The 56,660-nt window shown below is 65.4% G+C and carries 49 protein-coding genes (2 of these 49 running past the window's edge); 32 read left to right on the top strand and 17 right to left on the bottom strand.

Going from position 1 to position 56,660, the window contains the following annotated elements; genetic code table 11:
- Positions 1-1,816, top strand: partial view of a DNA polymerase I gene (gene polA, locus ABWY06_RS15740; protein WP_353926499.1) — the 3' portion only. Its footprint begins 1,004 nt before the window's first position; only the last 1,816 of its 2,820 coding nucleotides appear in the window; its start codon lies off the left edge, out of view; it ends in the stop codon at positions 1,814-1,816.
- Positions 1,817-2,224: 408 nt separating this feature from the next.
- Here polA and yihA read toward each other — a convergent pair whose 3' ends face one another.
- Positions 2,225-2,878 carry a ribosome biogenesis GTP-binding protein YihA/YsxC gene (yihA, locus tag ABWY06_RS15735; RefSeq protein WP_353926498.1) on the bottom strand — a complete coding sequence of 218 codons (654 nt, stop codon included), beginning with the start codon at positions 2,876-2,878 and terminating at the stop codon, positions 2,225-2,227.
- 194 nt (positions 2,879-3,072) lie between these two features.
- Between yihA and ABWY06_RS15730 the strand changes: the two genes are divergently transcribed.
- The 5 genes from ABWY06_RS15730 (at position 3,073) to ABWY06_RS15710 (ending at position 7,653) form a co-directional block, all read left to right on the top strand.
- The gene (locus tag ABWY06_RS15730; RefSeq protein ID WP_353926497.1) at positions 3,073-3,363 is read left to right on the top strand and encodes a c-type cytochrome; all 291 of its coding nucleotides are present in this window, start codon (positions 3,073-3,075) and stop codon (positions 3,361-3,363) included.
- Positions 3,364-3,408: 45 nt separating this feature from the next.
- Entirely contained in the window at positions 3,409-4,041 is a 633-nt protein-coding gene (locus tag ABWY06_RS15725; RefSeq protein WP_353926496.1) for a c-type cytochrome, read from the top strand.
- A 179-nt stretch (positions 4,042-4,220) separates the two neighbouring features.
- The gene (locus ABWY06_RS15720; protein WP_353926495.1) at positions 4,221-4,865 is read left to right on the top strand and encodes a thiol:disulfide interchange protein DsbA/DsbL; all 645 of its coding nucleotides are present in this window, start codon (positions 4,221-4,223) and stop codon (positions 4,863-4,865) included.
- 9 nt (positions 4,866-4,874) lie between these two features.
- The gene (locus ABWY06_RS15715; RefSeq protein WP_353926494.1) at positions 4,875-5,726 is read left to right on the top strand and encodes an endonuclease/exonuclease/phosphatase family protein; all 852 of its coding nucleotides are present in this window, start codon (positions 4,875-4,877) and stop codon (positions 5,724-5,726) included.
- Positions 5,727-5,754: 28 nt separating this feature from the next.
- Positions 5,755-7,653, top strand: coding sequence for a diguanylate cyclase (locus ABWY06_RS15710; protein ID WP_353926493.1), 1,899 nt, complete (start codon positions 5,755-5,757; stop codon positions 7,651-7,653).
- Positions 7,654-7,737: 84 nt separating this feature from the next.
- Here ABWY06_RS15710 and ABWY06_RS15705 read toward each other — a convergent pair whose 3' ends face one another.
- Positions 7,738-9,159, bottom strand: coding sequence for a DASH family cryptochrome (locus ABWY06_RS15705; protein ID WP_353926492.1), 1,422 nt, complete (start codon positions 9,157-9,159; stop codon positions 7,738-7,740).
- 224 nt (positions 9,160-9,383) lie between these two features.
- Between ABWY06_RS15705 and ABWY06_RS15700 the strand changes: the two genes are divergently transcribed.
- Both ABWY06_RS15700 and ABWY06_RS15695 read left to right on the top strand, forming a co-directional pair.
- A complete protein-coding gene (locus ABWY06_RS15700; RefSeq protein WP_353926491.1) occupies positions 9,384-9,977 on the top strand; it encodes a MarC family protein in 594 nt (197 codons plus the stop codon).
- Positions 9,974-10,774 carry an N-acetylmuramoyl-L-alanine amidase gene (locus tag ABWY06_RS15695; protein WP_353926490.1) on the top strand — a complete coding sequence of 267 codons (801 nt, stop codon included), beginning with the start codon at positions 9,974-9,976 and terminating at the stop codon, positions 10,772-10,774. The genes ABWY06_RS15700 and ABWY06_RS15695 overlap by 4 nt, the downstream gene beginning before the upstream one ends.
- Positions 10,775-10,808: 34 nt before the next feature.
- Here the strand turns inward: ABWY06_RS15695 and ABWY06_RS15690 are convergent, their stop codons facing one another.
- The gene (locus ABWY06_RS15690; protein ID WP_353926489.1) at positions 10,809-11,210 is read right to left on the bottom strand and encodes a response regulator; all 402 of its coding nucleotides are present in this window, start codon (positions 11,208-11,210) and stop codon (positions 10,809-10,811) included.
- A 391-nt stretch (positions 11,211-11,601) separates the two neighbouring features.
- Here ABWY06_RS15690 and ABWY06_RS15685 point away from each other — a divergent pair, with 391 nt between their 5' ends.
- From ABWY06_RS15685 to ABWY06_RS15655, 7 genes are all read left to right on the top strand, one after another.
- The gene (locus tag ABWY06_RS15685) at positions 11,602-15,099 is read left to right on the top strand and encodes a response regulator (protein ID WP_353926488.1); all 3,498 of its coding nucleotides are present in this window, start codon (positions 11,602-11,604) and stop codon (positions 15,097-15,099) included.
- Positions 15,099-15,920, top strand: a complete 822-nt coding sequence (locus ABWY06_RS15680) for a CheR family methyltransferase (RefSeq protein WP_353926487.1) — start codon at positions 15,099-15,101, stop codon at positions 15,918-15,920. Before ABWY06_RS15685 ends, ABWY06_RS15680 begins: the two co-directional genes overlap by 1 nt.
- A complete protein-coding gene (locus tag ABWY06_RS15675) occupies positions 15,917-16,531 on the top strand; it encodes a chemotaxis protein CheB (protein ID WP_353926486.1) in 615 nt (204 codons plus the stop codon). Before ABWY06_RS15680 ends, ABWY06_RS15675 begins: the two co-directional genes overlap by 4 nt.
- Positions 16,525-17,724, top strand: a complete 1,200-nt coding sequence (locus tag ABWY06_RS15670; RefSeq protein ID WP_353926485.1) for a hybrid sensor histidine kinase/response regulator — start codon at positions 16,525-16,527, stop codon at positions 17,722-17,724. The genes ABWY06_RS15675 and ABWY06_RS15670 overlap by 7 nt, the downstream gene beginning before the upstream one ends.
- A 125-nt stretch (positions 17,725-17,849) precedes the next feature.
- Entirely contained in the window at positions 17,850-18,227 is a 378-nt protein-coding gene (locus ABWY06_RS15665) for a response regulator (RefSeq protein ID WP_353926484.1), read from the top strand.
- A 201-nt stretch (positions 18,228-18,428) separates the two neighbouring features.
- Positions 18,429-18,671 carry a hypothetical protein gene (locus ABWY06_RS15660; RefSeq protein WP_353926483.1) on the top strand — a complete coding sequence of 81 codons (243 nt, stop codon included), beginning with the start codon at positions 18,429-18,431 and terminating at the stop codon, positions 18,669-18,671.
- Between the two features lie 92 nt (positions 18,672-18,763).
- Positions 18,764-18,949: a PA3371 family protein gene (locus tag ABWY06_RS15655; RefSeq protein WP_353926482.1), complete on the top strand. Its 186-nt coding sequence runs from the start codon at positions 18,764-18,766 to the stop codon at positions 18,947-18,949.
- Between the two features lie 37 nt (positions 18,950-18,986).
- Here the strand turns inward: ABWY06_RS15655 and ABWY06_RS15650 are convergent, their stop codons facing one another.
- The 5 genes from ABWY06_RS15650 to algB all read right to left on the bottom strand — a co-directional run bounded on the left by ABWY06_RS15650 (position 18,987) and on the right by algB (position 25,557).
- On the bottom strand, positions 18,987-19,838 hold the full coding sequence (locus ABWY06_RS15650) for an FHA domain-containing protein (RefSeq protein WP_353926481.1): 852 nt from the start codon (positions 19,836-19,838) through the stop codon (positions 18,987-18,989).
- A 105-nt stretch (positions 19,839-19,943) separates the two neighbouring features.
- Complete coding sequence (locus tag ABWY06_RS15645; RefSeq protein WP_353926480.1) at positions 19,944-21,434, bottom strand: serine/threonine-protein kinase; 1,491 nt, start codon at positions 21,432-21,434, stop codon at positions 19,944-19,946.
- A complete protein-coding gene (locus tag ABWY06_RS15640) occupies positions 21,427-22,242 on the bottom strand; it encodes a PP2C family protein-serine/threonine phosphatase (RefSeq protein WP_353926479.1) in 816 nt (271 codons plus the stop codon). Before ABWY06_RS15640 ends, ABWY06_RS15645 begins: the two co-directional genes overlap by 8 nt.
- 187 nt (positions 22,243-22,429) lie before the next feature.
- Complete coding sequence (locus ABWY06_RS15635; protein WP_353926478.1) at positions 22,430-24,214, bottom strand: KinB sensor domain-containing domain; 1,785 nt, start codon at positions 24,212-24,214, stop codon at positions 22,430-22,432.
- Positions 24,211-25,557, bottom strand: coding sequence for a sigma-54-dependent response regulator transcription factor AlgB (gene algB / locus ABWY06_RS15630; RefSeq protein ID WP_353926477.1), 1,347 nt, complete (start codon positions 25,555-25,557; stop codon positions 24,211-24,213). The genes ABWY06_RS15635 and algB overlap by 4 nt, the downstream gene beginning before the upstream one ends.
- Positions 25,558-25,794: 237 nt before the next feature.
- Between algB and ABWY06_RS15625 the strand changes: the two genes are divergently transcribed.
- The 5 genes from ABWY06_RS15625 (at position 25,795) to ABWY06_RS15605 (ending at position 29,341) form a co-directional block, all read left to right on the top strand.
- Positions 25,795-26,634, top strand: coding sequence for a BON domain-containing protein (locus ABWY06_RS15625; RefSeq protein WP_353926476.1), 840 nt, complete (start codon positions 25,795-25,797; stop codon positions 26,632-26,634).
- A 97-nt stretch (positions 26,635-26,731) separates the two neighbouring features.
- On the top strand, positions 26,732-27,166 hold the full coding sequence (locus ABWY06_RS15620) for a PA2169 family four-helix-bundle protein (protein ID WP_353926475.1): 435 nt from the start codon (positions 26,732-26,734) through the stop codon (positions 27,164-27,166).
- Between the two features lie 132 nt (positions 27,167-27,298).
- Positions 27,299-27,463: a DUF1328 domain-containing protein gene (locus tag ABWY06_RS15615; RefSeq protein WP_353926474.1), complete on the top strand. Its 165-nt coding sequence runs from the start codon at positions 27,299-27,301 to the stop codon at positions 27,461-27,463.
- An 8-nt stretch (positions 27,464-27,471) separates the two neighbouring features.
- Positions 27,472-27,939 (top strand): inhibitor of vertebrate lysozyme family protein, encoded by a 468-nt coding sequence (locus tag ABWY06_RS15610; RefSeq protein ID WP_353926473.1) that lies wholly within the window; start codon positions 27,472-27,474, stop codon positions 27,937-27,939.
- 172 nt (positions 27,940-28,111) lie between these two features.
- A complete protein-coding gene (locus ABWY06_RS15605) occupies positions 28,112-29,341 on the top strand; it encodes a spore maturation protein (RefSeq protein WP_353926472.1) in 1,230 nt (409 codons plus the stop codon).
- Here ABWY06_RS15605 and ABWY06_RS15600 read toward each other — a convergent pair.
- The 3 genes from ABWY06_RS15600 to ABWY06_RS15590 all read right to left on the bottom strand — a co-directional run bounded on the left by ABWY06_RS15600 (position 29,323) and on the right by ABWY06_RS15590 (position 31,840).
- Positions 29,323-29,751, bottom strand: coding sequence for a DUF1801 domain-containing protein (locus tag ABWY06_RS15600; RefSeq protein WP_353926471.1), 429 nt, complete (start codon positions 29,749-29,751; stop codon positions 29,323-29,325). The genes ABWY06_RS15605 and ABWY06_RS15600 overlap by 19 nt on opposite strands.
- A gap of 10 nt (positions 29,752-29,761) precedes the next feature.
- Positions 29,762-30,109 (bottom strand): VOC family protein, encoded by a 348-nt coding sequence (locus tag ABWY06_RS15595; RefSeq protein ID WP_353926470.1) that lies wholly within the window; start codon positions 30,107-30,109, stop codon positions 29,762-29,764.
- 84 nt (positions 30,110-30,193) lie between these two features.
- Positions 30,194-31,840, bottom strand: a complete 1,647-nt coding sequence (locus ABWY06_RS15590) for a Na/Pi cotransporter family protein (protein ID WP_353926469.1) — start codon at positions 31,838-31,840, stop codon at positions 30,194-30,196.
- Between the two features lie 276 nt (positions 31,841-32,116).
- Between ABWY06_RS15590 and recC the strand changes: the two genes are divergently transcribed.
- The 5 genes from recC (at position 32,117) to prfH (ending at position 42,935) form a co-directional block, all read left to right on the top strand.
- The gene (gene recC / locus ABWY06_RS15585; protein WP_353926468.1) at positions 32,117-35,413 is read left to right on the top strand and encodes an exodeoxyribonuclease V subunit gamma; all 3,297 of its coding nucleotides are present in this window, start codon (positions 32,117-32,119) and stop codon (positions 35,411-35,413) included.
- Positions 35,410-38,961: an exodeoxyribonuclease V subunit beta gene (gene recB, locus ABWY06_RS15580; protein ID WP_353926467.1), complete on the top strand. Its 3,552-nt coding sequence runs from the start codon at positions 35,410-35,412 to the stop codon at positions 38,959-38,961. The genes recC and recB overlap by 4 nt, the downstream gene beginning before the upstream one ends.
- Positions 38,962-38,984: 23 nt before the next feature.
- Positions 38,985-40,859: an exodeoxyribonuclease V subunit alpha gene (gene recD / locus ABWY06_RS15575; RefSeq protein ID WP_353926611.1), complete on the top strand. Its 1,875-nt coding sequence runs from the start codon at positions 38,985-38,987 to the stop codon at positions 40,857-40,859.
- A gap of 307 nt (positions 40,860-41,166) precedes the next feature.
- Positions 41,167-42,303 carry an RNA ligase RtcB family protein gene (locus tag ABWY06_RS15570; protein WP_353926466.1) on the top strand — a complete coding sequence of 379 codons (1,137 nt, stop codon included), beginning with the start codon at positions 41,167-41,169 and terminating at the stop codon, positions 42,301-42,303.
- Positions 42,303-42,935: a peptide chain release factor H gene (gene prfH / locus ABWY06_RS15565; RefSeq protein ID WP_353926465.1), complete on the top strand. Its 633-nt coding sequence runs from the start codon at positions 42,303-42,305 to the stop codon at positions 42,933-42,935. Before ABWY06_RS15570 ends, prfH begins: the two co-directional genes overlap by 1 nt.
- A gap of 19 nt (positions 42,936-42,954) precedes the next feature.
- On the opposite strand, the gene ABWY06_RS15560 is transcribed toward prfH, so the two are convergent.
- Both ABWY06_RS15560 and ABWY06_RS15555 read right to left on the bottom strand, forming a co-directional pair.
- Complete coding sequence (locus ABWY06_RS15560; protein ID WP_353926464.1) at positions 42,955-43,962, bottom strand: phytanoyl-CoA dioxygenase family protein; 1,008 nt, start codon at positions 43,960-43,962, stop codon at positions 42,955-42,957.
- A 32-nt stretch (positions 43,963-43,994) separates the two neighbouring features.
- Positions 43,995-44,915 carry an AEC family transporter gene (locus tag ABWY06_RS15555; protein WP_353926463.1) on the bottom strand — a complete coding sequence of 307 codons (921 nt, stop codon included), beginning with the start codon at positions 44,913-44,915 and terminating at the stop codon, positions 43,995-43,997.
- A gap of 69 nt (positions 44,916-44,984) precedes the next feature.
- On the opposite strand from ABWY06_RS15555, the gene ABWY06_RS15550 reads away from it, so the two are divergent.
- Positions 44,985-45,419, top strand: coding sequence for a GFA family protein (locus ABWY06_RS15550; protein ID WP_353926462.1), 435 nt, complete (start codon positions 44,985-44,987; stop codon positions 45,417-45,419).
- A 117-nt stretch (positions 45,420-45,536) separates the two neighbouring features.
- Here ABWY06_RS15550 and ABWY06_RS15545 read toward each other — a convergent pair whose 3' ends face one another.
- The 3 genes from ABWY06_RS15545 to ABWY06_RS15535 form a co-directional block, all read right to left on the bottom strand.
- Positions 45,537-47,495 (bottom strand): DUF7844 domain-containing protein, encoded by a 1,959-nt coding sequence (locus tag ABWY06_RS15545; protein WP_502948209.1) that lies wholly within the window; start codon positions 47,493-47,495, stop codon positions 45,537-45,539.
- Entirely contained in the window at positions 47,492-47,812 is a 321-nt protein-coding gene (locus tag ABWY06_RS15540) for a DUF2388 domain-containing protein (protein WP_353926461.1), read from the bottom strand. The genes ABWY06_RS15545 and ABWY06_RS15540 overlap by 4 nt, the downstream gene beginning before the upstream one ends.
- A gap of 95 nt (positions 47,813-47,907) precedes the next feature.
- Positions 47,908-48,225 (bottom strand): DUF2388 domain-containing protein, encoded by a 318-nt coding sequence (locus ABWY06_RS15535; RefSeq protein WP_353926460.1) that lies wholly within the window; start codon positions 48,223-48,225, stop codon positions 47,908-47,910.
- A gap of 324 nt (positions 48,226-48,549) precedes the next feature.
- Here ABWY06_RS15535 and ABWY06_RS15530 point away from each other — a divergent pair, with 324 nt between their 5' ends.
- The 6 genes from ABWY06_RS15530 to ABWY06_RS15505 all read left to right on the top strand — a co-directional run bounded on the left by ABWY06_RS15530 (position 48,550) and on the right by ABWY06_RS15505 (position 56,130).
- Positions 48,550-50,145, top strand: a complete 1,596-nt coding sequence (locus tag ABWY06_RS15530; protein WP_353926459.1) for a glycosyltransferase family protein — start codon at positions 48,550-48,552, stop codon at positions 50,143-50,145.
- Positions 50,142-51,665 carry a glycosyltransferase gene (locus ABWY06_RS15525; RefSeq protein ID WP_353926458.1) on the top strand — a complete coding sequence of 508 codons (1,524 nt, stop codon included), beginning with the start codon at positions 50,142-50,144 and terminating at the stop codon, positions 51,663-51,665. Before ABWY06_RS15530 ends, ABWY06_RS15525 begins: the two co-directional genes overlap by 4 nt.
- Positions 51,662-52,546, top strand: coding sequence for a class I SAM-dependent methyltransferase (locus tag ABWY06_RS15520; RefSeq protein ID WP_353926457.1), 885 nt, complete (start codon positions 51,662-51,664; stop codon positions 52,544-52,546). Before ABWY06_RS15525 ends, ABWY06_RS15520 begins: the two co-directional genes overlap by 4 nt.
- Before the next feature lie 75 nt (positions 52,547-52,621).
- Positions 52,622-53,491 carry a class I SAM-dependent methyltransferase gene (locus ABWY06_RS15515; protein ID WP_353926456.1) on the top strand — a complete coding sequence of 290 codons (870 nt, stop codon included), beginning with the start codon at positions 52,622-52,624 and terminating at the stop codon, positions 53,489-53,491.
- A 3-nt stretch (positions 53,492-53,494) separates the two neighbouring features.
- Positions 53,495-54,964 (top strand): glycosyltransferase family protein, encoded by a 1,470-nt coding sequence (locus ABWY06_RS15510; protein WP_353926455.1) that lies wholly within the window; start codon positions 53,495-53,497, stop codon positions 54,962-54,964.
- A complete protein-coding gene (locus ABWY06_RS15505) occupies positions 54,961-56,130 on the top strand; it encodes an acyltransferase family protein (RefSeq protein ID WP_353926454.1) in 1,170 nt (389 codons plus the stop codon). The genes ABWY06_RS15510 and ABWY06_RS15505 overlap by 4 nt, the downstream gene beginning before the upstream one ends.
- Positions 56,131-56,168: 38 nt before the next feature.
- On the opposite strand, the gene ABWY06_RS15500 is transcribed toward ABWY06_RS15505, so the two are convergent.
- Positions 56,169-56,660, bottom strand: partial view of an acyltransferase family protein gene (locus tag ABWY06_RS15500; protein WP_353926453.1) — the 3' end only. 711 nt of this gene lie beyond the right edge of the window; 492 of the gene's 1,203 nt are visible here — the last part of the coding sequence; its start codon lies beyond the right edge, outside the window — the gene reads right to left on this strand; its stop codon occupies positions 56,169-56,171.

The raw sequence follows: 56,660 nt of genomic DNA, 5'->3' as shown, positions 1-56,660 counted from the left end.
TCTCGACCCGGCGCGCTTCGAGGTCTGGCTGGACAAGCTGCGTCAAGCCGACTTGTTCGCCTTCGACACCGAGACCACCGGGCTCGACGCCCAGCAGGCGCAGCTGGTCGGCCTGTCCTTTGCGGTCGAGGCCCACGAGGCCGCCTATATTCCCCTGACCCACGCCTATATGGGCGTGCCGACGCAGCTGGACCGCGACACCGTGCTGCGTGCGCTGCAGCCGCTGCTGGAAGACCCGCGCAAGGCCAAGGTCGGTCAGCACGCCAAGTACGACATCAATATCCTGGCCAATTGCGCCCTTGGCGGCGACCCTGCCCAGGGCATTCAGGTGCAGGGCGTGGCATTCGACAGCATGCTCGAATCCTATGTGCTGGACTCGGTCGCCACCCGTCACAACATGGACAGCCTGGCGCTCAAGTACCTGGACCACAGTACCATCGCCTTCGAGACCATCGCTGGCAAGGGCGCCAAGCAGCTGACCTTCGATCAGATTGCCCTGGAACAGGCCGGTCCCTATGCCGCCGAGGACGCCGACATCACCCTGCGCCTGCACCAGGCGCTGTGGCCACGGCTGCAAGCGGTGCCGGGGCTGGCGCGGGTGCTCAGCGAGATCGAGATGCCCCTGGTGCCGGTGCTGGCGCGTATCGAGCGCCAGGGCGCGCTGGTCGATGCCAAGCTGCTGGGCGAACACAGCCGTGAGTTGGGCGAGAAGCTGGTGCAGCTCGAGCGCGAGGCCTTTGCCATCGCCGGTGAGGAGTTCAACCTGGGCTCGCCCAAGCAACTGGGGGTGATCCTTTACGAGAAACTCGGCTTGCCGGTGCTCAGCAAGACCGCCAAGGGCCAGGCCAGTACCGCCGAGGCGGTGCTGGCCGAGCTGGCCGAGCAGGACTTCCCCTTGCCCAAGGTGCTGATGCAGTACCGCACCCTGAGCAAGCTCAAGAGTACCTACACTGATCGCCTGCCGGAGCAGATCAACCCGCGCACGGGGCGCATCCACACCTCCTATCACCAGGCGGTCACCGCCACTGGACGTTTGTCCTCCAGCGACCCCAACCTGCAGAACATCCCCATCCGCAGCGCCGAAGGCCGGCGTATCCGTCAGGCGTTCGTCGCGCCGCCGGGCTATCGCCTGCTGGCGGCGGACTACTCGCAGATCGAACTGCGGATCATGGCCCACCTGGCCCAGGATAGCGGCCTGCTGTACGCCTTCGGCCATGGCCTGGACGTGCACCGCGCTACCGCGGCGGAGGTGTTCGGGGTCGAACTCGAGGCTGTCAGCAGCGACCAGCGGCGCAGTGCCAAGGCGATCAACTTCGGCCTGATCTACGGCATGAGCGCCTTTGGCCTGGCCAAGCAGATCGGCGTCGACCGCAAGCAGTCCCAGGCCTATATCGACCGCTATTTCACCCGCTATCCGGGTGTGCTGGCTTATATGGAGCGCACCCGCGACCAGGCCAGCGACCAGGGTTACGTCGAGACGCTGTTCGGCCGCCGGCTCTACCTGCCCGAGATCCACTCGAAGAACCAGGCGCTGCGCAAGGGCGCCGAGCGCACCGCGATCAACGCGCCGATGCAGGGCACCGCGGCCGACATCATGAAACGCGCCATGGTCGCGGTGGACCGCTGGCTGACCGAGTCGGGGCTGGATGCCAGGGTGATCCTGCAGGTGCACGACGAATTGGTGCTGGAGGTGCGCGAGGACCTGGTCGATACCGTGCGCGATCACGTGCGGGTGCTGATGAGCGCGGCGGCGGAACTGGACGTGCCCTTGCTGGTGGAGGTTGGTGTGGGGTCCAACTGGGACGAGGCGCACTGATGGCGGAGCCTGGCAACACCCGGACAAGACGCGATTGAGCTCACCACCTGGTGAGCAACTGGATTCCCGCCGTCGCGGGAACGACGGCAGGAGGAAGTGAACAGGTCTGGGTGCGTCCCTTGAGCGACACCCAGGCCTCATGTGACGAGGAGCTACCCCCTGTGGCATAGGGTCGCACCCGGTCGCGAAGATATTAACGTTTGTCTGCTTATCGCGAACAGTTTCGTTTAACGCTGAACTTTTGCCGCCGCCGGCCACTCTGAGTTCCTGAATGGCTGATGAAGCCTTCGATGCTCCTTTGTTGTGTTAAGTGTTGGCATATATCTGAGCCCCGCCCTAGCGGTTCAGACCTTAAACCCCGAGCCTCCCCCTCCCCATACGATGCTCGGGGTTTTTTTTGCCCGCGATTCAGCCTTCGGCGTCTTCGCTCGGCGCCGTGGGGGCATCCAGCAGGTGCATCCAGCGTCCCAGCACGGCCTGCGCTTCCTCCACGCCCATACGTTTGGGCGCCGAAAACAGCTGCATGCTGATGCTGTCCCCCCATCCGCGGCGCAGGTCCTGCTGGACCTTGAGCAGGGTGGTCTTGGCGGCCCCGAACGCCAGCTTGTCGGCTTTGGTCAGCAGGATATGCATGGGCATCTGGGCGGCCACGGCCCAATCGAGCATCAGGTGGTCGAACTCGGTCAGCGGATGGCGGATATCCATCATCAGGATCAGGCCGACCAGGCTGCGACGGCTGCCCAGGTAGGCTTCCAAGTGGCGTTGCCAGTGCAGCTTGAGCGGGATTGGTACCTTGGCGTAGCCGTAGCCGGGCAAGTCGACCAGGCGGCGTTCGTCGTCCAGGCGGAAGAAATTCAGCAGTTGGGTGCGACCCGGCGTTTTCGAGGTGCGCGCCAGGCTGGCATGAGTCAGGGTGTTCAGGGCGCTGGACTTGCCGGCATTGGAACGGCCGGCGAAAGCCACTTCGTAGCCCTCGTCGTCCGGGCATTGCTCGACCTTGGCGGCGCTGAGCATAAAGTCGGCTTGTTGGCACAGGCCCATGATGGGATTCTTGACTAGCATCGGTAATTCCGGTTGTGGGCGGCGCCGACGTTTGGCGCGGCAAGCGGTGTCGTTTCCGTTTCAGCGACGCCAGTATATAATGCCGCAGATTTTGTGTGCGCTTTGTCCCACCGCTGGTGAAGTGTTCACGGGAACGATTACGACCTCTGCGCACCAGAACGCAGGACGTTCCCATCCCCGATGAGGAAGATTTCATGAAGAAATTGCTGCTGGCGGCGGGTGTCATCCTGCTGTCCTGCACCGTTCAAGCGGCCCAGGATGCCAATGCGGTCTATGCCAGGGCCTGTGCGGCCTGCCATAACGGCCAGTTGCCGATGGCCCCGAAGTCCGGCGACAAAGCCGCCTGGGCCCCGCGTCTGGCCAAAGGCATGGATACCCTTGTATCCAGTGTCACCACCGGCTTGAATGCCATGCCGCCGCGAGGTCTGTGCATGGACTGCAGCGCTGAGGATTACCGGGCCGTCATTCAATTGATGAGCGAGTGATCCGATGCCTAACTCTTTTACCCTTAGCCGTACTTGGATGAGCTGATGAACAAAGTAATCGTGAGTCTGCTGTTGACCCTGGGCATTTCCGGTCTGTCCCATGCTGCCGGCGACGCCGCGGCGGGCCAGGGCAAGGTGGCGGTATGTGGCGCCTGCCATGGCGCCGACGGCAACAGCCCGGCACCGAATTTCCCCAAGCTGGCCGGCCAGGGCGAGCGTTACCTGCTCAAGCAGCTGAAGGACATCAAGGCCGGGACCGCGGCCGATGCCAAGCCGGGCGTCGGGCGCAAGGTGATTGAAATGACCGGTTTGCTGGACTCGCTGAGCGAGCAGGACCTGGCGGATATCGCCGCCTATTTCGCCAGCCAGAAAATGGGCGTCGGCGCGGCCGATCCTAAACTGGTGACCCGTGGCGGCGAGTTGTTCCGCGGCGGCAAGCTGGAGCAGGGCATGCCTGCCTGTACCGGTTGTCACTCGCCGGACGGCTCCGGCAACAGCCTGGCAGGTTTCCCTCACCTGGGTGGGCAGCACGCCACCTACGTGGCCAAGCAGTTGACCGACTTCCGTGAAGGCAATCGCACCAACGACGGCGACACCATGGTCATGCGCAGCATCGCCGAGAAGCTCAGCAACAAGGACATCGAAGCCGTCTCCAGCTTTATCCAGGGGCTGCACTGATCCTCGCGGCACCTGACGAGGGCGGCGCAAGCCGCCCTTTTTGATCGCGGGTGCCGCTACACTGGTGACCTGTTTGACTGAGCGACCTCGCCCAACGGGCCATCAGGGGAACCCTTGCGCGTGCCGCCTGTCCAAGTTCGATCGCTTGCGAGCGAACCTTTTCTGCCTAGGAGTGAAGTATGCGTAACCTGATTTTCAGCGCCGCCCTTGCCGCCGCGAGCCTGTTTGGCATGACGGCGGCGGCCACTGCCGATGAAGCGATCGAAGCCGGCAAGCAGTATGTGGAGCTGAGCAGCGCCGTACCGGTCGCCGTTCCGGGCAAGATCGAAGTGGTGGAGTTGTTCTGGTACGGCTGTGGCCATTGCAATGCATTCGAGCCGACATTGAACGCCTGGGTCGAAAAACTGCCCGCCGACGTCAACTTCGTCCACGTGCCGGCGATGTTCGGCGGTCCCTGGGATGCCCATGGGCAGATGTTCATCACCCTCGAGTCGATGAAGGCCGAGCAGAAAGTCCGTAAAGCCATCTTCGACGCCATCCACAAGGAGCACAAGAAGCTCGCGACCCCTGAGGAAATGGCCGAATTCCTCGCCACCCAAGGTGTCGACAAGGAGGCGTTCCTCAAGGCGTACAGCTCCTTTGGCGTCAAGGGTCAGGTCGAGAAAGCCAAGAAGCTGGCCATGCAGTACCAGATCACGGGCGTCCCGGTGATGGTGGTCAATGGCAAATACCGCTTTGACCTTGGCTCCTCAGGTGGCCCGGATGGCGCACTCAAAGTAGCTGATTCGCTGATTGCGAAAGAACGCGCCAGCGCCGCCAAGTAACCTGCGGCCATGCTGCGGCGCTGGATGGTCGAACGGGGGGTTGGCCTGCACAGCCCGCAGGTCAATGACCATTGCCTGGCCGCCAGCGGGTTGCCGGAGGATGGCTTGCTGCGCCTGCTCAGCTTCAATATCCAGGTGGGCAACAGCACCGAAGGTTACCGCCACTACCTGACCCGCGGTTGGCAGCACCTGTTGCCCCACCGCGGGCGGGCCGGCAACCTGCAGCGCATCGGTGAGGTGCTGGCCGATTACGACCTGGTTGCCCTGCAGGAAGCCGATGGCGGCAGTCATCGCTCCGGCTATGTCAATCAGGTCGAACACCTCGCCCATCTCGGCGCCTTTCCCTACTGGTACCAACAGCTCAACCGTAACCTCGGGCGTCTGGCGCAGCACAGCAATGGCGTGCTGAGCCGGCTGTGCCCGACCCTGCTGGAAGATCACCCGCTGCCCGGGCCGCCGGGGCGAGGGGCGATTCTCCTGCGCTTTGGTGATGGGCCAGAGGCGCTGGCGGTGGTGATGATGCATCTCTCGCTTGGCGCCCGCACCCGCACCCGGCAACTGGCCTATATCCGTGAGCTGATCAGCGGCTATCGGCACAAGGTGTTGATGGGTGACATGAACACCCACGCCACCGACCTGCTGCAGCATTCACCGTTACGGGATCTGGGCTTGCTGGCCCCCCAGGTGGAGGCGACCTTTCCCAGCTGGCGCCCGCAGCGCTGCCTCGACCACATTTTGCTGAGTTCCGAGTTGCACCTGGAGCGGGTGCGAGTGCTGGCACTGCCGATCTCCGACCATTTGCCGGTGGCCGTGGAAATTCGCTTGCCTGCGCCCCATCAAGGCAATGCGCCGCTATGCTGAACAGGCCCGCCGCCATCCGGATTCAAGCATGAACGACGACGTTCAGCGCTGGAAAAACAAATACCTGGAAAACCTCGAAGAGCAGGAGAAGCTCGAGCGCCGTTGGGATACGCGCCTCGACCTGCTGCGCCGCGGCCTGGTGCGCAGCTCCCTGGCCGCCGAAGGCGTGGACAAGGCGGTAGACCAGTGCATGCTGGAAATGCGCGAAATCCTTCGTCGTGAGGACATGGACGCGGGCCTGTCCGCCTTGATTCCACGGCTGGAAAAGGCCGTGCTCGACTCTGAGCAGCGGCGCCAGACCCGTGTCACTCAGGTCACCAGCGGTTTATCCGCCCTGGCCACCCAGCTGCAAGCGCTGGACCTGCCGGGCGAAGTGCGCAAGCCGCTCAAGCGCTTCGCCAAACAATTGGAGGCCCGGGCCGGCCAGGCGCGTGAGATGCCGGCCTTATTGGCGGAGCTGGGTGAGTTGCAACGCCAGGCCCTGGCCCTGCAGCAGGGTCAGGAGGCCGCGCCGCGCCCCGGGCTGCTGCAGCGGTTGTTCGGTAGCCGCGAGGACGGCGGGCCGGCCCCTGAGACCGAGGCGGCCGAGCAGCCGCTACCATTACCGGCGAGCGAGTCCTTACTGGCGGCCGCTGAGCAGGACGAGGAGCCGTCATCGCCAGCGGTGGCGCCCGCCGCGGTGTCTGTCCCCCAGGCCCTGGCGCCGGTGTTGCCTGAGGCACCGCAGGCGCGCCCGCGCGAGATGTCCGAACAGCTGCAGGCGGCGCGATTGGACAGCTTGCCACTGCCGGCTGCGCTGTTGAATCCACCCGCTGCGCCCGAAACGCCCATGGCCGCTGCGCCAGATCCCGAGTATGCCCTGCCCGTTGCCCCCGAGCCGGGCTACAGCGCCATTGCCCAGCATGTCGAGGCGACCCTGGTCGGTCTGCTCGATGAGCTGAGCCTGCCCGAGCGCCACCAGCCCCAGGCCGAGCTGCTGCGCACGCGTATCCAGGCCGGGCTCAACCTCTATGAGCTGGTGCCGGTGCTGGAGGACTTCGCGGTATTGATGCTGGCGATCGCCGATGTCGGCCAGCGCGAGTTCGAAGGCTACCTGAAGCAGCTCAACGAACGCCTGGCGACCTTTCAGGGCAGCCTGCAGGATGCCCACGAAGGTTATGCCGACTCCATGTCGGCGGCCCGTGAGCTGGACAGCGAGCTGCGCGAGCAGGTCAGCGGATTGCACAGCAGCGTGCAGGAAGCCACCGACCTGACCAGCCTGAAACACGTGGTGGAGAACCGCCTGGAGGGGCTGCTCAGCACCATGGAGCAGTTCCAGCGTCAACGCGATGAGCGCGAGCAGGACGTGGTCGGGCGGCTGCAGACGCTGGTCGAACGGGTCGCCAGCATGGAGCAGGAAGCCAAGGGGTTCCGCGAGCACCTTGAGGAACAGCGGCAAAAGGCCTTGTCCGATCCGCTGACCGGGTTGCCCAACCGTGCCGCCTGGAGCGAACGGCTGGAGCTGGAAGTGGCGCGCTGGCAGCGTTATGGCGGTGATCTGCTGCTGGCGATCCTGGACATCGACCACTTCAAGCGGATCAACGACAACTATGGCCACCTGGCCGGCGACAAGGTCCTGAAGATCATCGCGGGCGAGCTGCTCAAGCGTCTGCGTAAAACCGATTTTATCGCGCGTTTTGGCGGCGAGGAATTTGTCCTGTTATTGCCGGCCACACCCTTGGAAGGTGCGCAGCAATTGCTGGAAAACCTGCGCGCGGGCATCGAGCAATGCCCGTTTCACTTCAAGGGCGAGCGCGTCACCATCACCTTGTCCGCCGGTATCAGTGGTTATGCCAGTGGTGAGCTGAGCGACCAGGTCTTTGAGCGGGCCGATCAGGCGCTGTACCGCGCCAAGCGCGGCGGGCGCAACCGGGTCGAAATGGGTTGAAGGCGCTGGACACGCCTTGGGAAACCCCGTGCGTTGCCCATCCGGCGTTTATCCAGGCCCACAAGGCGTATGCCCCGCTCGCGCTCAGGCCACCTGCGGCAGGTAGGGTTGCCAGTTCAACGGAATGGCCTCGAGTCGCGGGTAATGCAGGGCGTCCAGCTGCAACCGCGGCAACAGGAAGGGCGTGTGGCGCAGGTGTTGCGCCACGCTGCGCAGTTCCGGCAGCCAGAGGCTGACGTAGCTGGCATCGGGGTCGTACTGGCGCGCCTGGCGTAGCGCGTTGAACACCCGATTGCGCCGCGGATCGCTACCCACCCCGGCGAGGTAGGCCCAGTTGCCCCAATTGCTCGCCGGGTCATAGTCCAGCAAATGCTCCTCGAACCAGGCCGCGCCGTGGCGCCAATCCTGCTGCAGGTCGTTGACCAGGTAGCTGGCCACCACCTGCCGGCCGCGGTTGGACATAAAGCCCGTGGCGGCCAGCTCACGCATGTTGGCGTCCACCAGTGGAAGGCCGGTGCGCCCTTGGCACCATTGGGTAAAGCGCTGATCCAGCAACACCGGCGCCCGCGCCGTGGCCTTGAGCCCGCCGGCCTTGAACAAGGCGCTGCCATGGCGCACCAGAGTCCAGCGAAAGAACTCGCGCCACAGCAGTTCGACCCACAGGCACTGCGTCGAGGCGTTGGCGCCGTACTGCGCCTCGTGGCGGCGCAGCTCCGCCACGGCGCGCCGCGGCGACAGGCTGCCGTTGGCCAGCCAGGGAGAGAACTTGGACGAATATTCGCTGCCAATCAGGCCGTTGCGAGTGTCCTGGTACTGCCGCACGCCCTGGCTCTCCCACAGGTAGTCGCGCATCCGTCCCTGGGCGGCGGGCTCGCCACCGGCAAAGGGGAAGGCGCTCTCGGGGACGCTCAACGGCTCACCCAGGCCCAGTTGCGACAAGGTCGGCAGTGGTTCGAGCAGGGCCAGGGCACCGTTCGGCAGCGGCGGCAGCCGCTCGGGCGCCGGGCGTGGCTGAAACACCATCAGGCGTTGTTCGATCCGCTCGCGAAACTGGCTGAATACCTGGGGTAGCGCGTCGACCGGGTCCGGCAGCTCCTCTGCCCGCAACAGGCCGTTACCGGGCAGCACCCGCAGTTGCACAGGCCCCAGGGCCGTGCGCAGGCGCTGCAGTTGGCCACGCTCTTCCGGGGCGATTTCCTCGAGGGTCAACACCTGTTGCAGCTCGAGTTCGGCCACCAGGCGTGGGATGACCTGTTCGGCCTTGCCGGGCAGTACCAGCAGGTGCGAGCCGCGCTGGCGCAACGCGCCGTCCAGTGCCGCCAGGCTTTCCAACAAGAAGCGGGCGCGGTGCACGCCCAATCGCCGAACGCCAAAGGCGCCGATCTGGAACTGGGCGATATCCAGTACATACACCGGCAACAACTGCCCCGCCTGGAGCGCGGCCTGTACGGCCGGGTGATCATCCAGGCGCAAGTCCTGTTTGAACCAGAGCAGCTGCTTGTCCATCACGGGTCTCCTCGACGCGTCAGCGTCGGCCGATCCTGTCAGGATACGCCAACCGGCGCAAAGTAGAAGCCTTTGGCCATGCCGCTGGTCTTGAGCCTGTGGGGTGCCCCGGCAGGACGGAAGCTGCTGGCCGGCGAGCCGCGGCTGATTGATAATCACCGCTGTTCGACCCAGTGCTTCACTCGTCCTTCGGCGAGTCGGGGGCTTGGTTCCTGGAGTGCTGCATGGACATCTTCGGCATCGCCGTGCTGATCTTTCTGGTCACCGACCCCTTTGGTAATATCGCGATCTTTCTGGCCGCCTTGAAAAGCGTGGCCCCCGAGCGACGTTTGCGTGTGGCCCTGCGTGAATTGCTGTTCGCCCTGGCGTTGCTGATGGCGTTTCTGACCTTTGGTGACAAGGTGCTCAGTGGTTTGGGGCTGTCCCGGGAGGCGACGGCCATCGCCGGCGGCATCATCCTCTTCGTGATCGCCATGCGCCTGATCTTTCCCACGCCTCAGGGGGTGCTGGGCGACCTGCCCGATGGCGAACCGATGCTGGTACCCCTGGCCACCCCGGCGGTGGCGGGTCCCTCGGCCCTGGCGGTGCTGATGACCCTGCGCAATACCCACCAGGGGCCGCTGTGGGAGCTGTACCTGGCCGTTGCCCTGGCGTGGGCGGCGACCGCCTTTATCCTGTTGCAGGCGTCGTTTCTCCAGCGGTTTCTCGGCGCTCGTGGCTTGACCGCCGTCGAGCGGCTGACCGGTATGCTCTTGATCATGCTCAGTGTCGACATGCTGCTGGACAACCTGCAAAGCGTGCTGCATATCCGCCCATGAAATGTTTCCTGCCAAGCCTGTGCCTGTGCCTGTGCCTGGTCCTGCTGGCCGGGTGCGCCACGGGCCCGTCCGTGGAGACCCGTATTCGCTCGGTCAACCATGACAGTCGAGTGCAGTATGTGGTGTTGCATTACACCTCAGCCGACCTGCCCCGCTCCTTGGCCTTGCTGACCCATGGTGAAGTCAGCAGCCACTACCTGATCGGGGATTCTCCCGCGACCGTCTACCGCCTGGTGGATGAGGATCAGCGCGCCTGGCATGCCGGTGAAAGCGAATGGCAAGGACGGACCTGGTTGAATGCCAGCTCCCTGGGTATCGAACTGGTCAACCCCGGCTACCGCGACACCCCCAACGGACGCGAGTGGTATCCCTATGCGCCGGCGCAGATCGAGGCACTGATCCGGCTGCTCAAGGACCTGGTGCAACGCTATGACATCGCGCCGGAACGTATCGTCGGCCATAGCGACATCGCGCCGTTGCGCAAGCTTGATCCAGGCCCGCTGTTTCCCTGGCAACGCCTCGCCGAGGCCGGGCTCGGGCATTGGCCACCGGCACCGGCGGTGGGGCTGCAACAAGCGCAGTTCGAGCAGCAGCCGCCGACAGTGGTCTGGTATCAGCAACAGCTGTCGCGCCTGGGCTATGCCTGCCCGCAGACCGGCGAGCTGGATGTGGCGACCCGCCATGTGCTGGCCGCCTTCCAGATGCGCTATCGCCCTAGCCGCTTCGACGGTGAGCCGGACGCTCACACGGCGGCGTTGATCCAGGTGCTGCTGCAGATGCAGGCACAACCGGGCTGACGCCTGGCCCGCGATGCCTGCGCGGGTCGGGGCGTCAGGCCTGCCCGAGCATGCTGCGCACCTTGGTTCTCAGCAGGTCCAGGGAGAAGGGCTTGGTGATGGTCGCCACCTTGCTGGGGCGAGCGCTGCCGTGGTCCTCCTCGGCATAACCACTGGCAAACAGCACCGGCAAGTCCGGGCGCAGTTGACGGGCTTTCTCCATCAGCTCACGCCCGCTCATGCCCGGCAGGCTTATATCGGTCATCAGCAAGTCCAGCGGCTGGTCGCTTTCCAGCAGTGGCAAGGCCTGAGTGGCGTCCTCGGCCTCATGCACCTGATAGCCCAGCTCCTCGAGGACCTCGGCCGTCAGCATACGCACCACTTCGTCGTCCTCCACCAGCAGGATGATTTTGCGGTCGCTGGTGGACAGCGGGTCGGCGGTATTGATCTCGGGCATAAGCTTTTCTCGTATTCACTGCAGTGGAAGACGCGCCGCCCGCTCGGGCCACAGGCTGAATCGGGGGCGGCGACTGCGCCAGCGAAGCCGCAGCCGGTTCGCTGCTGGCTAATGGCCGTGAGCCAGGGTATCCCGGGACCAGGCCGCTGGCCATCGATTGAGGGCCCAGGTGGGCGCCACGGATTATCGACACTTTTCGCCATCTCTGTCGTCGAAGACCTGTCTGGTGCGACCCGCACCGGCTTGGGGGGTTCCCTCGGATGTGCAAATTCCGGTTTCCGCCTGTCTTGACCGCCGGACCGTCGGCAGGACGCGGCCCGCGGGAGGAAAGCCGTGCCTTTTTCCCGGACTTTACGGCAGAATCCTTGGTTTTTATCGTCGGTATTCCCAGATGAACAGCCGCGCCGCCATCGATGAGAACAGTTTTCGCCGCATTCTTTTGCGCAACATCACGCTGCCCCTGGGGGTTGGCCTGCTCAGCGCGGTGTTTTTCGTCGGTCTGATTTTCTATCTACTGAGCGTGCTGCGCTGGGTTGAGCACACCGACCGGGTGATCGCCAATGCCCACGAGGCGTTCAAGCTGACCGTCGACCTGGAAACCGGCATGCGTGGGTTCCTGATCAGCGGTGATGAAGACTTCCTGGCACCCTATGAACTGGCCAAGCCGCGTATCGGCGCCGAATTGGAAGGCTTGCGCGAGCTGGTGGCGGACAACCCGACCCAGGTCGACCGCTTGCGGCGCATCCAGGCGTTGCACCAGCAATGGTACGGGTTCGCCCAGGCCATGATCGACATGAAGCGTAAAGGGCAGGATTACCAAGGACAGGTGGGCAGCGGGCGGGGCAAGCAGGTTACCGACGAGCTGCGTCGTGAGTACGGCGATTTCACCAATACCGAGCAGCAACTGCGGGTGACCCGTAACCAGGATGCCAACCAGACGGTCATGCTCACCATTGGCCTGTACCTGGTGTTCAGCCTCAGTTTCAGCGCCCTGCTGGCTGTGCTGGGGCGGCGCGAGCTGCTGCGCCTGTCGGAAAGCTACACCCATTCCCTGCAAGAACAATTGGCCAGCGCCGCGCTGATCGAGCAAAAAGCCTGGCTGCGCAGCGGCCAGAGCCAACTGGCGGAACAGGTACTGGGGCAGTTGACCGTACCGGTGCTGGGGCGCAACGTGCTGCGTTACCTGGCGAGCCACCTGGATATCGCGGTGGGCGCGTTCTATGCGCGCGACGAGCACGTCGGGTTCAAGCGGGTGGCCAGCTATGGCTTTTCCCAGGAGCAGGAAGCCACCGAGCAGCACTTCGGGCCGGCCGAGTCGCTGGTCGGCCAGGCGGCCCAGGAGCGGCGCCTGATCCGCCTGGACGATCTGCCGCACAGTTACCTGCAGGCCAACTCGGGGCTCGGGCAGACGGGCCGGCTAAGCATCCTGATCCTGCCGATCAGCAACGACAACCTGGTCAATGGCGTGCTGGAGCTGGCGTTTCTGCGGCCGATCCAGCCGCGCGATACCGAGTTCCTCGAGTTGATCGCCGATAACGTCGGCACTTCGATCGAAGCCGCGCGTTACCGTGAGCGCCTGCAGGACGTGTTGAGCGAAACCCAGCAGCTCAACGAGGAGCTGCAGGTGCAGCAGGAAGAGCTGCGCACGGCCAACGAGGAGCTCGAAGAGCAGTCGCGGGTGCTCAAGGAATCCCAGGTGCATCTGGAAACTCAGCAGGCCGAGCTTGAGCAGACCAACGAGCAACTGGCCGATCAGGCGCAGGTGCTGGCCGAGCAACGGGATGCCCTGGACGAGAAGAACGGGGCGCTCAACCAGGTGCAACTGCAGCTCGAGGAGCGCGCCCAGGAACTGCAGCGCGCCAGCCTGTACAAGTCCGAATTCCTGGCCAACATGTCCCACGAACTGCGCACGCCGTTGAACAGCTCGCTGATCCTGGCCAAGCTGCTGGCCGACAACCCCCAGGCCAACCTCAGCGCCGAGCAGGTCAAGTTCGCCGAGTCGATCTATTCGGCCGGCAACGACCTGCTGCATTTGATCAACGACATCCTGGACATTTCCAAGGTGGAGGCCGGCAAACTCGAGGTGCGGGCCCAGGACGTACCGATCGAACGCCTGCTGCAGGGCGCGCGCACAGTGTTCGATCCGGTCGCCGCGGACAAGGGGCTGCTGCTGCGCATCGAGCGCGAGGCCGGAGTGCCGGACAGCCTGTACAGCGACCAGCAACGGATCGAGCAGATCCTGAAGAACCTGCTATCCAACGCGATGAAGTTCACCGAGCGCGGCGAGGTGACGCTGAAGGTCGGTCCTGCTGCCGACGGCGGCATCGCCTTTGCCGTCACGGACACCGGGATTGGCATTCGCGAGGACCAGCAAGGTTATATCTTCGATGCCTTCCGTCAGGCCGATGGCACCACCAACCGCCGCTACGGCGGTACTGGCCTGGGCCTGTCGATCTCCCGCGACCTGGCGGCCCTGTTGGGCGGCTCGATCGGCGTGGTCAGCGCCCCAGGCCGGGGCAGTACCTTTACCCTGGTGTTGCCAAGGGAATTCGTTGCGCCCGAGCCGGCATCGCTGGCGACCAGCAGTATGGCGGTCATGCCGCCCGCACTGCCGGTGCGCCAGGAGCCGGTGGCGGTACCGGTGCCGGTCGCGGTGCCGGTGATCGCGCGTTTTGCCGACGACCGTGACCGACTGCCGGCCAGTGGCCGCTGCATCCTGGTGATCGAGGACGAGCCCAAGTTCGCGCAGATCCTCTTCGACCTGGCGCATGAGCTGGGGTATCGCTGCCTGGTGGCCCACGGCGCCGACGATGGGCTGCAACTGGCCGCCCAGTGGCTGCCGCATGCCGTACTGCTGGACATGCGCCTGCCGGACGCCTCGGGCCTGACGGTGCTGCAGCACCTCAAGGACAACCCGGCGACCCGGCATATTCCGGTGCACATGATCTCCGTCGAGGACCGCATGGAGGCGGCGCTGCAGATGGGCGCCATCGGTTATGCAGTCAAGCCGACTAGCCGCGAGCACTTGCGCACGGTATTCGCCAAACTCGAGGCCAAGTTGTCCCAGGAGGTCAAACGTATCCTGCTGGTGGAGGACGACGCCCTGCAGCGCGAGAGCATCGCCCGCCTGATCGGCGACGACGACATCGAGATCACCGCCGTGGAATTCGGCGCCCAGGCCCTCGAGCAACTGCGCGCGAACGTGTTCGATTGCATGATCATCGACCTCAAGCTGCCGGACATGCAAGGCAACGAGTTGCTCAAGCGCATGGCCAGCGAGGAGATCCGCTCCTTCCCGCCGGTGATTGTCTACACCGGTCGCAACCTGACTCGCGCCGAAGAAGTCGACCTGATGAAGTATTCGCGCTCGATCATCATCAAGGGCGCCCGTTCGCCCGAGCGCCTGTTGGACGAGGTCACGCTGTTTTTGCACAAGGTCGAGTCGCAGCTGTCCAGCGAACGCCAGAGCATGCTCAAGACCGCGCGTAACCGCGACAAGGTTTTCGAGGGACGGCGGATCCTGCTGGTGGACGACGATGTGCGCAATATCTTCGCCCTGACCAGCGCCCTGGAATACAAGGGCGCCCTGGTCGAGGTGGCGCGCAACGGCCGTGAAGCCCTGGAGAAGCTGGAGAGCGTGGCGGATATCGACCTGGTGCTGATGGACGTGATGATGCCGGAAATGGACGGTTATGAAGCCACCCAGCAGATTCGCCAGAACCCGCTGTGGCGCAAGTTGCCGATCATCGCCGTGACGGCCAAGGCGATGCGCGACGACCAGGACCGCTGCCTGGCGTCGGGTGCCAACGACTACCTGGCCAAGCCCATCGACCTGGACCGGCTGTTTTCGCTGATCCGGGTCTGGTTGCCGAAACTGGAACGCATCTGATGGTGATCGACGGTAACGCCGAGATCGAGTTGCGCTTGCTGATCGAGGCCATCTATCTCAAGTACAACTACGATTTTCGCGACTACTCCGGTGCCTCGCTGCGGCGCCGGGTCCGCCACGCCCTGGTGCAATTCGGCTGCCCGACCATCACAGCGCTGCAGGAGCAGATCCTCCACCGACCCAGCGCCTTTATGCAGCTGCTGCAGTACCTGACGATCCCGGTCAGCGAGATGTTTCGCGACCCCGGTTATTTCCTGGCCTTGCGCGAGCAAGTGGTACCCCTGCTACGCACCTACCCGTCGGTGAAGATCTGGGTCGCTGGCTGCAGCACCGGCGAGGAGGTCTATTCGCTGGCCATCCTGTTGCGCGAGGAGGGGCTGCTCGAGCGCACCATTCTCTATGCCACCGACATCAATCCGCTGTCCCTGGAGAAGGCCGAGCGCGGTATCTTCGCCCTGGATAACCTGCGCACCTATACCCGCAACTACCAGAAGGCCGGCGGGCAGTGCGCGCTCTCCGACTACTACACGGCGGCCTATGAGGGCGCGCTGTTCGACAAGTCCTTGCGCGAGAACATTATCTTCGCCGATCACAGTCTGGCCACCGACAGCGTGTTTTCCGAAACCCAGTTGATCTCCTGTCGCAACGTCCTTATCTATTTCAACAAAACGCTGCAGGACCGCGCCTTTGGCCTGTTCCACGAGTCGCTGTGCCATCGCGGCTTCCTCGGTTTGGGCAGCAAGGAGAGTCTGGATTTTTCCAGCTACGCCAAGCGCTTCGATCCCGTCGACCGGCCTCAACGGATCTTCCGTAAATCATGAGGCCGGTGGCGGTTGATCCGCACTTCGCGGCCCGTGCGCGCACCCTGCACGCGGTGGTGGTCGGTGCCTCGGCGGGCGGTGTCGAGGCGCTGCTGCAGATTTTCGCCGACCTGGGGGCGGACTTTCACTTGCCCATAGTGGTCGTTCTGCACCTCCCGGATGACCGCCTCAGCCAACTGGCCGAGGTGTTCCAGCAACGCTTGCCGCTGCGGGTCAAGGAAGCGGACGACAAGGAAACCCTGGCCCGGGGTGTCCTCTATTTCGCGCCGCCGGGTTACCACCTGTCGATCGAGCGCGATCACAGCCTGTCGCTGAGTCGGGAGGAGCCGCTGCACTATTCGCGTCCGTCGATCGATATCCTCTTCGAGTCGGCGGTGGAGGCGTTCGATGCCGGGCTGCTTGGCATCCTGCTGACCGGGGCCAGCCATGACGGGGCGGCGGGCTTGGCGCGGATCAAGGCGCAGGGTGGTCTCACGGTGGTGCAGGACCCGCGCCAGGCACTGGTGGCGACCATGCCGGAGGCGGCGCTGGCGTTGCATCAGCCGGATTACCTTTTGCAATTGGCGGATATTCGAGCGCTGCTCGTCGAGTTGGACAAAACCCTATGCTGAGCAAAATCCAAACCAAACTGCTGATCGTCGACGATCTGCCGGAAAACCTGCTGGCGCTGGAGGCGCTGATCCGCGCCGAGGGGCGTCAGGTGTTCCAGGCCCGCTCCGGCGACGAGGCGTTGGCCCTGTTGCTGCAGCACGAGTTCGCCTTGGCGATCCTCGATGTGCAGATGCCCGGCATGAACGGTTTCGAACTGGCCGAGCTGATGCGGGGCACCGAGCGCACCAAACATATCCCGATCGTCTTCGTCAGCGCCGCCGGGCGCGAGTTGAACTACGCCTTCAAGGGCTATGAAAGCGGCGCGGTGGACTTCCTGCAAAAGCCGCTGGACGTGCACGCGGTCAAGAGCAAGGTGACGGTGTTCGTCGAGCTTTACCGCCAGCGTCAGGCGATCAATCGCCAGGTCGAGGCGTTGGAACAGAGCCGCCAGGAGCAGGAGACCCTGCTCTGCGAGTTGCGCGCCACCCAGGATGAATTGCGCCAGGCGGTGCGCATGCGCGACAACTTTATGTCGATTGTTGCCCACGAGCTACGCACGCCCCTCAATGGTCTGATCCTGGAAACCCAGTTGCGCAAGCTGTACCTGGCCAAGGGCAGGGCGGAAGCCTTCACCCTGGACAAGCTGCATGCCATGACCGACCGCGATGAACGGCAGATCACCAGCCTGATCCGGCTGATCGAAGACATGCTCGATGTATCGCGTATCCGTACCGGCTCACTGTCCATTCGGCCCTCTCAGGTCGACCTCGCGCAGCTGGTCACCCAGGTGCTCGAAGGCCTCTCGGCGCAGATCGCGGCGGCGGGCTGCACGGTGTCCTTGCAGGTCGAGGCTGCAGTGTCGGGTTGCTGGGACGAGTTTCGCATCGAACAGGTGATCGTCAACCTGCTCACCAACGCCATGCGTTATGGGGCCAAGCGACCGATCGCGGTCAGGGTCGCGGACGCCGCGAGCCACGGCATCATCGAAGTCCGCGATCAGGGCATTGGCATCTCGGCGGACAATCAGGCACGCATCTTCCAGCAATTCGAGCGGGTGTCGTCCAGCGGCGTCAGTCAGGGGCTGGGCTTGGGCCTGTATATCACCGAACAGATCGTCAAGGCCCACCACGGCTGGATCGAGCTGCAGAGTACCGAGGGGCAAGGCTCGACCTTTAGGGTCTGCCTGCCGCTGGCCGCCGCGTCAACAGTCTGAACTAACCCAAGCGCGGCGGTCGAACGCCTAGAACCGCAGGGAAAACCCCTCGCCTCGGGCTGCCAGCACCCCGTCAGGGGGCCTGTGGCCGATCTCCTTCCCATCACTGCTGAAGGCCCTGTGTGATGAGCCAAGCTTCCGGAAAAATCATATTGGTGGTCGAGGACGAAGCGATCTTTCTGCAGATCCTCGTCGAGTACCTCGACGGTGAAGGTTACCGCGTGCTGCAGGCGGGTTCGGCGCAGGAGGCCTTCGCCATCCTGGCCAGCAAACCGCAACTGGACCTGTTGATCACCGATTTTCGCCTGCCTGACGGCGTGACCGGGGTGATGATCGCCGAGCCCGCGCTCAAGCTGCGTCCGGATTTGAAGATCATCTATATGAGCGGTGAACCCGAGGCCATTTTCGCGTCCGGGACCCCGACCATCGCCCTGGCGCCCATCCTGGCTAAACCCTTTACGCTGCGGCGACTGCACAGCCAGATCCAGTCGATGCTGTCCTGAACCCTGGCCTGCGTTGGGTGATTTCCAAGCGCTATCGTGCAAATTGCAATCCGTAAAAAACCTCGCTCATGCAAGATGCAATCTGCCAATCAGGGCTTATCTGGTAAATTATTGATTTGTAAGGATTTATTTAGGTATTTAAGTTGGCACGGCGCCTGCTATTTCAGTTCCATGATCTGATTCAGCGATGGAGACGCCCCAATGAACACCCTTGTAAACCTCTTGAGTGCCACTGCCGTGATCCTCACTGGCGCCTTTGCCTCCAGCCCCTTCGACGCCGCCCCTGCTCCGCAGTCGGTGCAACGGGCCGTGGCGACAGAGGCAGCGCAAGGGCGTGAAGACCTTCAGGTGCAGTCCGCCGCGGATCCCCAATGGCTGACCATCAGCGACGTTCGTGGGTCGGTTACCGATGAGCAGTCGCCGATGCAACGCTGGGTCTTCTGAAGCTGCGCAACGATTGATGCACAGCCCTTGCCCTCCGTGCGGGCGGGCCGCCCGGAGCGTTGGTCCCCGCCGCCGTATTCAAGGAACACCCTATGTCCAAGACTGCCCTGGTTTTACTGATGCTGAGCCTGCTGGCTGGCGCACTGCTGTTGTTAACGCCGCCGCTCGACCCTCTTATGCTTGGCCTGGTCAAACTGACCCTGGGTCTCAGTGTGGGCGCGCTGGTCGCCGCGCTGGCCGTTGGGCGGCGCTTCAAGTTCGACCCGATCCTGCGCTGATCCCAGCCGCAGCCTCAGCCTCGGACCGTGGGCGAGGTCAGAGCAACTGGGTGATCACCAGGCCCAGCACCACAGCCAGCACCAGTACGCCGATAAACAGACCCGCACGCCCGCGACCGGCGACAGGCGCTGAAGCCTCTGCAGGCGCTGAGGCAACCGACACACCTGGCGGCGAGCTGCGCTCGGCGCGCGGCCCGTCCGTCGGAGCCTCGGTTCTGACGGGCCGTGCTGCAGCAGCGATCGGCACGAACAGCGTGGCGTCTTCGTCCTGTTCCGGGGCCTGTGTCACTTTCGGCCCTATCACCAGCAAGCGCACCGCGCCCATTTGCAGCTGATCGCCCGCCTGCAGCACCGCGGTGGTAATTTTCTGCCGATTGACGAAGACCCCGTTGGACGAGCCGAGGTCCTTGACCTCGAGGCTTTCGCCTTCCACAAAAAACTCGCAATGACGACGCGATAGCTCCAGGTCGCTGAAGCACAGGTCGCATTTCACCGAGCGGCCGAAGGTCAGCGAGGCGGTTACCGGAAATTTCTTGCCTTCCTGTTCGCCCTGAATCACCTGCAGAAACCAGCGGGGCATGGCGTCGTTGCGTTGCGGTGTCTTGCTCGGGTTGATCAGGTCAAACTCCACCGAGCCGAGTCGAATACAGTCATTGGCCCGCACCTGATAGCGGCCGCTGACCCGCTCGCCGTTGACGAAGCTGCCCTCCTGGCTGCCGCAGTCGAACAGGTAGTAGAGCCCCTGTTCCTGGCGGATTTCCGCATGGAAGGGGCTGATACCGCTGTCTTCCAGGACCAGGTCGTTCTTGCCGTATTGGCCGAGGGTAAAGCGCTCGTCCGCTAGCCAGATAGGCGCTTGGCGGTGGTCCTTGAATTGCAGTTTCAACATGTTTGAAGTCCTGTATCGGGGCGCCCGCCGAGTACGCGGCGACCCATCATCAAGAAGGGCGGCAGTGGCCGTGCAGCCCTGGGGCAGGTTGCAGGCGGTGGCGAATCAATTGATCAGTTTGTTCCAGATCCGTTTCAACGGATTGGTCGAACGTCGGAAGGGTGGCACATTGCTCGCACGCTGGCCCTGTTCATTGGTCTGCAGCAGGCCCTGCAGGGCCGGGTTGTCCGGCGCCAGTTCGAGGCCCTGCTGGATATACTCCAGCCCTTCAGCGTAGGCATGTCGCGCGTGAGCGTCCTCGGCCAGCTGCACATGCATCTCGACCACCCGTTGCAGGCCAGCGGAGGCGGCTTCGTTGGCCGGATCCAGCTGCAGCGCCTGATTGAAGAAAAATACCGCGTTGTCGTAGGCCGGAGTCGTCAGGTGGCCGTCGACTATGGCTTGCTCGGCCCGCCCCAGCAGGCGTGTCAGGCGCGCCTCGAAGACCCGCTGCAGGCCCTGTTCAGCCTCGCGGTTGTCGCTGTCGAGCAACAGCGCCTGGTGGTAGAAATAATCCGCGTTGTCCCGCTCCGGCTCGATCAGTTTGTTCTCCGCCAGGCGCTGTTCGGCCTGGTCGATCAGCCCGGCGACCTGCATTTTCAGACGAATGGCCCAGCCTGCCGCCAGCAGCAGCCCGACCAGCACGGCCAGGCCGACGGCGGCCAGCAGTGACCTGGGCGCAGTCCAGCGGCTGGGCGCTGGCGTTTTCGCCGCGCCCGCTACCGCCGTACGGCGCAGCTGGGTGATGTCGGGTGCGTCGTCCAGCAGGCGATCGAGGTCGTCGAGCAGCGCCTGGCAGTCGGCATAACGGTCGGCGGGCTGCTTGGCCAGCATGCGGTCGAGCAGCGGCTGGAATCGGCTCAACTCCTGGGGCAGCGCCGGAATCTGCATCTGCAGGTGATTGAGTACGGTCTGGGTGTAATGGCTACCCCGGTAACTGTTCTCGCCACTGAGCATTTCCAGCAGGATCACGCCCAGGCTGTAGATGTCGCTGCGCTGGTCGAGCGCCTCGCATTGGGCCTGCTCCGGGCTGCTGTAAGAGGGGCTGCCCACGGCGATGCCGAAATGGGTCAGCTCGTGATCGATGCTCAGGTCCTTGGCGATGCCGAAGTCACTGATGACCACGGTGCCGTCCAGGCGAAAGAGGATATTGGCCGGCTTGATGTCGCGGTGCACCAGGCCCTGCTCATGCACCAGCGCCAGCCCCGCGGCGATCTGCCGGGTGATGTCCAGGGCGCGCCCCGGCGCCAGGCGGCTGCCCTTGTGCTGGCTGAGGTCGCCGCCGGGCACATACTCCATGGCAATGTAGTAGCGGCTGTCGTCGAGGCGGTCGATGTCATGGATGGTGATGATGTTAGGGTGGTGCAGCGAGGCGACGAGCTTGGCTTCGTTGACGAAACGTTGCAGAAACGTCTGGTCCTGGGTGTTGAGCAGGACCTTGATGGCGACCTTGCGCTGCAGGGAATCCTGGGTGGCCAGATAGACTTCGGCCATGCCGCCCTGGCCCAGGCGGCGGTGCACCGTGTAACCCGGTATTTCGATCAAGGCCTCATTCATGGCGTAGACCTCGCGTATCGCGGCCGGGGCGCCTGCCCAGCAGCCGGCTCAGCCAGCGCCGGGTCCGGGCGCCAAGCCCGGTGGGCAGATCCAGGGCCAGCACGCTGCAGGAAATATTGTCATGGCCGCCCAGGGCGTTGGCCTGCTCGATCAGGTTGTGCACCAAGGCCGGCAGGTCGGTGCTGTGGTCAGCGATGCGCTGGATCTGTTCATCGGTCAGTTCGCGGTTCAGGCCGTCGCTGCACAGCAGCAAGCGTTCGCCCGGCGCCAACCGGCCCTCGATCAGGCCAACGTCCAGCGGCACGCTGTCCTGACCGAGGCACTGGTTGATCAGGTTCTTCTTCGGGTGGTGACGGGCTTGGGTTTCCGTCAGCTCGCCGGCGTCGATCAGCGTCTGCACCCAGCTGTGGTCCTTGGTCAACGGCTGGATATGGCCGCGGCGCAACAGGTAGGCGCGGCTGTCGCCGATCCAGGCCAGTTGATACTGGTGGCCCGTAAAGTGCACGGCGACCACGGTGCTGCCCATGCCCTGGCTGCCCGCTGTTTCAGCGGCCGCGGCGAGAATGGCCTGGTTGGCCGCATGGATCGCCTCGACCAGGTTGCCACCGGCCCGCACGCAGTCCTGCAGGGTCTGGGCGGCAAGGGCGCTGGCGACTTCCCCGCGCTGGTGCCCACCCATGCCGTCGGCGATGGCCCAAAGGCCCAGGGCCGGGCAACAGAGCAGGCTGTCTTCGTTGTGATGGCGCACACGGCCAACCACCGTCTGCGCGAAGGCGTCCAGGCGGGGCAGGGAAGAGGTCAGGGGCATGGGGGCGGGGACAGCCTGGTCAAGGGTTGGGACGACGCCCACACAGGCGTCGGGCCAGGGCCGACGGCGGGCACATGGCCATTATTTTCGCATGGTTGAGGGCGGGCCGAAAAGTGCGCTGCCAGGCTTTTTTGCCGGTGCCATGGGCGGCTCGGCAGGCCGTCCACGCCTCTGGGCGAACGGGGCCTCAGAGCGGCAACGCCATATAGAACTGCGAGCCCTGACCCGGTCTGGAATAGACGCTGATACGACCGCCGTGCAGTTGCACTATCTCTTTGCACAACGCCAGCCCCAGGCCGGCACCGCCTTTTTTCCGACCTATCTGTACAAAGGGCTCGAAGATTCGCGCCTGTTGGCTGAAATCAATGCCTTCGCCGTTGTCCTGCACGCTGATGATCACCCGCTCGCCATGCCGGCGCGCCTGCAAGTGGATCTGACCGCCGGCGCTGCTGTGGCGAAGGGCGTTGGCCAGCAGGTTGTCCAGTACCCGCTCGATCTGCAGGCGGTCGAGGTTGATGTGCGGCAGCGGCTGCTGCACTTCGGCCTGCAAATGGATGCCTCGCTCGCTGGCCTGGGCCAGGAAGCGTTGTTGGGTCTGGCCAATCAGTTCGTCGAGGTCGCAGGGAGCCAGCTCGAGCTTCTGCAGGCCATTCTGGTAGCGGGAGAAATTCAGCAGGTCGGTGATCAACCGCACCAGGCGCAGCATTTCCTCGTTGACGGTCTGAATCAGGTCGGCCTCGCGCGAGCCTTCGGCGAAGCTCAGGCGCTCTTGCAAGAGGCTGAACGCCATGTGCATGCCGGTCACGGGGGTGCGCAGTTCATGGGAGGCACGCAGCACGAATTCGCTGCGCACCCGTTCGAAGGCGCGTTGTTCGGTTACGTCGCGCAGCACCATGACCGCGCCGACGCTGCGACCGTCGATATGGCAGACCGGCGTCAGCGACCAGGCCAGCAAGCGATTTTCACCGGCGGTTTCCACCGGCAGGTCCTCGGGTGCCTGCTCCAGCAGCTCACCCCTGAGCACCCGTTGGGTCGCCTCGTCCAGCTCGGGCCGCGCCAGCACTTCGCCCAAGCTTTGGCCATGGGGATCGTGCTGCCAGAACAATTGCCGGGTGGCGACCGGATTGGCATGTTCGATCCGGCCCTGGGCGTCGATGATCACCAGGCCGTCGTCAATGCTGTCGAGGACCGCCTGCAAGCGCCGCTGGCTGGCGCGCAGCTCCTCGATATCGGTCGCCTTGTGATGGCGCAGGGCTTCGGCCATCAGGCCAAAGCGCCGGCTGAGCAGGGCCATTTCGGCCACCGGTGACTCCGGCAAGGTCACTTCGAAGTTACCCTGGCCGATGCGGTCGGCGGCTTTGGCCAGCACTTCGATGGGCGCGCCGAAGCGCCGGGCGATGCTCTGGGCCGTCAGCACGCCAATCGCCAGTACGGCGATGCCCAGCAGGCCGAGCAGGCCAGCGATCAGTTTGGCGCGCTCACGGGCCTGGGCTTCCGCTTGGCTGACGCTGTCGATCGCCTGCTGTTGCAGGTCGAGCATGTGCTTGCGCACCTCGTTGAAGGCCTCGCTGAAGTCATTCCCGTCGAGCAGGGTCCAGCGCATGCTGGCCGGTTGCGCCACCACCTGCTGGAATCGCTGGTAGGCCTTGTCGATGCGCAGAAACCCCGCGCGCGCGCGCGCGCTGCGGCCGCTCATGCCCTCCCGGAGTACCGCCTTGAACTGCGCCTGGGAGGCTTGCAGCTTGCCCAGGTCCGGGTTTTCGCTGAGCAAGATGACCAACTGATCGCCCAGGCCCTGGCGCAGCTTCTGGCTCAGGTCGATGGTGGTGAAGTTATGCTGGATCAGGCTCTCCTGGGCCTGGGCCATGTGCATCACGCTGATCACCCCGAGCAGCAGGCCGAGCAAGGCCACGGTGATCAGGGCGGAAAAGCTGAGGAACAGCCGGGTACGCAGGGTCATCGCCAGCTTCATAGGTTGTACTGTTTACGTTTGCGGTACAGCGTCGAGGCGTCGATGCCCAGGGTGCGGGCGGCTTGGTCGAGGGTGTCGCTGGTGGCCAGCACCGCACCGATATGGGCCTTCTCCAGGGCTTCCAGGCTGAGGTCGGCGCCGACACGCGGGGTGTTGCTGGCCGGTTGTGCGCCCAGGCCGAGGTGGCTGACCTCGACCTGTTCCTGGGTGCAAATGATGCTGGCGCGTTCGATGACGTTACGCAGCTCGCGGATATTGCCCGGCCAGCGGTAGTCCAGCAGGGCATTGCGTGCTTCCTCGCTGAAGCCGCGGGCAGGGCGTGCGTAGTCCTTGACGAAACGCGCGAGAAAACGTTCGGCCAGCACCATCACGTCATCGGTGCGCTCACGCAGCGGCGGCAACTTGAGCGTAATGACGTTCAGGCGATACAGCAGGTCTTCGCGAAAACGCCCCTCGCGGACCATCTCGTCCAGGTTCAGGTTGGTGGCGGCGAGGATGCGCACATCGGCGCGGCGGGTCACCGGGTCACCCACCCGCTCGTATTCCTTGTCCTGGATAAACCGCAGCAACTTGGGCTGCAGGCTCAGGGGGAAATCGCCGATCTCGTCGAGGAACAGGGTGCCACCATCGGCCTGGCTGACCCGCCCCAGGGTGCTCTCACTGGCGCCGGTGAACGCTCCACGGCTGTGGCCGAACAGCTCGCTTTCCATCAGTTCGGCGGTCAACGACGGGCAGTTGATGGTCACCGAGCCTTTTTTGGCGCGCTGGCTCCAGCCGTGAATGGCCCGTGCCAGCTCACCCTTGCCGGTGCCGGACTCCCCGAGGATAAGGATGTTGGCATCGGTTCCGGCCACCTGTCGCGCGGTTTCCAGCACCGCCATCATGACCGGGCTGTGGGAGTCCAGATCGTCGCCCGGCTTGCGCACTTGGCCTTCGAGCACTTCCAGGCGCGCGGCCAGCTGGCGGATTTCCAGCTGTTTGGCGGCCGCCATGCGCAGTTGATCAGGGCTGCACGGTTTGACCAGGTAGTCGGCCGCACCGGCTTGCATGGCATCCACCGCGGTATCGATGGCGGAGTGGGCGGTGACGATCACCACGCGCATCCAGGGTGCCTGCAGACGCATTTGCGCCAGCACATCCAGCCCATTGTCCTCGCCCAGGCGCAGGTCCAGCAGGCACAGGTCGAAGACCTGACGCTGCAGCAGGGTCTCGGCTTGCGCGGCGCTGGTGGCCGTCGCCACGTTATAGCCCTCGTCCTCCAGGCAGTAACGGAAGGTGCGCAGGATCGCCGATTCATCGTCGACCAAGAGGATGCGGCCATTTTTCGGGGTGGGCTGTTCCATGTTCACTCTCAATCAGTTTTACGAAGCTTGAGTGTTAGTCACGCAAAGCTCGTGCAAGTTGCACGGTCCATTCTCGCCCATCCTGCAAGCTGCATGAGGCTCGGTTGCAGGCTTATTTATTAAGTTATTGATAAATAACAAATTTATATTTGAAAAAAAGCTGGCACAGGGCTTGCCATATAACTCGTATGGAAGGCCCGAGCGGCCTCCCGCCGAATATCAACAAGGAGAGACTCCATGCATCAGCTGAAGAAAATTGCCCTGGCTACCGCGGCCGCCACATTGATCGGGATGACCCCGATGATCGCCCACGCTGCCGACGGTGATGTCTCTGTAGAGCTCCGCGAAGCCCGCCAGGAAGGCTCGTTGTGGACGGCTTACGCCCTGAATCGGCACCTGAGCCCGTTCAGCATCGATGTTGATGTGGAGAACGGCGTCGCCATTCTCACCGGTACCGTCGAAAGCGAAGTCGACCGTGAGTTGGCCGAGCAAGTCGCATTGGGTATCGAGGGCATTAAGAAAGTCGATAACAAACTGGTCATTGATGGCAAGTATGAGCCTAAGGCACGTACCGAGCCGAGCATGTCCCAGCGTTTCGACGATGCCACGCTGACCGCTACGGTCAAGTCGAAGTTGTTGTGGAATAGCAGCACCGAAGGCCTGGATATCGATGTCGACAGTAAAAACGGCGTGGTCACCCTGACCGGTGAGGCGCAATCCTCCGCCGCCAAGGACCTGGCCGGCCGGCTGGCCGACAACACCGATGGCGTGCGCAAGGTGGTCAACAACCTCAAGGTCAGTGGTACCCCGAGCACCGCAGCCAAGGTGCAGACCACCGCGGACGAGGCCGGTGACGCCATTTCCGATGCCTGGATCACCAGCAAGGTGAAATCCACCTACCTCTACAGCCGCCACCTGGACGGTCTGGATATCTCGGTAGAGACCAAGGCTGGCCAAGTTCAGCTGGGCGGTGCGGTTGCCACTTCCGCCGAGAAAGATCTCGCCGTGGAGATGGCCAAAACCATCCGCGGTGTACGCAGTGTGAATGCCAGCGCCGTGAAGGTGCTGGGCAGCTAAACCCGACGCCGGATCAGTGGATCCGCGAACACCGGTGGGGTTGCCGACTACCCGGCAACCCGCCAGCCCAGACAACCCTGACATGAGAGAAATCATTATGAGCAGTCAAACTTCGCAACTGAACGAACTGATCGAAATCACCCGTGATGGTCAGCGTTTCTACGAACACGCCCATGACGAAGTCAAGGACGTGCAACTCAAGACGCTGTTCCGCGACATGTCCCTGGCCAAGACCCAGGTGATTCAGGCGTTGGCGGTGAAAGTCGCGGCCAACCACGAACAACCCGCTCAGGGCGGCACCATGATGGGCAAGCTGCGTCAGGTCTACGCCGATACCAAGGCCACCCTGTCCAGCGATGAAGGCGCCACCTACGTCGCCCAGCTCGAGGACACCGAAGACCGCATTCTGCATGCCTTCGAAGATGCCATGAAGGACGCCGAGCCGGATGTCCGCGCCTTACTGGCAGTAGAAATGCCCAAGGTCCGTGCCTGCCACGACCGCATGCGCAACCTCAAGCTGGCCATGAAGTAACCCGCCAGCACGTTTTTCCGGGGCACGGAGGCCCCGGGTTATTCATGGATGAATGAGGCAACGGCGTTTTACGCCATGTGGGCAGCTCTGGAACTACCGGGTTGCGCCTATTCCCCCTGCAGGAGAGTCATCATGTTGAGTTGGGCCATTACCTTTCTGATTATCGCCATCGTCGCCGCTGTACTGGGCTTTGGTGGTATTGCGGGCACCGCTACCGGTATCGCGAAAATCCTTTTCGTCGTATTCCTGGTGATGTTCGTGGCATCGCTGATCTTTGGCCGTCGTGGTCGGGGCTAGGCGCTTTTATGAAACCTCTGTTCCGGTACGCCAGCGCCCTGTTCCTGGGCGCCAGCGTTACCCTGGCGGCCCACGCCGCCGATACGGATGGGCAGTTTCGCCTGAATGAACTGCTTAGCACGGATGCCCAATACCGCGAGACCTGGCAGGAAACCTTGCACGAGGAAGAACGTCTCCCCGAGTGGGTGATGAACCTCAGCGGCCAGGCCGAGCCGATGAAGGCGTTGATCGGTGACGGTGACAAGTACCTGGTGGGTCAGCTCTGCGACCCCGCCCAGTGTTTCCACCAGCGCCTTTTTGTGGCGTTCAGCTGGGATAAACAACAGGCCTACGCCCTCTGGGTGCAGACGCCTAAAGGCCTGCCGGCCGACAAGTCGCCGAGTCGCCACGCGACTTACCGCTGGTTCGGTGAGCCGGACGAAGGGATGCAGGCCCTGCTTAAAGAGCAGCTCAAGGCCGATCCCCACTGGTATTGACGGGCAGCCCCGCGGTTAGCGGGGCGTCTGCCGCATCTCCCCCACACCCCGCTGGCTCCTGGCGTCATTTGCGCGTCTTGGGTTAAATCCAGGTCGCTACGCCGTGCAGCGTGGATGACCGATCCGCCCCCCGCCGCTATCATCCCCACCGCAGCTTCTCGGGGGATGGATCATGCTCAACGGCCTTTGGCTGGGTTTTTTCGTGGTGGCCGCGGTGGCCGCACTGAGCCGCTGGTTGATCGGCGGCGACGCGGCTGTATTTGCCGCCATGGTCGAGAGCCTGTTTGCCATGGCCAAGCTCTCGGTCGAGGTGATGGTGCTGTTGTTTGGCACCCTGACCTTGTGGCTGGGCTTTCTGCGGATCGCCGAAAAAGCCGGATTGGTGGATATCCTGGCGCGCCTGCTGGGCCCGCTGTTCGCCCGGCTGATGCCGGGTGTGCCGCGCGGACATCCGGCGCTGGGTCTGGTGACCCTGAGTTTCACCGCCAATGGCCTGGGGCTGGATAACGCCGCCACGCCCATTGGCCTGAAGGCCATGAAGGCCCTGCAGGAGCTCAACCCGAGCAAGACCGACGCCAGCAACGCGCAAATCCTGTTTATGGTGATGAACGCCTCGTCTTTTGTGCTGTTGCCCGTGTCGATCTTTATGTACCGCGCCCAGGCCGGTGCCACCGATCCGGCTCTGGTGTTTCTGCCCATTTTGCTGGCCAACAGCGTGTCGACCATGAGCGCGCTGCTGGCCGTGGCCTTTATGCAGCGCCTGAAGATCGCCGACCCGGTGATGCTGGCCTGGTTTGGCGGTGCCGCGCTGTTGTTGGGTGGGTTTATGGCGATACTCGCCGGCCTCTCCGCCACGGCGCTGACCGCGTTGTCGTCCTTGCTCGGTAACCTGACCCTGTTCGGCTTGATCCTGAGTTTTCTGCTGCTCGGCGCGCTGCGACGGGTGCCGGTATACGAAAGTTTTGTCGAGGGGGCCAAGGAAGGTTTCGAGGTGGCGAAGAACCTCCTGCCCTACCTGGTCGCGATGCTCTGCGCGGTGGGCGTACTCCGGGCCTCGGGGGCGCTGGACGTGTTGCTGGACGGGATCCGCTGGTGCGTCGAGGGGCTGGGCTGGGACACGCGCTTCGTCGAGGCCTTGCCCACCGGCCTGGTCAAGCCCTTCTCCGGCAGCGCGGCGCGGGCCATGTTGATCGAGACCATGCAGACTCAGGGCGTCGACAGTTTTCCCGCGTTGGTGGCGGCGACCATGCAGGGCAGTACCGAAACCACCTTCTATGTGCTGGCGGTGTATTTCGGCTCGGTGGGCATCCAGCGCGCGCGCCACGCGGTGGGCTGCGCCCTGTTCGCCGACCTGGTGGGCATACTGGCCTCGATTGCGGTGTGTTACTGGTTCTTTGGCTGAGCCTTGTTGCGCAGGTGGTAGGTCAACGCCATGCCCACACACCGCTGCAGGGCGCCGAGTGGTGGCACGGCGTCCTGGTCGAACACCAGGCTGCGGCTGCCGATGCAGTGGAATACCCCGGGAAAGGCCAGGCCGATGGTCTCGACCAGGTCGGTGCGGCAATTGAAGTGCAGGGCGTAGTGCGCGGGTTGCGACGGCTTCCAGCCCAGGCGCAAGGTACTGCCGCTGTGGGACTGGGTCGTCAGATAGGCCGGCTCGCCCCACTTCAGGCATTCCTCCAGGGGCCCCACACCCGGCGTTGCCGCTGCGGTTTCGAAGATCAACTGGCGCAGGTTCAGCAGGCGCGCGCGAATCTCGCTTGGGTAGGCGGCGAACACGGTTTGCACGGCGGGCTGGTGGAAAGGCTGCACGGCGCAGTCCCTACTGCGACCAGACAGCCAGTCGGTTGCCACTAGGGTCGGCGAACTCAAAACGCCGGCCGCCCGGAAAACTGAAAATGGCCTGCAGTATCTGCCCGCCCGCCGCGCGTACCCGCTCAAGGCAGGCCTCCAGATCGCTGGCATAGAGCACAATCAGGGCGCCCTGGCCGACCGGCGAGTCGGTGGTGAAGCCGCCTTCCAGGCGGCCATCGCTGAAGCTGCTGTAGTGCGGGCCGTAGTCGGTAAAGGTCCAGCCGAAGGCCTTGGCATAAAAGCTTTTGATCGGTTCCAGTTGGGTGGCGCCAAACTCGATATAGTCGATGCGGCGGTCGTGCTCGGGGGTACTCATTCAGGATCTTCCTTGGGGTGGGGAGGACCGTTTTTACATGGGCGGTCGGGGGCTTGTCCAATCGAAGCGGGCCACCCGTCGAGTTCAGTCGACCGCCGACTCCTCGGCGTGCAGGCCGCCGGTTTCGGCGGCTTCCAGCACCACGTAGGCGCTGCTGCAGAACAGCGAGTTGAGGCGCTTCATGTCGGCGATCAATTCCAGGTGCAGGGCGCTGGTTTCGATGCTGCGCACCACTTGCTGGTGCAGGCGGCCGACATGGGCATGGGCCAGGCGGCGCTCGTGGGCGCGGAACCGGCGTTTTTCCTTCAGCAGTTGGCGAGCACTGGCGCGGTCGCCGGAAAAAAACACCGACAGGCCCAGGCGCAGGTTTTCCAGCAATTGGGTGTGCATGCCGGTCAGCTCTTCCAGGCCGCTTTCGGAAAAACCGTGGCGTTGGGCGGTTTTCTGGTCCTGGATCTTGCCCAGCATCCGTTCGAGGATAGCGCCCGCTTGTTCCAGGTTGACCGCCATCTCGATGATCTCCGCCCAACGCCGCCGATCGTGTTCGCTCAGGGCCTCCTGGGGCACCTGGGCCAGATAGAGTTTCACCGCGTTGTAGAGGGCCCCCACCCCCTCGTCCAAACGCCGCAGTTCCTGGTTCTGTACCAACTGGTTGTTGCGCAGCACTTCGAGTAGTTGACTGAGCATGGTCTCGATCAGGTCGCCGATGCGCAAGGTTTCGCGCACCGCATTGGCCAACGCCAGGCTCGGGGTGACCAGCGCCGTCGGGTCGAGGTGGCGTGGGCGCATCGCGCCGTTCTCTTCAATGCGGTCAGGCAACAGCCAGGTGCAAAACCGCGCCATCAGGCCGACGCTGGGCAGCATCAGCAGGCAGCGCAGGCTGTTGTAGAGCAGGTGGAAACCAATCACCAGTTCCTGGGGGCTGAAGGTCAGGGCGTCCAGCCAGCCCACCAGCGGGTCGAGCAGCGGCATCACCAGCAGCAGGCCGATCACCTTGTACAGCAGGCTGCCCAGCGCCACCCGCCGGCCCGCCGGGCTCTGCATGCTGGCGTTGAGAAAGGCCAGGATACCGCTGCCGATATTGGCGCCGATTACCAGCCCGATGGCCACCGGCAGGCTGATCAAACCGGCCCCGGCCAGTGTCGCGGTCAGCAGCACCGCGGCCAAGCTCGAATAGGAAATCAGCGCAAAGAGCGCACCGACCAGCGCATCGAGCAACAGGTCACCGGTCAGCGACGCGAACAGCACCTTGATCCCCTGGGCCTGAGTGATCGGCGTGGCGGCGCTGACGATCAGCTCCAGCGCCAGGATGATCAGCCCCAGGCCGATGGCGACCCGGCCAAGCTGGCCGGCGCGGGTTTGCTTGCGCGAGAGGAAGAACACCACGCCGAGGAAGATCAGCAGCGGCGACAACCATGACAGGTCGAAGGTCAGTACCCGCGCCATCAGCGCGGTCCCCACGTCGGCGCCGAGCATGATCGCCAGCGCCGGGGTCAGGGCCATCATGCCCTGCGCCACGAAGGAGGTCACCAGCAGCGCCGTGGCGTTGCTGCTCTGCACCAGGGCTGTCACGCCGATGCCGGCGGCGAAGGCCAGCGGGCGACGGTCGACGTTGTGCCGCAGCACCTTGCGCAGGTGCGAGCCATACACCCGCAGGATGCCGGTGCGCACGATATGAGTGCCCCAGATCAACAAGGCGATGGCCGACAGCAGGTTGAGCAGGGTCAGCATCCAGCGGTTCCCCGGCGCCAGGCCCTGGGCGCGCCTCTGCCACCTGGAAACAGGCGCCGGCGGGCGAGGGCGAATTATTGGAAGGTTTCGGGCCGCACAAAACGCCTAAAAAAATCAGCGGCTTGTCTTAGCTTTAGCTGCTGAATGCCACCGGCGCCAGCCGGATGTCGCATCCGCGGAGAATGGGGTCGGAAAAACCCGTCGACTGGACCATGGAAACCCACGGGGCTGCGCTTCTTGGTACTCTGGGTACCTGTTCACCCACGTGCGGCTGTGATGCTCACCCTCTACCACGCCCCGGATCTTGAAACCCTTGGCGCGCTGGCCACGACCCTGCTGGCCCAGCCGTTGCGCGAGCCGTTCGCCGCCGCGCGGGTGGTGGTGCCAAGCCAGGGCATGGGCCGCTGGTTGACGCTGGAGCTGGCGCGCAAGCAGGGCATCGCCATGCAGCTGGAGGTGCAACTGCCGGCCCAGTTCGTCTGGGACCTGTCACGCCAGGTGCTGGGCCAGCTGCCGGAACAGTCGGCCTTCTCGCCGACCACCCTGACCTGGCGACTGTACGACTGGCTGTGCGATCCCGCGCACCTCGAACAGACCCCGCGCCTGGCCCATTACCTGAAGGGCGGCGACGAGCGCCGGCGGTTGGCGCTGGCCGCGCGCATCGCTGATGTGTTCGACCAGTACCTGCTGTTTCGCGATGACTGGTTGGCGGCTTGGGAGCGCGAGGAGCTACTGGACCTGGGCCCGGATGAACACTGGCAGGCCTTGCTCTGGCGCGAGCTGACCCAGGACGGCCACCCGCACCGGGCGCGGTTGCTGGAGGACCTGTTACGGCGCCTGTATCAGGACAGACCGATCGCCGGCCTGCCCGAGCGCTTGCTGGTATTCGGCATCAGCAGTCTGCCGCCCCATCACTTGCGGGTGTTCGAAGGCCTGGCCCGGCATGTGGACGTGGTGATCTGCGCGCTCAACCCGTGCCGCGAGGCCTGGGGGGAGATCCGCGATATTCGCGAGCTGGCCCGTGTCGCATCGTCGGCCGTTGCTGCCAGCCCGGGTGCGTTGCTCAGTCCGCCTGCCGATGATTGGTACCTCGATGTCGGGCACCCATTGCTGGCCAGCCTGGGCAAACAAGGGCGCGACTTTTTCGACAGCCTGTTCGCCGTGGTGGCCGAGGGCGGCCAGGATATCGGCCTGTATTCCGAGGACGCCGACCTGGCGGACAGCAGCCTGTTGCGTGCCTTGCAGAACGACATCCTGCGCCTGCGCACGCGCCTGCCGGCCGAGCGTCTGCGCTTGCGCGCAGACGATCGCTCGCTGGAAGTGCATATCGCCCATTCGCCCCTGCGCGAAGTGGAAATCCTCCACGACCAACTGCTGGCCCGCTTCGCCGCCGACCCCAGCCTGAGTCCCGACCAGGTGGTGGTGCTGACGCCCGACATCGAGCGCTACGCACCCTATATCGAAGCGGTGTTTGCCGCCCGCACCGGCGCCCCCCGTGTTCCCTTTAGCCTCGCCGACCGCAGCCTGCGCAGCGAGGTACCGCTGATCGAAGCCTTCCTCGGCCTGCTGGCTTTGCCCGACAGCCGCTTCACCGGCGAGGAAGTGCTCGGCTGGCTGGAGCAGCCGGCCATTGCCCGCCAGGCCGGCATCGAGGCCGAAGACCTGCCGCTGCTGCGCGACTGGCTTCGCAGCGCGGGTGTGCGCTGGGGCCGCGATGCCGGCCACCGCCAGCAACTGGGCTTGCCCCACGATGGCGCCTTTACCTGGCGCCAGGGCCTGGACCGCCTGCTGCTGGGTTTCGCCGTTCCACCGCAACTGGCGGGGGCAGCAGCGCCGTTGCTCGGCGACAGCTGGCCGCTGGATGCACTGGAGGGCGCACGCGGCCAGCTGCTGGGTCGCCTGGCGGCCTTCGTCCAGCGCCTGGCCGATTTTGCCGAGGCGCTGCGACGACCGCGGCCGCTGGCCGACTGGGCGAGCAGCCTGCAGCAATTGATCGACAGCCTGTTCGACGAGCGCGAGGCGGGCGACAGCCTGTTGCTGCTCAGCCAGGCCTGCGCAGCGCTGGCCCAGCAGGCGCTGGACGCCGGGATCACTCGGCCGCTGGAGTTGGCCTTGGTGCGCCAACAGCTGACCGGCGCGCTGGAGCGGGGCAGCGGCGTGTCGGGCTTTCTCACCGGTGCGGTGACCTTCTGCACCATGGTGCCGATGCGCAGCCTGCCGTTCCGCCTGGTGTGCCTGCTCGGCCTGGACGATGGCGCCTTGCCGCGCCGCACCCCGGCCGCCGGCTTCGACCTGATCGCGCGCCGGCCGCGGCGCGGCGATCGCGCCCGGCGCCTGGATGACCGTTACCTGCTGCTGGAGACCCTGCTCTCGGCCCGTGATGCGCTGTACCTCAGTTATGTCGGCCGCGATCCGCGCAACAATGCCGTGCTGCCGCCTTCGGTGCTGATCAGCGAGCTGCTGGAAACCCTCGACCTGACGGCCGTTGCCGTCGACGGCGCAGCGGTCAGTGCCGGCTTGCTGGTTGCCCATCCGCTGCAGCCCTTCGCCCCGGGCAATTTCGCCGGTGATCGCCACAGCGGTTTTGCCGCGCCCTGGTTCCGCGCCGCCCAACGCCTGGCGGAACCGGCGCAGGCCGAGCTGCAGCCCTTCGCCAGCCGCCTGGCAGCGCCGGAAGGGGACTGGCTATGCCTGGAACCCAGCCAACTGATCCAGTGTTTCAAGCACCCGGCGCGTTTTCTTCTCGAGCAGCGCCTGGGCCTGCGCCTGGCCGCTGCCGAAGAGGCGCTGGCCGGCGACGAGCCCTTCGCCCTCGAGTGGACCACCCAGCACGGCTTGCGCCAGTTGGCCTTGCAGGCCATCGAAAACGGCTGGAGCGAGGCCCAGGAGCGCCAGGTGGCTGCCGCCTCGGGTTGGTTGCCGGTGGGGGAGCTGGGCCAGGCCTATTGGGGCCAGTTACGCGGCCCGATCCGCGCCTTTGCCCCGACCCTGTTCGAGGAGCGTCCGCTGGATACGCCGCAGCCGTTGCTGGTGGACCTGGAGCTGGCCGGCGTGCGCATCCATGGCTGGCTCGATGGCGTCACTGCCAGCGGCCTGTTCGATTACCGCCTGCGCGACCTCGGTGCCTGGGAGCTGGCGCCGTTCTGGTTGCGTCATCTGCTGCTCAATGTCGCCGTGACTTCGGGGGCCGCCGAAGCCCGGACCAGCCGCCTGCTGTCGCCCAAGAGCGAGTGGCGCCTGGGGCCGCTGGACAACCCCCTGGCGCTGCTGGAGCCCTGGTTGCTCGCCTACCGCCAGGCGCTGTGCGAACCGCTGCCGTTGTTGCCCAAGGCCAGCCACGGGTTCGCCCGCAAGTGGCGTGCGCCCGGGCGCAAGGAGCCGATAGAGGCCGCGCGCAGCGAAGCGCGGGTGATGTGGCTGGGCAACGACTTTATGCTGGGTGAATGCCAGGACCCCTGGAACGCCCTGGCCTTTCGCGACCGCGATCCGCTGGACGCGCACTTCGAAGCGCTGGCCGAACAGCTCTATGGCCCGGCCCTGGATGCCTTGCTCGGCGCCGAGGAGGACGCATGAGCGGCCCCGTCCTGGACCTGCTGCAAGATAATTTCGACGGGCGTTCGCTGATCGAGGCCAGTGCCGGCACCGGCAAGACCTGGACCCTCACGGCTCTCTACGCGCGTTTGCTGCTGGAAAAGCAGCTCAGCGTCAGTCAGATCCTGGTGGTGACCTTTACCACCGCGGCCACCGCCGAGTTGCGCGAACGCATCCGCCTGCGCCTGGCCGCGTTGCTGGCGGTGTACGAACAGGGACCGGGTGCCGACCCCCTGCTCAACCAATTGCAGGCGCAGTACCCGGAGCCGGCGTATCACCGCCGGCTGCTGCTGGCGGTACATGGCTTCGACGAGGCGGCGATTTTCACCATCCACGGGTTCTGCCAGCGGGCGCTGCAGGATGCCGCCTTCGAAGCCGGCGGCGATTTCGACAACGAGCTGACCCAGGACGACCGCGAACTGCTGGATGCCCTGCTGGCCGACCTCTGGCGCCACGAATTGGCTGCCGCCGAGCCGGAGTGGGCAGCCTTTCTGGTGCAGCAGAAAACCACCCCGCAGAGTTTGCGTCAGCGCTTGCGCCAGCACCTCGGCAAACCTTACTTGCGGGTCGCACCGCCGCCCAGCGCGCGCAGCGGTTTCAGTGCGTTGCGCGAGGCCTGGCAGTGCGCGCAACAGGCCTGGCAGCGCGACAACGGCGCGTGGCTGGCGCAGCTCAAGGCCTTCGACGGGTTCAACAAGCGCAGTTATGACCCGCACAAGCTCGGCGCCTGGCAGCAGGAACTGCACGGCTATTTCAGCGATCCGGCGGCATTGTTCGGCAAGGGGGAGGGCCTGCGCCGCCTGAGTCGCGAGGCCTTGCGCAAGGGCACCAACAAGGGCTTCGACTGCCCGTTGGGTACGCTTGCCGACAGCCTCCAGCAGCTCTGCGACGCGCTCGAGGCCACGCAGCCAGAAGCCGCGCAACGGCTGGTCGACCTGCAGGTGCGGCTGATCGCCCAGCTCAACGAGCAGTTGCCGCAGCGCAAGGCGGCGCAGCGCCTGCTGGCCTTCGACGACCTGCTCAACCAGTTGCAGCTGGCCCTGGCGGGCGAGGGTGGTGGCTGGTTGGCGCAGGCCCTGCGCGAGCAGTATCCGCTGGCCCTGATCGACGAATTCCAGGACACCGACCCGGTCCAGTACGGGATTTTTCGCAGCATCTACGCCGCGGGCGGCGACCTGTGTTTCGTCGGTGACCCGAAGCAGGCCATCTATGCCTTTCGCGGCGCCGACCTGGCCACCTACCTGCAGGCCCGCGGCGAGGTCGCGCGGCAGTACAGCCTGACCACCAACCACCGTTCCACCCCGGCCCTGATCGCCGCGCTGAACCAGCTGTTCGACCGCCCCCGGCCGTTCGCCGAGCCGGGCCTGGACTACCCGCCGGTGGGCGCCAGCGTCCGGCCGAGGCCGCGTTTGGTGCTGCCGGCCAGCGCCGACGAGCAGGCCCCGGCGCCTGCCTTGGCGCTGGTCTGGCTCGGTGACGAACACCTGGGCAAGGGCGAGGCGGGCGCCCTGGCGGCTCGCGACACGGCGCGGCGGATCGCCGGCGTGCTGGCCGCCAGTCGCGATGGGCAGGCCTATTTCGAACAGGACCAACTGCGCACGCCGCTCAAGGGCGGCGATATCGCCGTGCTGGTCGCCAGTCACCGCCAGGCTTCCGAGATCGCCGCCGAGCTGGCGGCGCGCGGGGTACCCAGCGTGCGCCGTGGCAACCAGAGCGTCTGGCTCAGCGAGGAAGCCGCCGAGCTGGCGGCGGTGTTGGCCGCCTACGCCGAGCCCGGCCGCGAGGGTGTGTTGCGCTATGCCCTGGCCACGCGCCTGTTGGGCCGCTCGGCCGCCGACCTGGCGCGCTGCCAGGAAGACGCCCGCGCCTGGGACCAGGAGCGCGAAGCCGCCGAACGTTATCACCAGCTGTGGCAGCAGCATGGCTTTATGCGGGCGTTCCGCGCCTGGCTGGACCAGGAAAAAATCGCCGAGCGATTGCTGGTGCTGGTGGACGGCGAACGCCGCTTGACCAACCTGCTGCACCTGGCCGAGCTGCTGCAGGCCGAGAGCCTGCAGCAGGCGAGCCTGGAACAGCTGCTCAGCTGGTTCGAGGGCCAGCGCGGCGCCGACAACCACGGGGAAGACGCGCTGTTGCGCCTGGAAAGCGATGCCGAGCGCGTGCAGCTGGTGACCATTCACACCTCCAAGGGCCTCGAGTACCCGCTGGTGTTCTGCCCCTGGCTGTGGGATGGCGCCCTGTTGCGCCAGGCCGAGGACATCAGCTGCCATGCTGACGACGGCACACCGCTGCTCGACCTGGGCAGCGACCAGCTCGACCGGCACCGTGAGCGTGCCCGCCGGGAGCGTTTCGCCGAGCGTTTGAGATTGACCTACGTGGCCCTGACCCGGGCCCGTGACCGTCTCTGGCTGCACTGGGGACCGGTGGACTGCAAGGCAAAAAAAGACGGCAGCCTCAGCGAATCCGGTCTGCACAGCAGTGCCCTGGCTTGGTTGCTGCACGGTCGCCAGCTGCCGGGCGAGGATGCCCTTGGGGAACTCTCCGGCCATCTGCAAACCCTGGGTCCCGGCGAGCTGCGCGGTGAAATCGACCGGCTGGCCGCGGCCAGCGAGGGCCGTATCGGCCGCCTGCCACTGCTGGCGGTCGAGGACCAGGCCGGCGGCGAGCACCGCGCCGCGCCGCCCCGCCAGCTCGCCAGCCTGCAGCGCACGCTGTACAGCGCCTGGCGCATCGGCAGTTTTTCCGGCCTGGCGGCCGGCCTGCATATGGAGGCGCCGGACCGCGATGCGCTGGTCATCCCCGATGCCAGCGAACCGGGCAACGGCTTTTACGCCTTCCCCCGCGGCGCCCGCGCCGGTACCTGCCTGCATGCTGTGCTGGAGGACTGGGCCCGCGGCAAGGGCAGCCTGGAGCAGCTGATGACACCGGCCCTCAGCGGCCATGGCCTGCCGCTGGAATGGGCAGAGCTGGCCGTGGCGCAGCTGCAGGCAGTGCTCGACACCGACCTGGATGGCCAGGGCCTGTGCCTGTCGGCTTTGCAGGCGAGCCGCCGGCTGCCGGAATTGGGCTTTACCTTCCCGGTGGACAACCTCGAGGTGGGGCGCCTGCGGGCGATTCTCGCCGACCCGGTCCATGGCTTGCCCGCCGTGCTGCGCGACGCGGCGGCACGCCTGGAGTTCGACAGCCTGAAGGGTTTTCTCAAGGGCTTTATCGACCTGACCTTCGAGCATCAAGGGCGTTGGTACATCGCCGACTACAAGTCCAACTGGTTGGGCCCCGACGCCCGTTACTATGGCGGCGAGCGCCTGCTGCAGGCCCTGGCCGGCGAGCACTATTACCTGCAGTACCTGATTTACCTGGTGGCCCTGCGGCGCTTTCTGCGCCAGCGCCTGGTGGATTTCCAGGACAGCCAGCTGGGCGGTGCTTTCTACCTGTTCCTGCGCGGCATGCCGGAGGCCGGGGTGTATTTCGCCCGGCCGGCCGACAGCCTGCTGGATGCCCTCGATCAACTGTTCGTGGGAGCGCACTGATGGCCGCCGAACCTCGTCCGTCTGTGGCCCTGGCCCAATTGCCGCTCGGCCCGCTGGAGCGCGCCTTTGTCGGCAGCCTGCAGCGCCTCGATCCCCAGGCAGAGGCCGTGGTGCTGGCGGCCGCGGCCCTGACCTGCAGCGCATTGGTCGCCGGTGACGTGTGTCTGCCGCTGGCCCGTTGGGCCGGTAAACGTGCCTGGGGCGAGGTCGAGGGAGGGTTGCCATTGCCGCCGCTGGCCGCCTGGACGGCGGCGCTGCAGGCCTCGCCACTGGTCGGTGGCCCCGGTGAGTTCGCGCCGCTGATCCTCGAGAACGAGCGCCTGTACCTGGCCCGCTACCAGGCCTATGAAGCGCAGCTGGCGGCTGATCTGCTGGCCCGGCTGGAGGGTGCGCCGGCCGTGGACGAGGCCTGCCTGCAGGACAGCCTGGCGCGGCTGTTCGCCCGCAATGCCGACCAGTCCGGACCGGACTGGCAGCGGGCGGCGGCGGCCCAAGCGGTGCGCCGCCGGCTGGCGGTGATTTCCGGTGGTCCCGGCACCGGCAAGACGACCACCGTGGTACGCCTGCTCGCCGCGTTGCTGGAGCAGCGGGGCGGCCATCCGCGGGGCGGCCTCCCGCGGGGCGGCCTCCCGCGGGGCGGCCATCCGGACGGCGGAGCCGGGTTGGCCATCGGCCTGGCCGCGCCCACCGGCAAGGCGGCGGCGCGGATGGCCGAGGCGATTCGCAACGCCAAGGCGGAACTGCCGGTCAGCGACGCGATCAAGGCGGCCCTGCCGGAGCAGGCGCGCACCCTGCACCGTCTGCTCGGCAGCCGCGGCGACACGCCGGCGGTGCGCCATCACGCGGGCAACCCGCTGGCGCTGGACGTACTGGTGGTGGATGAGGCCTCGATGGTCGACCTGGCGCTGATGGCCAAGGTGCTGGATGCCCTGCCGGCCCAGGCGCGGTTGATCCTGCTGGGCGACAAGGACCAGCTGTCCGCGGTCGAAGCGGGCGCGGTGTTCGCCGAACTGTGCGAGGGCCCGAGCGCGGGCGCCGGGCGCGTTTCGCGGCTGGGCGAGGCGGTGGTGCTGCTGACCCACAGCCACCGCTTTGCCGGCGACAGCGGTATCGGTGAACTGGCCCGGCGAATCAACACCGGGGATGCCGCCGGCACGCTCAGCCTGCTCGCCGAGTCGCGCCCCGACCTGGCTTGGCAGCCCGAGCCGACTCCGCAGGCCTTGCTTGACCGCCTGGAGCAGGGGTATGGCCCTTACCTCCACGCCGCGCAACAGGGCGATGTGACCAGCGCCTTCGGCGCCTTCAATGCCTTTCGCGCGCTGACCGCTCAGCGCGAAGGGGCCTGGGGCGTCGCCGGTCTCAACGAAGCCCTCGAAGCCCGCTTCAAGCGCGAGCTCAGATTGCCGGCGCGGGAGCGCTGGTTCCCCGGCCGCGCGGTGATGGTGCAGCAGAACGACTACGCGCTGGGCCTGTTCAACGGTGACATCGGCCTCTGCCTGGCCAGCGACCAGGGCCTACGGGTGTATTTCGAGAGTGGCGAGGCCGCCGACCAGGGCTACCGGCCCTTCGCCCCGGCGCGGCTGCCCAGCCACGAGAGCGCCTTCGCCATGACCGTGCACAAGAGCCAGGGCTCGGAGTTTTCCGAGGTGCTGTTGGTGCTGCCCGAGCAACCCAGCCCGTTGTTGACCCGATCGCTGTTCTATACCGGCATTACCCGGGCCAAGCACAAAGTGGAAGTCTGGGGCCTGGCGGCGCGTCTGGCCGAGGCGGTGAACACCCGCGCCGAGCGGGCTGCCGGCCTGGCCCAGCGGTTGGCCGCGCCGGCGCCGCCCAGCCCGCCAGCGCCGCACCCGGCTCCGGGACCGGCCAGCGCGCCGGATCAGCTGGCGCTGTTCTGACCGCGTGCCTGTGCGGCATTTGGCAAAAGCGGGGATTGCCGCCACGGCGCAATCGGCTTAGCATACGCGCCTTCATCAATCGCACCGCAAAGGAGGGTTTTATCATGCAATCAATCATCACCCTTTGCAGGCCGCGTCTGGGTTAATCGCCCGCGCCGTTGTCGAGACCCTTCGGGTTTCCAGCGGCCCCGCACTTTCCGGTTTTTCCCCACGCTCACGCGTGCAACTTCGTCCTGAACGAAGCCGGGAAACCCGCGCGTAACGCCTGCCCCCACGTTTTTTCGTTTTTTCCCATTTGGATGGGTATATGGGCACGGTTATTCAAAACCTGGGCGAGCGCGTAGCGCTGATCGCTTCGGAAAACACCTGGATCGAAGGCAACGCGATCCAGCAACTGCAACACTGCGCACAGCTGCCGGGCATGCAGCGGGTGGTCGGCATGCCGGACCTGCACCCCGGGCGGGGTTATCCGGTTGGCGCGGCGTTTTTCTCTCGCGGGCATTTCTACCCGGCACTGGTCGGCAACGATATCGGCTGTGGCATGGCGCTCTGGTCGACCGATCTGGACAGCCGCCGGTTGAACCTGGACAAGCTGGAAAAGCGCCTGGGCAGCATCGACGGCCCGCTCGACGCGGACTGGCAATCCGAGATCGACGCCCTGGGCCTGGTGCCCAGCGGCTTCGAGCGCTCGCTGGGCACCATCGGCGGCGGCAATCACTTCGCCGAGCTGCAGCAGCTCGAGCAGATCTATGACGCCAGTGCCGTTCAGGCCCTGGGCATCAGCGACCGGCAGTTGCTGTTGCTGGTGCACAGTGGTTCGCGTGGCCTCGGCCAGGCCATCCTGCGCCAGCACGTGGATGCTTTCGGTCATGCCGGGCTGGAGCAGGGCAGCGCGGCGGCGGATGGTTATCTGGCGCAACATCAACAGGCGCTGAAGTATGCCGAGGCCAATCGGCAATTGATTGCCCGGCGCATGCTGGCGCAATGGCGCAGCACGGGAGCGGCGCTGCTGGATATCCATCACAATTTGGTCAGTGCGGCGCGTGTCGATGGCCAGGGCGGTTGGCTGCACCGCAAGGGCGCGACACCCGCCGATGCCGGGCCGGTGGTGATCCCCGGCTCGCGGGGCGACTACAGCTATCTGGTGCGACCGCTGCCGAGCGAGGTCAGCCTGTTGTCGCTGGCCCACGGCGCCGGACGCAAATGGATGCGCACCGAATGCAAGGGGCGCCTGGACAAACGCTACAGCCCGCTGCAACTGGCGCGCACTGCCCTGGGCAGCCGGGTGATCTGCGCCGATCGGGCGCTGATCTACGAGGAGGCGCCCGAGGCCTACAAGTCGATCGACTCGGTGATCCACAGCCTGCAGGCCGCCGGCCTGATCGAGCTGCTGGCGCGACTCAAGCCGGTGTTGACCTACAAGACCCGCGGGGAGTGCTGCTGATGCTGCTGTTGCAACTGTCCGCGGCCCAGGGGCCGGCCGAATGCTGCCTGGCGCTGGCCAAGGCGTTGGCGCGCCTGGAACAGGAGACCGCCGCGGCTGGCGTCGAGCTGGCGATTATCGAACGCGAACCGGGCGAGCAGCCCGGCACCTGGCGCTCGCTGTTGCTGGGGTTGTCGGCGTCGGTTGCGGACGACCGCGTCGAGCGGCTGGCCGCACGCTGGCAGGGCACCCTGCAATGGATCTGCGCCAGCCCCTACCGGCCCCATTACCCGCGCAAGAACTGGTTTTTCGGCGGTGCGCTGCAATTGCCGCCCGCGCCGACCCTGGAAAGCCAGATCCGCTTCGAGGCGCAGCGCGCCTCGGGCCCGGGGGGGCAGCACGTGAACAAGACCGATTCGGCGATCCGCGCCACGCACCTGGCCAGCGGAATCAGCGTCAAGGTGCAGAGCGAGCGCAGCCAGCACGCCAATAAACGCCTGGCGGTGCTGCTGATCGCCCACAAGCTGCAGGCGCAGCAGGATCAGCTGCACGGCGAGCGGCGGGCCGAACGGCGGCTGTTTCACCACCAGGTGGCGCGGGGCCAGCCCACCCGGGTGTTTCGCGGCGAGCGCTTCGAGGCGGTGGAGCATTAACCGCAACCGCGCCGCCGCTTCAGCACTGCGGCAAGGCAGCGGCGGGTGCCGGTGCCAGGTTGAGGTACTGCACCAGGCGCGGGTGCTGGCCCAGGTTCGGGCCGGGCCCATGGGGCAAGGCCTGGTGCCAGATGACCAGGTCGCCGGCGGCGCCGGCGATCGGGCGCGAACCCAGGGCCTGCAGGTCGCACTGGCCGGGGTCGGTGTCCGGCGGCAGGCTGTGCAGCCAGGCGTCGAGGCGTCGATGGAAACCGGGCACCAGGGTCAGGGCGCCCTGTTCGGCCGGGGTGTCGGTGAGGTACAGCAAGGCCTGGGTGCCAAAGGGGATGGGCGGCACCAGGTCGACGTCCCAGTGCAGCGGCGGTCGTTGACTGGACGCCGGTGCCGGGGGATGGAAACCGACCCGGTCCACCGAATGCCAAAGATCGCTGCTGCCCCAGAGCTGGGCAAAGGCCTTGTGGATCCGCCGCGACTCGCGGTTGGCCTGCAGGGCCGGGTGCTGGATCAAGGGCACCATCACCCCCTGGGGACGTGGCCGGTACCAGCTGCCGGGGTCGTCGAGGCGGGCGCCGCTGGCCTGCAGCACGGCCTCGACCGCCGCTTCACGTTGCGCCTCAGGCACGGCGTGGTGAAGGATCAGGTAACCCCGCTCATGCCAGTGCTGCAGGTCGGCCGGGCCGAGCACATCGGCCATGGCCTCGATCTGCGTCAGCCACTGGCGCGTCGCCGCCGGCAGCGGTTGCCCAAGCGCCAGGGCATTCAGTCGCGCCAGTTGGCCGCTGCTGGGCGGCCCCGCGGTGGTCAGGATCCAGCGTTCAAAGGTGGCGAAGTCCGGTTGGCTGCCGTACAGGTAACCCAGCCCCTGCTCCAGACCAATGCCCAGCGCGTGCAGGACCAGAGGGTCGAGGGGGTCCGGCGCCTCGCGCACTCCCTGGCACTGGCGTTGCGCCCGCGACCACAGGCGTTTGAGCTGGCAGGCCCCGAGCAGGCCGGTGTCGGACGAAGCGGCGAGGGGCGGCAGCGGCATGGGTAGGGCTCCCGTGGGAAGGGGTTGTGGGATCAGGCGCCGGGCAGCGTCATTAACAACGACAGCACCAGCATCAGGCTGAACCCTGCCAGCAGGGTCTGCAAGGTGATCAGACCGGCCATCAACTGGCTGTCGCCCCCCAGCTGACGGGTCAGCACATAGGCCGTGGGCGCCGTGGGCAGGGCGAAGAACAGGATCAGCAGGTTGCTTTCCAGGACCGGCAGCTGCAGGCCACGGGCCACGCCCCAAGCCAGCAGCGGCATGCCCAGCAAGCGCAGCAGGCAGTTGAGCCCCAGGCTCCAGCGCTCGCCGTGCAGTTGCTCCGGGCGCAGCGCGGCACCGACGCAGAGCAGCCCCAGCGGCAGGCTGGCGGCGGCCAGCAGGCCGAGCAGACGGTCGCTGCCGCCCGGCAGGCCGAGGCCGCTCAGGTTGGCCAGCGCACCCGCGGCGCAGGCGAGGATCAAGGGATTCTTGAGGATTGGCAGCAACAAGGCGCGGGGTCCGATGCCACGTTCGGCGGTCAGCGCCCAGACCGACATCAGGTTCACCGCCGGTACCATCAAGGCCAGCATCAGGGCCGCCAGGGTCAGGCCTGGCGGGCCGAACAGGCTGGCCACCGCCGCCAGCCCCAGGTAGGTGTTGAACCGCAGCAGGCCCTGGGTCAGGGCACCAAAGCGGCCCGCTGGCCAGCCGCGCAGGCGTTTGCACAGCAGCAGGGCAATCCAGCCAATGCCCAGGCCCAGCAGCACGGCCAGCGCCAGGCGCGGCAGGGCGGGGTTGTCCAGGGGGGCGCGGGCCAGGCTGCTGAAGAGCAGGGCCGGAAAGAGGATATAGTAATTGAGGCGCTCGGCCGCCGGCCAAAATGCCTCGCCGGGGAAGTCCCAGCGGCGCAGTGCATAACCGCCGACGATCAGGGCGAACAGCGGCCAAAGGGCCAAGAGCAACTCGGTCACGGGACAGTCCGGCGGGTCGAAGAGGGGGGCGCGTCGTGCTTGGACGGCCGGATTCTCAGGGAGGCTAGCATGCCAGACTCGCAGCAAGGTGGCTGCCACTGCGGCGCCATCCGTTACCAGGTCAACGGGGTGCTGGACGATATCGCCCATTGCCATTGTTCCATTTGCCGGCGCACCAGCGGCGGCATCCTCACCACCTGGGCCACGCTGCCGCTGAGTGCGTTTGTCTGGCTGCACGGCACGCCGCGCCAGCATGCCAGCTCGGTCAGTTGCACCCGCTATTTCTGCGGCGACTGTGGGGCCCAGTTGGCGCTGTACACCCGCCTCAGTCCCGGCTCCCTGGATATTACCGTGGCGACCCTGGACCACCCCGAAAGCGCCCCCGCGGACCGGCAGATCTGGGTTCAGGATCGCCTGCCCTGGCTGCGATTGGCCGGGTCGCTGCCCGAGGAGCCGCAGGAATATCTCGGGCCCTCGGTGGACGAGGATGCGGGCACACCTTAAGGGCGCGGTAGGCGGTAATAGTTGCATGTGATACACCCACGCACAGCTGCGGCGGGCTGGCGCTGGACGACGCGCCGAGGCCGCCCTACCGGCGCACCTTGCCAAGGCGGCGTACGCCTACGGCAACACCAATCCGCCTGCCGCCTTGTGCAGGGCCCGCAGGTGTTCGCCGAGCTGCTTGAGGTTGGCTTCGCTGGCTTGCAGCTCCAGACGGCGTGCCGGTACCAGCAGACGGCGTACCTCCAGGTCGAGCTCGTCGCTGAGCTGGCGCAGCCGCTGCTGGCGACTGGTGCTTTGCTGTTCCAGGCGTTGCCATTCGCCGGCTTGGGGCAGGCCGTAGCCGCCCTCCAGCAGTTCGGCCGGGCGGCTGAGAAAACCGCTGCTGTCCAGCAACTGGGCAAGGGTGCTGCCGGCCTTGGCGAAAGCGCCGTCGGGCTGCACCCGATCGCTCAGGTAATTGCGCTTGAGCTCGTCCTGAGCCAGCAGCAGCTGTTGGCGCAGCGCCGCCTGTTCGAGCAACAGCAGCGCGGCGCTGGCGCGCAGGTCGGCCCGGGCGAACCAGGGACGGCGTGCCTCGGCTGGCAGGCTCAACCAATCCTCCACCTCGGCCTGGGGCACTGCCAGGCGCTCTTTCAGCACCTCGAACATGGTCTGGTAGCGGTCGCGGAAGGAGTCGAAGCGGTAACCCAGGCGCAGGGCCTCGCGGGGGTCGTCCAGCACGCTGCGATCGGCCAGGTCGCGGGCCACCAGCAGGTCGAGCAGGCCGTTGGGCATGATGCTGTCGAGGTCTTCCAGGGCCGCTTGCCGGGTGCCGCTGCGCAGCAGCTTGAGGGTCTCCACCGCGCAGTTGTTGGACAGAAAGTAATAGTCGCCGTCGTAGCTCCAGTGCAGCTCGGCGGCGTGTTCGACCAGCGCCTGCAGGGCCGGGCGTTCGAGCTTCAAGGGCACCGAAAGCAGACCGCGCAGCTCGACCTTGGTGTATTCGTCGATCACTTGAGCCAGCGGCAGCACGAACAGCCGCGAGGGGTAGGCGCCGGTCAGGCCGTCCCAGCTGGACAGTTGAACGTCGCCGACGAAGGCGCGGTAGGACAGCACCAGGTGCTGGTCCAGGTCCAGGCGGCAGTCCGGCCCCAGCGGCCGGCCGGGCGCGCAGATGACCAGGCGCAGCATGCTGTGGCCCCAGCGGCTGGCCCAGGCCTGGTTGGGCTCGGCCAGCAGGTAATCGACGGCGTAGACCCGCGTCGGGTCGAGTTGGCCCAGGGGCTGACGGGCGAAATCGCGGCCAGCGTTCAGGTAGGGCTGGCTCTGGGCACAGGCCGGGGCGGGAGCGGGTGCCCAGTCGAAGTGCTGACGCCAGTAGGCATGCAGGGCGGGACGCCGGCAGGCATAACTCGGGTCCAGCAGGAAGTACTCCAGGTTCACCGCGACGAATTCCCGAGGGTTGCTCAATTCGTAGGGGTCCGGGCTGCGCGCCACCTGGCCATTCTGCGCTTCACGCTGGCCGCGACGACCGACGTATTGCGCCCAGCCGGCCAGGTCGAGCAGGCGCGGGTCGTCGCTGAGGGTGAAGCGTCGCGCGGTCTGCCCGCGACACGCGGCCGGCAGGCCGACCAGTCCCAGGCTCGAAGCCCGTTGCCGGCAGCGTTGCAGCGAAGATTTTTCCGCGTCGGACCACAGGCGGGCGCGGTCGTACAGGTGCGCCAGCTCGTGCACCAGGGTCGCCAGCAATTCCCGGCGCTGCGTGCCGTGGGGGCGTTGGGTCGCCTGGCGGGCCGCCGTACCCTCGGTCAGCGCCGGCAGCAGGCGAGCATTGAGTTCCAGGGCATCGACGCGACTGGCACGGCCATAGGCGTCATCCGGCAGGTCGTCCGACCAGCGCACCTGGACCCGGCGGTCCAGGCGTTGGACCAGGGTCGGTGGCAGCGCGGCCATGGCCTCGTCGAGCAGGCGTTGGCTGGCCTGGCGTTGCTCCGGGCTCAAGCCATCGGTGGCCAGGTCCAGGCGCAAGGCCGCCTGCACCGAGTGAGTGGCGAGGAGCAGCGCGATCAGCAGTCCGCGCTGCCAGGCGTGATTCACAGGCTCAGGATGGCTTCGGCCAGCACCTGATCGGAGGCGTCGCGGGCCTCGGGTACGCGAGCCCGGATGGCGCCGAGCGCGGCTTCCAGTTGCACGCCACGGATCGCCCCCTGGCTGGCGACAAAGCTGGCGGCATCGTCACGGGCGGCGCGGACGATTTTGGCATCGCGCACCGAGGTGGTGGTGTCGGAGGTGAAATCGAAGGTGCGATCGATCGCTCGCACAATGATATTGCTGGTGGCCACCAGGGTTTGCGCCTGGGCGGTGGTGACGGCGAACAACAGGCCGAAGCCGAGGACAAGCAGGGAACTGCGCATGGAAAATCTCCGCTAGGGATTGAAGCTGGGGCTCGTTGGACGGCCAGGACCCGCGGCGGTTCCGCTGGCGTGCCGCGGTGCCCGGCCGCCTGGCTTCAGCGGGCCAGAATCGCCTCGGCCAGACGCAGGTCGTCGGCGCGCAACTGCGGCGCTTGCTGGCGAATGTGCTGCAGTGCCGCTTCCAGCTGCGGGCCGCGGATACCGCCCTGGCTGGCGACGAAGGCGGCGGCGTCGTCCCGCGCGGCACGGACCAGCTTGTCGTCGTTAAGCGATGAGGAAATATCGGAGGTGACATCCGAGCTTTCCATGATCGCGCCGCCTACCGCATCGGTGGTGGCCACGAAACTGGTAGCGGTGGCACTGCCCGTGGCAGCGACCAGGGCGGTAAGGGCGAACAGGCGAATTAGGTTCATGGGAAATCCTGTACTGAGGGGGCGGAGCGCCGCGCGTACAGCCAGACGGTACTGATGCCACGACGGACGGAAGCGAGGGCCGGCGGCCCTGCTGTTCGCAAAGATTATTCCATTGTGTGTCACAGGCTGCAGAGTTTCTTGCATTGGCGGTTGATAACTGATGCTATACGCCGCTTTATTTTCGCGGAAAAGCCGCGTTCAGGCGCTGTTCATGCCGCGTAAGCCGGCCGTTGAGCTTGGAACAATAATTCAGGGGCCCTTGCCTGTTCGCCAAGGCGCTTGAGCCTTGGCGCAAGCCGCCCGCTTAATATTAAGCCAACACTTATGATTATTCTCATTAGCTCGAAAATTGGTAAAACCGACATCCAGGCCTCGCTGGGCAAGCCTGAGTACAGTTACTACTTTCTCATGCGTGAGTTCATACCTGCCTTGGAGCAGGTCGGCCGGGTGATCGAAACCGCTGACGCAGCCGAAGTGGATATGCTTTTCGATCACTACCGCGCCGCGGGTGAGCGGGTGGTTTTCCTCAGCGTCAGCCCTCCTCATCAGACACCGGTCGACCTGCGCTGCCCCACCCTGAGTCTGTTCGCCTGGGAATTTGATGCACTGCCGGATGAGCCTTGGGAAGGGGATCCGCGTAACGACTGGCGGTACGTGTTTACCCGCAACGGCGCTGCAATCACCCTCAGCGAGGAATCGGCGACGGCGGTGCGGCAGGTGATGGGCGATTTTCCGGTACTGGTGGTACCCGCACCCGTCTGGAATCGCTTCGCGGACCTCTATCGCCCGGGTGGTTGGGGGCCGCTGGCGACCGAGCGACCTTTCGCCTTTACCGGCTACTTGATTGACAGCCCGATCCTCGGACTGTCTGCCGACGGTTTGGTGCGCACGCCGGTGCCGGTGGTTGAAGTGCCGGTCGAGATCGAGCCTGTTGTCGAAATCGAGGCCGAAGTCGAGGTCGCCTGCGAGCCGCAGACCCTGGTCGAACCGGCAGTGACCCTGCTCTCCTGGGCTGAGAAGCGTCATACCAGCCGTATGCTCTGGCGACACTGGTTGGCCGAGCTGGGCCTGGGAGCCGTTCCATCGCCGCCGCCCGAACCGGAACCGGAACCCCTGCTGGAGCCTGAACCAGAACCAGAACCAGAACCAGAACCAGAACCTGAGCCCGAGCCGGAACCAGAACTTGAGCCAGCTCCCGAGCCTATACGCGAGCCGCAACCGCACCAGATCAACCTGAGCGGAGTGGTCTACACCACCGTTCTCAATCCAGGTGACGGGCGCAAGAACTGGGTGGACCTGGTTACCGCGTTTTGTTGGGCGTTCAAGGAGACACCGACCGCCACCCTGGTGGTCAAGATGACGCACCATGACCTCGAGTATTACCGGGTGGTGCTGATGACGTTGCTGTCGCGCCTGGCCCCCTTCCAGTGCCGGGTGGCTGTCGTGCATGGGTATCTCTCTGATGAGCAGTATCGTGAGCTGATCCAAGTCAGCGATTTTTATGTCAACGCCTCCGCTTGCGAAGGATTATGCCTGCCGCTGATGGAGTTCCTCAGCGCCGGCAAACCGGTCCTGGGCCCCCTGCACACGGCAATGAGCGACTACCTGGACCCTCAGCTGGCGTACTTGCTCAAGAGCAGCCCAGAGCCCTCCTGCTGGTCCCATGACCCGACCGGCAAGCTGCGTACCCGGCGCCACCGGTTGAATTGGGAATCACTGGTCGATGCCTATCGTGCCAGCTACCGCGATGCCCGGGAGCGGCCACTGCAGTACCGTGAGATGTCGCAGCACGCGTTCGAGCGGATGCAGCGTTACTGCTCGGTGGACACGGTGGCCAGTGCCTTGCGCGACTTCCTCGAGCAGTTACCGGGCCTCGAGCCTGGCGCGGTGAATGCCGGGGTGGAGGGGGCCAACCGATGAAAATTCTCGTGTATTCGGAAATCAACGCAACGACCATTGAAGCCAGCCTGGGACTGCCGGAGTACAGCTACTATTTCGTCCTGCGCGAATTCCTACCGGTGCTCGAACCCCTGGGCGAGGTCATAGTCGTTACGGACCCAGGCCGTGAGGTCGATGTGATCTATCGCGAGGCGTTGGCCCGGGGCGAGGGTTGTTTGTTCCTCTCGTTTTCGCCGCCGCACCGCACTCCGCTTGACCTCGAATGCCCTACGGTGCCGGTGTTTGCCTGGGAGTTCGACTCCATACCCACTCAGAGCTGGTACGACCGCCCCGAGCACGACTGGCGTCATGGTTTGGCCCGCTGCGGGCGCGCCATTGTGCATTCGACCTTCACCGCACAAACCGTACGCGATGCGCTGGGAGCGGATTTCCCGGTGGTCTCGGTTCCCGCACCGGTATGGGACAAGTTCCAGGCGGTGCGTAAGGCTGCGTCATTGCCCCGCGAGGCCCGTTATGAGCTGAATATCGCCCGTGGTGTGCTGTTCGATACCCGTGACCTGTCCCTGGAGCCCTGGATGCCAGGCCCCGACGCGGTCGCCGCGGCGGTTGCCGCGGCGCGTGGACAGGTGCCGGTCAGCGACTCGCCAAGCCCCGAGCAGGCGCCAGAGCCACTACCCGTTGCGCCGTCGCTCCCCAGCGCGACGGCGCCGCGGGTAAGCGCGCTGCGGATTACCCTGCGTTACCTGGCTGAATGGTACCGCCTGGTCTGGAGGGACAGCCTGCCCACGCCGCTGACGAGTCTTATCAATCGGTTGCGTCCGTCACGGCCCGCGGTGGTTGCGCCGCTGCCCGAGGTTTCGCCTTGGGAACCGGCGCCACGCCACCTGACGCTCGAGGGAGTGGTGTTCACCGCGGTATTCAATCCTTACGATGGCCGCAAGAACTGGGTCGACATGCTGACGGCGTTTTGTTCTGCCTTTCGCGATACCGCTGATGCGACACTGGTGTTCAAGCTAGGTCACCATGAGTACCGCGAAGCGATCGAGGGCATGTTGATGGGCTTGGCACGCCTGCCTGCCTTCCGCTGCCGGGTGGTGATATTGCATGGTTATCTCGATAAAATGGCCTACCAGAACTTGATTCAGGCCACCCATTTTGTGGTCAATGCCTCCCATGGCGAGGGCCAGTGCCTGCCGTTGATGGAGTACCTGTCATGCGGCAAGCCGGCGGTCGCCCCCCGGCATTCGGCCATGAGCGACTACATCGATGGGGATGTCGCCTTTGTGGTCGATACCTGGCTAGACGCCACGGCTTGGCCTCATGACCCGCGCCTGGCCTATCGCACCTGCCGGCACCAAATCGACTGGACCTCGCTGGTTCAGGCCTATAGTCGCGCCTACCACTGCGCGGTGCAGGAGCCTGAGCGCTACCGGCAGATGTCCGTTACGGCCATCGAGCGCCTGCAGCGTCATTGCTCCCAGCAGGTGGCGCGCGAGCGCTTGCTGCATTTTTTGAACCTTGATGAGACGCCTGGCCCATGAATCCATTCGACTTGTACCGCCGCCTGGCAGGACTGGAAAACGATCCGCGCTCGGGTGAGGCGATTTGGCAGGAAGTCTCCAGCGCCCCCGATTTCGTCGACTCCCGTGACTGCGGCCTGGTCGACGCGGTGCAGAGTGGCTGGTACCTGGGCAAGAGTGACGAACTGTTCAGCGGATTCGCCGTGAGTGCCGAGGACAGCGTGCTGGATGTCGGCTGCGGTGCGGGGGGCGCGACCTTGTTTTGTGCCAATCGCGGCGCCCATGTGACCTTCACCGATGTAGTGGCGCAGAAGATCGATTCGCTGCGCCAGCGTGTCGCCCTGACCCCGGCGCGCAAGGCCGAGGGCTTCGTCTCCGACAGTATTCCCTTGCCCGTGGCCGATGCCAGCATGTCGCGGGTGATTTCCATGGAGGTGCTCGAGCATGTCGAGGACCCTCCGGCCTTTCTCCGTGAATTGGTGCGCGTCGGTCAGCCGGGTGCCCTGTACCTGCTGGCCGTGCCCGATCCGGTGGGTGAAGAAATCCAGCGCGGGTTCGCCCCAGCGGCGTATTTCGAGCGACCCAACCATATCCACGTGTTCGGCCGCGAGGAGTTCGGTCAGTTGGTCAGCGAGGCCGGACTGGAGATCGTCCGCCGCGACTCGTTCGGGTTCTTCTGGACGTTCTGGATGTGTCTCTACTGGACGCTGACCAAGCCACTGGGTGCCGAGCGCGAAGGTACGTCCCACGACGTCGTGCAGCCCCCCTACCCGCCCTTGCTGAACGACTGGGCCAAACTCTGGTACCAGATCATCCAGTTGCCAGAGTCAGGCCTGATGAAACAGGCGCTCGACCAATTGATGCCGAAAAGTCAGGTGATCATTGCGCGCAAGCCCATATGAAGCCCATGCACCAGTGGCCGGCCCGGTCCTGGTGTCCGCATCCCCATATATGAACGTCATCGTGAAGGTTCCGTCATGCTGGAATTCCTGAAACGGCTGGTGCGCCCTGAAGTACCGCCGTCCCCTGCGCCGCAAGCCACCCCGGCAGCGCGCGAGCTGCCGCAGGCCCCGGCCTCGGCCCCGGTTGAAGCGCTGGCGCCGCCGACCGACCCCACGCTGACCGATGCCTACCTGAGCGGTTGGTTTCGCCGCGACAGTGGCGAGTTGTTCGAGGGGTTTGCGATCGATGCCGAGGACACGGTGCTGGACATCGGTTGCGGCGACGGCCCCTTTGCCCAGTTCTGCGCCGAGCGCGGTGCCGAAGTGATATTCGCCGACATTGACGCGGCCAAGGTGGCAGCGGTCGAGGCCATGCTCAAGCAGTCGCCGGCGCGGGGAGTGATTCCCTTGGTCACCGATGCCAATCCGATTCCGTTGCCGGATGCCCGGGCAAACAAGATCATCGCCATGGAAGTGCTGGAACATGTGGAGGATCCGGCGCAGTTCATGCGTGAGCTGGTCAGGGTGGCCCGACCCGGCGCTCAGTTCCTGTTGACCGTGCCTGACCCGCTGGGTGAAAGCGTGCAGAAGAAACTCGCACCGGGCGCCTATTTCGAGCACCCGAACCATATCCGCGTCTTCCAGCGTGACGAGTTCGAACAGCTGGTGCTGGACGCCGGGCTGATCATCGAGAAACGCGCCGACTACGGCTTTTACTGGTCGATCTGGTGGTTCTTCTTCTGGGCCTGCAAGCAGGACCTGTCGCCGCCCTGGCATCCGCTGCTGGAGTCCTGGACCCAGACCTGGAACCTGCTGCTGTCGACCCCCGACGGCCCGCGGATCAAGAAAGCGCTCGACGAGGCCATGCCCAAAAGCCAGGCGATCATCGCGCGCAAACCGGTTTAAGGCGTGTTGCCGCTACTTTTCAGCACGGGCCGCGGGGCGGCCCAGCCCGGCGTAAGCGCATCCCGCCTGTTGCTCCAGGGTGGGCTGACGGCCTATGCACTGGCGGTAATCGCGTTGGTGCTGGCGGTACGCATGAGCCTCGGTTTCGAATTCCCCATTCCCTGGAACGACGAGAGCGCGTTTATCGCCCAGGCGTTCGAGTTCAGCCAAACCGGTAGTTTGTATGTTTGGGGCCTGAACCAGGAGCGGCTGGTGATGTGGATGCCGCCGGGGTACATGCTGGTCCTGGCAGGGCTGTATCAGCTGTTCGGCTACAGCTTCGAGTTGTCCCGCTGGTTGTCCTGCCTGCTCTATATCGGCAGCTTCCTTTTGGTGCTGGAGATGCTCCAGCACCAGGTGCGCGGTCGGTGGCGGCTGCTGGCGTTGGGTTTCGCCCTGGTGGCGTTTCTGTCGCCCTATGGCTTGGCGATGTCCAACATTGCCCGCATGGAAAGCCTCTATGTGCTGCTGTTCCTGCTGGCGCTGCGCGCCTCGCTGCACGCCAAGCCGGTACTGGCGCTGGCCCTGGTCCTGATAGCGGCGACGGTGCATTTCAACGCGGTGTATTTTCTGTTGCCGACCGCGGTACTGGTCGGCTGGACGCTGGTCCGGCGCGAAAGCCTGGTGGTGGGCCCCGGGGAGTTGCTGGCATTGCTGGTGGCGTTTCTGGCGCTGGTCGCCTACGGCCTGTTCGTGATCAAGCATATCGACGGCTTCTGGCAAGACATGCGTTTTCAGTTCGACTTCAAGCTGGGCGCGCCGGTGCTGGGTGGGCGCCCGGGTTGGCTGCTGCTCGGCGCGCTGGCGCTGCTGGTCGCGGCGCAGCTGGCCGTGCACCGCCGCCTGGGGCCGCCGGTACTGTTGTCGCTGTATGGCATTGCCTTTATCGCCATGGCGCTCAATGGCCACAGCATGTGGTACGACTTCGCTTACCCCTTCGGCTTTCTGCTGCTGCTCGCCGGGGTGCTGGCCGGCATGTCCGACTGCGTGGCCAGGGCCGCGCGGCTGGCGGGGGTGCTGGTGCTCTGCACCCTGGCCTGGCAACTCGGCCATTACGCCTGGCGTCAAACGCCGCAATTCGCACCGTTGATTGCCAACGTGGGGACTTTTCCCAAGCGCTTCCTGCCTGCCGAAGACGTGCAACGGGTGAAAGCCTTCATTGCCACACTTCCCGCCAACAGCTCGGTATCGTTTGGCTACTCGGGGGTCGAGCCGTTTTTCTTTGGCGACCTGGCCAAGGTGGGCGCCCGCTGGAGCATTCCCGGCCACAGTGTGGTGCAGGTCTTTCCACCGCGTACGCTCGACTACCGTGTGCTGTGCGACAGCGCGCTGTATCCCGGCTACCTGTTTGCCTATGACTGGGATGGCTATCCGCGCACGGGGCACGACCTCGGGTGCCGCATCATCCCCCTTGCACAGAAGCCAGCACCGTGAGCCACGCGTCCATCAAGAACCTTGAGATCGAGTACCTGCGGGCGGTCTCCATCGGCCTGGTGCTGTTGGCGCATTCGCCTCTGTTATCGCCCTTTGTCGGTGAAATCATCCTGCCGCTGTTCCAGTACCTGAGCCTGGGCGTCGGGGTGGACCTGTTTTTCTGCATCTCCGGCTTCGTGGTCAGCCGTGCCTACTGCGATTACTTCGATCGCCACGCGGCGCGGGGCGAGTTCTGGCCGGCGGCGCGGATGTTCTGGTTGCGTCGCGCTTACCGGCTGCTGCCGTCGGCCTGGTTCTGGGTGCTGGTGGGTCTGTTCTGTTCGCTGTACTTCAACAGCTCCGGTATTTTTATGGAGCCCGCGCAGAACCTGAAAAGCGCACTGGCGATCGCCAGCCTCAGTGCCAACGTGGCCCATATGTATGGCGCCCTGGCGCCTAACAACGTCTATTGGAGCCTGTCGCTGGAGGAGCAGTTCTACCTGCTGTTCCCCTTGTTCCTGCTGGCGATCACCGCTCGCCGGTGGCGGATCATCGCGCTATTGGTGGTGATCGCCGGGCAGTTCTTTCTGTCGCGCAACCACTTCGGCGACATGACGGCGCAGTATCTCGCTTCGTTCCGTATCGATGGCTTCGCCTGGGGCATCCTGGTCCACCTGTTTTCCCGCGGTGCGCTCTATCGCCGCCTGGAGCCGACCTGGCTGGCGCGCTGCAGGCCCGCGGCCCTGGCCGTGACCCTGCTGCTGGTTTACCTGCTAACGGCAGTGCCGGCGCGCCTGGGGTATCTGGCGTGCCATATGGGGTTGATGGCGATGGTCGCGGCGCTGCTGCTCTGGCTGGCGTCCTATGGCAACCGTTACCTGTTCGGCTATGTGGGCCCTGGCGGCCTGTTGGGCTGGCTGGGGTCGCGCTCGTACGGGATCTACCTGATCCATCTGCCAGCGTTCAAGATCGTCCACGAAGTGGCGGTGCGTTACCTGCACGCGGTGGATCAGCCCTATGGACCCGAACTGCTGCCTTATCTGCTGCTAGGGGCGCTGGGGTTGATCGGTCTGCTAGCAGAATTCAACTTCCGTTGCATCGAAACCCCGCTACGTAAGCGCGGCGCGGCGCGGGCCCAAGAGCGTTTGCAGGCGCTGGAGGCTCAGGGGGCGATGCATGGCGCTTAACACCGGCGCGGCCCTGGGCTCGAACGCCGGCGCGGAGGTCAGTCGGTCGGCGTCGTGACCGCTCGCCGGGCCGGGCGGGTGCGCCGCAGCCAGTGCTGCAGCGGGCGCTCGATACGGCGATGGACGAACAGGGCCAGCAGCACCAGCGTGGCGAAAAAGCCGCACCACAGCAGTGGGCTGTAGAACGCTGCCCGGTCTGGCCGCAAGGAGGCGAAGGCCGCAAAAAACACCAGCTGCAGCGGAAAATGCAGCAGGTACGAGGCATAGCTGATTTCACCCAACCAGGCGAACCGTTTCCAGGCGCCCTGGCCCGCATGCTCGTTGACCGCCAGGGTCAGGATGGTCAGCGGTAATAAGCCCCCCGTCACGGCTATGGTCGTCACGCGCTCCACGGGCAGGTTACCCGCGAGGGCGCACAGGGGCTCGAGGTACGGTTGCAGGACGCTGAACTCGAACTCGAGCAAGGCCAACAGCCAGGCGCCCAGGCAGGCGGCGAGCAGCGGCCGGGCCCATTGCTGTTGTTTGCCGCC

It is taken from the genome of Pseudomonas sp. (assembly GCF_040514055.1).
Lineage (GTDB): Bacteria > Pseudomonadota > Gammaproteobacteria > Pseudomonadales > Pseudomonadaceae > Aquipseudomonas.
The sequence above is the reverse complement of the archived record's forward strand: the minus strand, read 5'-3'. Positions and strand labels throughout refer to the sequence as shown.

Bases quoted from the DNA above. Each gene is read 5' to 3' on its own strand.
- ABWY06_RS15615 (WP_353926474.1), top strand. From the start codon at position 27,299: ATGTTGAGTTGGGCCATTACCTTTCTGATTATCGCCATCGTCGCCGCT.
- ABWY06_RS15645 (WP_353926480.1), bottom strand. From the start codon at position 21,434: ATGAATGAGGCCTTGATCGAAATACCGGGTTACACGGTGCACCGCCGC.
- algB (WP_353926477.1), bottom strand. From the start codon at position 25,557: ATGGAACAGCCCACCCCGAAAAATGGCCGCATCCTCTTGGTCGACGAT.
- ABWY06_RS15650 (WP_353926481.1), bottom strand. From the start codon at position 19,838: ATGTTGAAACTGCAATTCAAGGACCACCGCCAAGCGCCTATCTGGCTA.
- recB (WP_353926467.1), top strand. From the start codon at position 35,410: ATGAGCGGCCCCGTCCTGGACCTGCTGCAAGATAATTTCGACGGGCGT.
- ABWY06_RS15675 (WP_353926486.1), top strand. From the start codon at position 15,917: ATGAGGCCGGTGGCGGTTGATCCGCACTTCGCGGCCCGTGCGCGCACC.
- ABWY06_RS15730 (WP_353926497.1), top strand. From the start codon at position 3,073: ATGAAGAAATTGCTGCTGGCGGCGGGTGTCATCCTGCTGTCCTGCACC.
- ABWY06_RS15655 (WP_353926482.1), top strand. From the start codon at position 18,764: ATGTCCAAGACTGCCCTGGTTTTACTGATGCTGAGCCTGCTGGCTGGC.
- ABWY06_RS15635 (WP_353926478.1), bottom strand. From the start codon at position 24,214: ATGAAGCTGGCGATGACCCTGCGTACCCGGCTGTTCCTCAGCTTTTCC.
- ABWY06_RS15705 (WP_353926492.1), bottom strand. From the start codon at position 9,159: ATGGACAAGCAGCTGCTCTGGTTCAAACAGGACTTGCGCCTGGATGAT.
- ABWY06_RS15530 (WP_353926459.1), top strand. From the start codon at position 48,550: ATGATTATTCTCATTAGCTCGAAAATTGGTAAAACCGACATCCAGGCC.
- yihA (WP_353926498.1), bottom strand. From the start codon at position 2,878: ATGCTAGTCAAGAATCCCATCATGGGCCTGTGCCAACAAGCCGACTTT.
- ABWY06_RS15665 (WP_353926484.1), top strand. From the start codon at position 17,850: ATGAGCCAAGCTTCCGGAAAAATCATATTGGTGGTCGAGGACGAAGCG.
- ABWY06_RS15725 (WP_353926496.1), top strand. From the start codon at position 3,409: ATGAACAAAGTAATCGTGAGTCTGCTGTTGACCCTGGGCATTTCCGGT.
- ABWY06_RS15590 (WP_353926469.1), bottom strand. From the start codon at position 31,840: ATGCTGACCCTGCTCAACCTGCTGTCGGCCATCGCCTTGTTGATCTGG.
- ABWY06_RS15670 (WP_353926485.1), top strand. From the start codon at position 16,525: ATGCTGAGCAAAATCCAAACCAAACTGCTGATCGTCGACGATCTGCCG.
- ABWY06_RS15515 (WP_353926456.1), top strand. From the start codon at position 52,622: ATGCTGGAATTCCTGAAACGGCTGGTGCGCCCTGAAGTACCGCCGTCC.
- ABWY06_RS15570 (WP_353926466.1), top strand. From the start codon at position 41,167: ATGGGCACGGTTATTCAAAACCTGGGCGAGCGCGTAGCGCTGATCGCT.
- ABWY06_RS15680 (WP_353926487.1), top strand. From the start codon at position 15,099: ATGGTGATCGACGGTAACGCCGAGATCGAGTTGCGCTTGCTGATCGAG.
- ABWY06_RS15620 (WP_353926475.1), top strand. From the start codon at position 26,732: ATGAGCAGTCAAACTTCGCAACTGAACGAACTGATCGAAATCACCCGT.
- prfH (WP_353926465.1), top strand. From the start codon at position 42,303: ATGCTGCTGTTGCAACTGTCCGCGGCCCAGGGGCCGGCCGAATGCTGC.
- recC (WP_353926468.1), top strand. From the start codon at position 32,117: ATGCTCACCCTCTACCACGCCCCGGATCTTGAAACCCTTGGCGCGCTG.
- ABWY06_RS15625 (WP_353926476.1), top strand. From the start codon at position 25,795: ATGCATCAGCTGAAGAAAATTGCCCTGGCTACCGCGGCCGCCACATTG.
- ABWY06_RS15695 (WP_353926490.1), top strand. From the start codon at position 9,974: ATGAAATGTTTCCTGCCAAGCCTGTGCCTGTGCCTGTGCCTGGTCCTG.
- ABWY06_RS15640 (WP_353926479.1), bottom strand. From the start codon at position 22,242: ATGCCCCTGACCTCTTCCCTGCCCCGCCTGGACGCCTTCGCGCAGACG.
- ABWY06_RS15700 (WP_353926491.1), top strand. From the start codon at position 9,384: ATGGACATCTTCGGCATCGCCGTGCTGATCTTTCTGGTCACCGACCCC.
- ABWY06_RS15610 (WP_353926473.1), top strand. From the start codon at position 27,472: ATGAAACCTCTGTTCCGGTACGCCAGCGCCCTGTTCCTGGGCGCCAGC.
- ABWY06_RS15605 (WP_353926472.1), top strand. From the start codon at position 28,112: ATGCTCAACGGCCTTTGGCTGGGTTTTTTCGTGGTGGCCGCGGTGGCC.
- ABWY06_RS15520 (WP_353926457.1), top strand. From the start codon at position 51,662: ATGAATCCATTCGACTTGTACCGCCGCCTGGCAGGACTGGAAAACGAT.
- ABWY06_RS15540 (WP_353926461.1), bottom strand. From the start codon at position 47,812: ATGCGCAGTTCCCTGCTTGTCCTCGGCTTCGGCCTGTTGTTCGCCGTC.
- ABWY06_RS15535 (WP_353926460.1), bottom strand. From the start codon at position 48,225: ATGAACCTAATTCGCCTGTTCGCCCTTACCGCCCTGGTCGCTGCCACG.
- ABWY06_RS15720 (WP_353926495.1), top strand. From the start codon at position 4,221: ATGCGTAACCTGATTTTCAGCGCCGCCCTTGCCGCCGCGAGCCTGTTT.
- ABWY06_RS15685 (WP_353926488.1), top strand. From the start codon at position 11,602: ATGAACAGCCGCGCCGCCATCGATGAGAACAGTTTTCGCCGCATTCTT.
- ABWY06_RS15525 (WP_353926458.1), top strand. From the start codon at position 50,142: ATGAAAATTCTCGTGTATTCGGAAATCAACGCAACGACCATTGAAGCC.
- ABWY06_RS15560 (WP_353926464.1), bottom strand. From the start codon at position 43,962: ATGCCGCTGCCGCCCCTCGCCGCTTCGTCCGACACCGGCCTGCTCGGG.
- ABWY06_RS15715 (WP_353926494.1), top strand. From the start codon at position 4,875: ATGCTGCGGCGCTGGATGGTCGAACGGGGGGTTGGCCTGCACAGCCCG.
- ABWY06_RS15690 (WP_353926489.1), bottom strand. From the start codon at position 11,210: ATGCCCGAGATCAATACCGCCGACCCGCTGTCCACCAGCGACCGCAAA.
- ABWY06_RS15550 (WP_353926462.1), top strand. From the start codon at position 44,985: ATGCCAGACTCGCAGCAAGGTGGCTGCCACTGCGGCGCCATCCGTTAC.
- ABWY06_RS15710 (WP_353926493.1), top strand. From the start codon at position 5,755: ATGAACGACGACGTTCAGCGCTGGAAAAACAAATACCTGGAAAACCTC.
- ABWY06_RS15660 (WP_353926483.1), top strand. From the start codon at position 18,429: ATGAACACCCTTGTAAACCTCTTGAGTGCCACTGCCGTGATCCTCACT.
- ABWY06_RS15595 (WP_353926470.1), bottom strand. From the start codon at position 30,109: ATGAGTACCCCCGAGCACGACCGCCGCATCGACTATATCGAGTTTGGC.